Annotated in this window: 50 protein-coding genes, 1 other RNA gene and 1 riboswitch (2 of these 52 cut by a window edge); of the genes, 45 read left to right on the forward strand and 6 right to left on the reverse strand. The window is 58.0% G+C overall.

The genetic code is table 11. The features are described 5' to 3' along the window. The 21 genes from ACTQ33_RS11175 to ACTQ33_RS11275 form a co-directional block, all read left to right on the forward strand. A protein-coding gene (locus tag ACTQ33_RS11175) for an L-cysteine desulfidase family protein (RefSeq protein WP_441464673.1) crosses the window boundary here: on the forward strand, positions 1-927 show its 3' portion. The gene continues 348 nt to the left of window position 1, outside the view; 927 of the gene's 1,275 nt are visible here — the last part of the coding sequence; its start codon lies off the left edge, out of view; the stop codon is at positions 925-927. Positions 928-1,030: 103 nt separating this feature from the next. After that, complete coding sequence (locus tag ACTQ33_RS11180; RefSeq protein WP_441464674.1) at positions 1,031-1,429, forward strand: metal-dependent transcriptional regulator; 399 nt, start codon at positions 1,031-1,033, stop codon at positions 1,427-1,429. A gap of 435 nt (positions 1,430-1,864) precedes the next feature. Next, positions 1,865-2,809, forward strand: coding sequence for an L-lactate dehydrogenase (locus ACTQ33_RS11185; protein ID WP_441464675.1), 945 nt, complete (start codon positions 1,865-1,867; stop codon positions 2,807-2,809). A 46-nt stretch (positions 2,810-2,855) separates the two neighbouring features. Further along, complete coding sequence (gene fumC / locus ACTQ33_RS11190) at positions 2,856-4,232, forward strand: class II fumarate hydratase (RefSeq protein ID WP_441464676.1); 1,377 nt, start codon at positions 2,856-2,858, stop codon at positions 4,230-4,232. 19 nt (positions 4,233-4,251) lie between these two features. Then, a complete protein-coding gene (locus ACTQ33_RS11195) occupies positions 4,252-5,031 on the forward strand; it encodes a CoB--CoM heterodisulfide reductase iron-sulfur subunit B family protein (RefSeq protein ID WP_441464677.1) in 780 nt (259 codons plus the stop codon). A gap of 13 nt (positions 5,032-5,044) precedes the next feature. Continuing rightward, entirely contained in the window at positions 5,045-5,440 is a 396-nt protein-coding gene (locus ACTQ33_RS11200; protein ID WP_441464678.1) for a 4Fe-4S dicluster domain-containing protein, read from the forward strand. A gap of 15 nt (positions 5,441-5,455) precedes the next feature. Continuing rightward, positions 5,456-7,444 carry a 4Fe-4S binding protein gene (locus ACTQ33_RS11205; protein ID WP_441464679.1) on the forward strand — a complete coding sequence of 663 codons (1,989 nt, stop codon included), beginning with the start codon at positions 5,456-5,458 and terminating at the stop codon, positions 7,442-7,444. After that, the gene (locus ACTQ33_RS11210) at positions 7,435-7,872 is read left to right on the forward strand and encodes a hydrogenase iron-sulfur subunit (RefSeq protein ID WP_441464680.1); all 438 of its coding nucleotides are present in this window, start codon (positions 7,435-7,437) and stop codon (positions 7,870-7,872) included. Before ACTQ33_RS11205 ends, ACTQ33_RS11210 begins: the two co-directional genes overlap by 10 nt. Next, on the forward strand, positions 7,860-8,840 hold the full coding sequence (locus ACTQ33_RS11215; protein ID WP_441464681.1) for a 4Fe-4S dicluster domain-containing protein: 981 nt from the start codon (positions 7,860-7,862) through the stop codon (positions 8,838-8,840). The genes ACTQ33_RS11210 and ACTQ33_RS11215 overlap by 13 nt, the downstream gene beginning before the upstream one ends. Then, positions 8,837-9,856: a 4Fe-4S dicluster domain-containing protein gene (locus tag ACTQ33_RS11220; RefSeq protein WP_441464682.1), complete on the forward strand. Its 1,020-nt coding sequence runs from the start codon at positions 8,837-8,839 to the stop codon at positions 9,854-9,856. Before ACTQ33_RS11215 ends, ACTQ33_RS11220 begins: the two co-directional genes overlap by 4 nt. Positions 9,857-9,858: 2 nt before the next feature. Then, positions 9,859-10,686 (forward strand): FAD/NAD(P)-binding protein, encoded by an 828-nt coding sequence (locus tag ACTQ33_RS11225; RefSeq protein ID WP_441464737.1) that lies wholly within the window; start codon positions 9,859-9,861, stop codon positions 10,684-10,686. Between the two features lie 11 nt (positions 10,687-10,697). Further along, a complete protein-coding gene (locus ACTQ33_RS11230; protein ID WP_441464683.1) occupies positions 10,698-11,372 on the forward strand; it encodes a 4Fe-4S dicluster domain-containing protein in 675 nt (224 codons plus the stop codon). A 14-nt stretch (positions 11,373-11,386) separates the two neighbouring features. After that, positions 11,387-12,985: an FAD-dependent oxidoreductase gene (locus ACTQ33_RS11235; RefSeq protein ID WP_441464684.1), complete on the forward strand. Its 1,599-nt coding sequence runs from the start codon at positions 11,387-11,389 to the stop codon at positions 12,983-12,985. Between the two features lie 74 nt (positions 12,986-13,059). Beyond that, the gene (locus tag ACTQ33_RS11240; RefSeq protein WP_441464685.1) at positions 13,060-13,881 is read left to right on the forward strand and encodes an amidohydrolase family protein; all 822 of its coding nucleotides are present in this window, start codon (positions 13,060-13,062) and stop codon (positions 13,879-13,881) included. Positions 13,882-14,374: 493 nt separating this feature from the next. Then, positions 14,375-15,631 (forward strand): zinc-binding dehydrogenase, encoded by a 1,257-nt coding sequence (locus tag ACTQ33_RS11245; RefSeq protein WP_441464686.1) that lies wholly within the window; start codon positions 14,375-14,377, stop codon positions 15,629-15,631. Positions 15,632-15,652: 21 nt separating this feature from the next. After that, on the forward strand, positions 15,653-17,659 hold the full coding sequence (locus tag ACTQ33_RS11250; RefSeq protein WP_441464687.1) for a 2-oxo acid dehydrogenase subunit E2: 2,007 nt from the start codon (positions 15,653-15,655) through the stop codon (positions 17,657-17,659). Positions 17,660-17,677: 18 nt separating this feature from the next. Beyond that, complete coding sequence (gene lpdA / locus ACTQ33_RS11255; protein WP_441464688.1) at positions 17,678-19,048, forward strand: dihydrolipoyl dehydrogenase; 1,371 nt, start codon at positions 17,678-17,680, stop codon at positions 19,046-19,048. A 56-nt stretch (positions 19,049-19,104) separates the two neighbouring features. Beyond that, positions 19,105-21,576 carry an alpha-ketoacid dehydrogenase subunit alpha/beta gene (locus ACTQ33_RS11260; RefSeq protein ID WP_441464689.1) on the forward strand — a complete coding sequence of 824 codons (2,472 nt, stop codon included), beginning with the start codon at positions 19,105-19,107 and terminating at the stop codon, positions 21,574-21,576. Positions 21,577-21,579: 3 nt separating this feature from the next. Continuing rightward, entirely contained in the window at positions 21,580-22,242 is a 663-nt protein-coding gene (locus ACTQ33_RS11265) for an HAD family hydrolase (protein WP_441464690.1), read from the forward strand. 124 nt (positions 22,243-22,366) lie between these two features. Further along, a complete protein-coding gene (locus tag ACTQ33_RS11270; protein WP_441464691.1) occupies positions 22,367-23,149 on the forward strand; it encodes an HAD-IIA family hydrolase in 783 nt (260 codons plus the stop codon). Positions 23,150-23,260: 111 nt separating this feature from the next. Continuing rightward, complete coding sequence (locus ACTQ33_RS11275; RefSeq protein ID WP_441464692.1) at positions 23,261-25,540, forward strand: S-layer homology domain-containing protein; 2,280 nt, start codon at positions 23,261-23,263, stop codon at positions 25,538-25,540. A 47-nt stretch (positions 25,541-25,587) separates the two neighbouring features. Here the strand turns inward: ACTQ33_RS11275 and rnpB are convergent. Continuing rightward, positions 25,588-25,945, reverse strand: an RNA gene (rnpB, locus tag ACTQ33_RS11280) — RNase P RNA component class A. 144 nt (positions 25,946-26,089) lie between these two features. Here rnpB and murD point away from each other — a divergent pair. The 3 genes from murD to ispF are packed head-to-tail and all read left to right on the forward strand — an operon-like array spanning position 26,090 to position 28,672. Then, positions 26,090-27,472 (forward strand): UDP-N-acetylmuramoyl-L-alanine--D-glutamate ligase, encoded by a 1,383-nt coding sequence (murD, locus tag ACTQ33_RS11285; protein WP_441464693.1) that lies wholly within the window; start codon positions 26,090-26,092, stop codon positions 27,470-27,472. Position 27,473: 1 nt separating this feature from the next. After that, a complete protein-coding gene (ispD, locus tag ACTQ33_RS11290; protein WP_441464694.1) occupies positions 27,474-28,199 on the forward strand; it encodes a 2-C-methyl-D-erythritol 4-phosphate cytidylyltransferase in 726 nt (241 codons plus the stop codon). Beyond that, positions 28,196-28,672: a 2-C-methyl-D-erythritol 2,4-cyclodiphosphate synthase gene (gene ispF, locus ACTQ33_RS11295; RefSeq protein ID WP_441464695.1), complete on the forward strand. Its 477-nt coding sequence runs from the start codon at positions 28,196-28,198 to the stop codon at positions 28,670-28,672. Before ispD ends, ispF begins: the two co-directional genes overlap by 4 nt. A gap of 52 nt (positions 28,673-28,724) precedes the next feature. On the opposite strand, the gene ACTQ33_RS11300 is transcribed toward ispF, so the two are convergent. Next, positions 28,725-30,461 (reverse strand): Na+/H+ antiporter NhaC family protein, encoded by a 1,737-nt coding sequence (locus tag ACTQ33_RS11300; protein WP_441464696.1) that lies wholly within the window; start codon positions 30,459-30,461, stop codon positions 28,725-28,727. An 80-nt stretch (positions 30,462-30,541) separates the two neighbouring features. Beyond that, a riboswitch (Lysine riboswitch) is annotated at positions 30,542-30,713 on the reverse strand. A gap of 136 nt (positions 30,714-30,849) precedes the next feature. Between ACTQ33_RS11300 and ACTQ33_RS11305 the strand changes: the two genes are divergently transcribed. The 21 genes from ACTQ33_RS11305 to ACTQ33_RS11405 all read left to right on the forward strand — a co-directional run bounded on the left by ACTQ33_RS11305 (position 30,850) and on the right by ACTQ33_RS11405 (position 52,065). Then, on the forward strand, positions 30,850-31,101 hold the full coding sequence (locus ACTQ33_RS11305) for a DUF3343 domain-containing protein (RefSeq protein ID WP_441464697.1): 252 nt from the start codon (positions 30,850-30,852) through the stop codon (positions 31,099-31,101). Further along, the gene (locus tag ACTQ33_RS11310; RefSeq protein WP_441464698.1) at positions 31,098-32,210 is read left to right on the forward strand and encodes an aminotransferase class V-fold PLP-dependent enzyme; all 1,113 of its coding nucleotides are present in this window, start codon (positions 31,098-31,100) and stop codon (positions 32,208-32,210) included. Before ACTQ33_RS11305 ends, ACTQ33_RS11310 begins: the two co-directional genes overlap by 4 nt. Before the next feature lie 99 nt (positions 32,211-32,309). Further along, positions 32,310-33,173 carry a diadenylate cyclase CdaA gene (cdaA, locus tag ACTQ33_RS11315; RefSeq protein ID WP_441464699.1) on the forward strand — a complete coding sequence of 288 codons (864 nt, stop codon included), beginning with the start codon at positions 32,310-32,312 and terminating at the stop codon, positions 33,171-33,173. Next, positions 33,170-34,408, forward strand: coding sequence for a CdaR family protein (locus tag ACTQ33_RS11320; RefSeq protein ID WP_441464700.1), 1,239 nt, complete (start codon positions 33,170-33,172; stop codon positions 34,406-34,408). The genes cdaA and ACTQ33_RS11320 overlap by 4 nt, the downstream gene beginning before the upstream one ends. Positions 34,409-34,492: 84 nt before the next feature. Continuing rightward, positions 34,493-35,371, forward strand: coding sequence for a YicC/YloC family endoribonuclease (locus ACTQ33_RS11325; protein WP_441464701.1), 879 nt, complete (start codon positions 34,493-34,495; stop codon positions 35,369-35,371). A 12-nt stretch (positions 35,372-35,383) separates the two neighbouring features. Next, a complete protein-coding gene (remA, locus tag ACTQ33_RS11330) occupies positions 35,384-35,656 on the forward strand; it encodes an extracellular matrix/biofilm regulator RemA (RefSeq protein WP_441464702.1) in 273 nt (90 codons plus the stop codon). Continuing rightward, positions 35,653-36,252 (forward strand): guanylate kinase, encoded by a 600-nt coding sequence (gene gmk / locus ACTQ33_RS11335; RefSeq protein ID WP_441464703.1) that lies wholly within the window; start codon positions 35,653-35,655, stop codon positions 36,250-36,252. The genes remA and gmk overlap by 4 nt, the downstream gene beginning before the upstream one ends. 1 nt (position 36,253) lies before the next feature. Then, a complete protein-coding gene (gene rpoZ, locus ACTQ33_RS11340; RefSeq protein WP_441464704.1) occupies positions 36,254-36,460 on the forward strand; it encodes a DNA-directed RNA polymerase subunit omega in 207 nt (68 codons plus the stop codon). Between the two features lie 64 nt (positions 36,461-36,524). Then, positions 36,525-38,960 carry a replication restart helicase PriA gene (gene priA / locus ACTQ33_RS11345; protein WP_441464705.1) on the forward strand — a complete coding sequence of 812 codons (2,436 nt, stop codon included), beginning with the start codon at positions 36,525-36,527 and terminating at the stop codon, positions 38,958-38,960. A 35-nt stretch (positions 38,961-38,995) separates the two neighbouring features. After that, entirely contained in the window at positions 38,996-39,490 is a 495-nt protein-coding gene (def, locus tag ACTQ33_RS11350; RefSeq protein ID WP_441464706.1) for a peptide deformylase, read from the forward strand. Beyond that, on the forward strand, positions 39,487-40,404 hold the full coding sequence (gene fmt / locus ACTQ33_RS11355; RefSeq protein ID WP_441464707.1) for a methionyl-tRNA formyltransferase: 918 nt from the start codon (positions 39,487-39,489) through the stop codon (positions 40,402-40,404). The genes def and fmt overlap by 4 nt, the downstream gene beginning before the upstream one ends. A gap of 9 nt (positions 40,405-40,413) precedes the next feature. Continuing rightward, positions 40,414-41,721 carry a 16S rRNA (cytosine(967)-C(5))-methyltransferase RsmB gene (gene rsmB, locus ACTQ33_RS11360; RefSeq protein ID WP_441464708.1) on the forward strand — a complete coding sequence of 436 codons (1,308 nt, stop codon included), beginning with the start codon at positions 40,414-40,416 and terminating at the stop codon, positions 41,719-41,721. Continuing rightward, positions 41,718-42,785 (forward strand): 23S rRNA (adenine(2503)-C(2))-methyltransferase RlmN, encoded by a 1,068-nt coding sequence (gene rlmN / locus ACTQ33_RS11365; protein ID WP_441464709.1) that lies wholly within the window; start codon positions 41,718-41,720, stop codon positions 42,783-42,785. The genes rsmB and rlmN overlap by 4 nt, the downstream gene beginning before the upstream one ends. Then, on the forward strand, positions 42,767-43,498 hold the full coding sequence (locus ACTQ33_RS11370) for a Stp1/IreP family PP2C-type Ser/Thr phosphatase (protein ID WP_441464710.1): 732 nt from the start codon (positions 42,767-42,769) through the stop codon (positions 43,496-43,498). The genes rlmN and ACTQ33_RS11370 overlap by 19 nt, the downstream gene beginning before the upstream one ends. A gap of 29 nt (positions 43,499-43,527) precedes the next feature. Continuing rightward, a complete protein-coding gene (pknB, locus tag ACTQ33_RS11375; protein WP_441464711.1) occupies positions 43,528-45,618 on the forward strand; it encodes a Stk1 family PASTA domain-containing Ser/Thr kinase in 2,091 nt (696 codons plus the stop codon). 2 nt (positions 45,619-45,620) lie between these two features. Beyond that, positions 45,621-46,499, forward strand: coding sequence for a ribosome small subunit-dependent GTPase A (gene rsgA, locus ACTQ33_RS11380; RefSeq protein WP_441464712.1), 879 nt, complete (start codon positions 45,621-45,623; stop codon positions 46,497-46,499). Next, on the forward strand, positions 46,484-47,116 hold the full coding sequence (locus ACTQ33_RS11385; RefSeq protein ID WP_441464713.1) for a thiamine diphosphokinase: 633 nt from the start codon (positions 46,484-46,486) through the stop codon (positions 47,114-47,116). Before rsgA ends, ACTQ33_RS11385 begins: the two co-directional genes overlap by 16 nt. Positions 47,117-47,169: 53 nt before the next feature. Next, positions 47,170-47,313, forward strand: a complete 144-nt coding sequence (locus ACTQ33_RS11390) for a hypothetical protein (protein ID WP_441464714.1) — start codon at positions 47,170-47,172, stop codon at positions 47,311-47,313. A gap of 82 nt (positions 47,314-47,395) precedes the next feature. Beyond that, a complete protein-coding gene (locus tag ACTQ33_RS11395) occupies positions 47,396-48,904 on the forward strand; it encodes a DUF3794 domain-containing protein (protein ID WP_441464715.1) in 1,509 nt (502 codons plus the stop codon). Between the two features lie 137 nt (positions 48,905-49,041). Beyond that, positions 49,042-50,547, forward strand: coding sequence for a 4Fe-4S dicluster domain-containing protein (locus tag ACTQ33_RS11400; RefSeq protein WP_441464716.1), 1,506 nt, complete (start codon positions 49,042-49,044; stop codon positions 50,545-50,547). A 144-nt stretch (positions 50,548-50,691) separates the two neighbouring features. Continuing rightward, positions 50,692-52,065: a S1C family serine protease gene (locus ACTQ33_RS11405; RefSeq protein ID WP_441464717.1), complete on the forward strand. Its 1,374-nt coding sequence runs from the start codon at positions 50,692-50,694 to the stop codon at positions 52,063-52,065. A 63-nt stretch (positions 52,066-52,128) separates the two neighbouring features. On the opposite strand, the gene ACTQ33_RS11410 is transcribed toward ACTQ33_RS11405, so the two are convergent. The 4 genes from ACTQ33_RS11410 to recG all read right to left on the reverse strand — a co-directional run. Further along, complete coding sequence (locus ACTQ33_RS11410) at positions 52,129-53,763, reverse strand: DAK2 domain-containing protein (protein WP_441464718.1); 1,635 nt, start codon at positions 53,761-53,763, stop codon at positions 52,129-52,131. 34 nt (positions 53,764-53,797) lie between these two features. Beyond that, positions 53,798-54,151 (reverse strand): Asp23/Gls24 family envelope stress response protein, encoded by a 354-nt coding sequence (locus ACTQ33_RS11415; RefSeq protein ID WP_441464719.1) that lies wholly within the window; start codon positions 54,149-54,151, stop codon positions 53,798-53,800. Between the two features lie 135 nt (positions 54,152-54,286). Next, a complete protein-coding gene (gene gpmI, locus ACTQ33_RS11420; protein ID WP_441464720.1) occupies positions 54,287-55,849 on the reverse strand; it encodes a 2,3-bisphosphoglycerate-independent phosphoglycerate mutase in 1,563 nt (520 codons plus the stop codon). Positions 55,850-55,971: 122 nt separating this feature from the next. After that, a protein-coding gene (recG, locus tag ACTQ33_RS11425) for an ATP-dependent DNA helicase RecG (protein ID WP_441464721.1) crosses the window boundary here: on the reverse strand, positions 55,972-57,671 show its 3' portion. 343 nt of this gene lie beyond the right edge of the window; 1,700 of the gene's 2,043 nt are visible here — the last part of the coding sequence; its start codon lies beyond the right edge, outside the window; its stop codon occupies positions 55,972-55,974.

The raw sequence follows: 57,671 nt of genomic DNA on the forward strand, positions 1-57,671 counted from the left end.
TTGTCGGACAGCAGTGCCAAGCTCCATATCCTTGTGGAGATGACGGCGGGAGACGACACGGCTCTGGTGGAAATTCTCCACAGCCATACCAATATTGTTCGGATTGAGAAAAACGGCCGGACCCTGTTCCGCCAGACCGGAGAAGCCGAAGCGCCGTCGGAGAAGGACCCGGACTATGCGCTGCTGGACCTGGAGCATATTCTGGAATTTGCCGAAACAGTTCGGCTTGACGACATCCGAGAAATTCTGGACCGGCAGATTCAGTACAATTTGAAGATTGCCGAAGCCGGTCTGTCCGGTACTTATGGCGGCAATGTTGGCAAGACGCTGCGGGAAGCCTACGGCGACAGTTTCGATGTCATGGCACGGGCGCTGCCCGCCGCCGGGTCCGACGCCAGAATGAGCGGCTGTGAGCTGCCGGTAGTCATCATCTGCGGCAGCGGCAATCAGGGCATGACGGCATCGTTGCCGGTCATTGCTTGTGCAAAAGAGCTGGGCGTCAGCGAGGAAAAGCGGTACCGTGCCCTGTGCGTGTCCAACCTGACAGCGGTCTATCAGAAGCGGGATATCGGACGGCTGTCGGCCTATTGCGGCGCCGTCAGCGCTGCCGCAGGCGCCGGCGTGGGCATGATGTATCTGCGGGGCGGCAGTCTGGCGGATATGGCCAATGTGCTCACCTGCACTTTGGCCGATGTGGGCGGTATTCTCTGCGACGGCGCCAAATCCTCCTGCGCCGCAAAAATCGCGTCTTCTGTGGAGGCGGCCCTGCTGGCCATCCGCATGACGGAGAAGCAGCGGGGCTTCGGCAGCGGCGAGGGCTTTATCAAGGATACCATCGGTGAGACGGTGGCAGCCATCTCCACCATAGCCCGGGAGGGAATGCAGGTCACCGACGAGGTGATTCTCGATGTGATGATCAACCGCTGAGACGGTGCCGCGGCGGTCCTGCGCCTCCAGGTTCCCCCTTGTAAACTGTGCGGATTTATGCTATCCTAGGAAAAATGCCTGTCAAAGAGGTGCCGATACATTGATGAAAATATACGAATCTGCGGAGGATTATCTGGAGGCGATTCTGGTGCTCCGGGAGCGCATCGGTCTGGTCCGCTCTATCGACGTGGTCAATGAACTGGGGTATTCCAAGCCCAGCGTCAGTGTGGCCATGAAGAAACTCCGGGAAAACGGCTATGTGGTGGTGGACGGCGAGGGCCACATCCGACTGACTGAGGACGGCGAAGCCATCGCCAGCCGCGTCTACAGCAGACACCGTCTGTTGACCCAGTTTTTTATCCGGCTGGGTGTTTCACCGGAGGTGGCGGCGGCCGACGCCTGCAAAATTGAGCACGACCTCAGTGAGGAGACCTTTGAGAAGATCAAAGCCCATGCTCAGCAGCATGGGGGAGTGCCGGAATCGGAAAGCATGAAAAAGTGAATCAGGCAGAATGCCCGAAATGCGTGGTGGTGACACCGCGGGTTTCGGGCATTTTTGCATATGGAAATTCCAAAGGGAATTGTGCAATTTCAATAATACATATGGAGAAAAATCAAGCACAATGACAGAATTTTAAAATGTCAATGGATTACTTCGGATTTCTATCAAGAGAACTCATAAAAAAAGTTTTGGTAATCGCGATTATTTTTTAAAATTTCCTGATTTTTAACGGAGATTCGGAGACGTTGTATAGAACGACGAATATTTGAGCAAAAACGGACTGTATTTTATACAAATATAAATGTATCGATAGTTGTATACTGAAAAACGTAGTGCTATAATAAGGAAAAGAATCCGGCGAACGGAACACCGTTTCCGCCGGGTCCTTTGTTGGAACAGTGTGTATTATTTTGAATGATTGCGAGGGTACTATTTATGAGAAAAATCACTATCATCGGTGCAGGCAGCGTGGGTTCCGCCATTGCAAACGACATGATGACCATGGGTATCGCCACGGAGATTCTCATGATTGACGTCAACAAGCCCAAGGCATTTGGTGAGGCACTGGACGTGTATCAGGGCGTTACGTTCTGCGCACCGGCCATCGTCCGCAGCGGTGACTATGCCGATGCCAAGGATTCCGACATCGTGATCATCACCTCCGGCATTGCCAGAAAGCCCGGCCAGACCCGTCTGGAGCTGGCTCAGACCAACGTCAACATCCTCAAGGACATCGCTCCCCAGATCGTGGCTGCGGCTCCCAACGCCATCTATATTATTGTTTCCAACCCCGTGGACGTGCTGACCTATGTGTTCCACAAGATTTCCGGTGTGCCTGAGAGCCGCATCATCGGTTCCGGCACTGTGCTGGATACGGCCCGCCTGCAGTCCGAGCTGGCCCGCCGGTTCCACCTGAACCCCCAGAACGTCCACGCCAGTGTCTACGGTGAGCACGGCGATTCCTCGTTTGTGCCCTGGTCCCTGGCCACCATCAGTAACATTCATATCGACTCCTATAAGGCGTGCTGCCCCGAACCTGAAAACATCAAGTGGGAGCAGAACTATGAGGAAATGGAGGAGTTTGTCCGCACCTCCGGCGGCAAGGTCATCAAGTCCAAGGGCGCGACGTTCTACGCTGTGGCTATTTCTGTTTGCCACATCTGCAAATGCATTGCCAATGGTTCCGGCACGGCCCTGACCGTTTCCACCATGATGCACGGTGAGTACGGCGTGGACGATGTGTGCCTGAGCACCCTGGCTCTGGTGGACGCCAACGGTGTCCGCGGCAAGATTCTCAGCAAGCTGACCCCTGAGGAGGAGGCCAAGCTGCAGAACAGCGCCAATAAGCTGAAGGAAGTCATCCACAACATCGAGATCTGATGCGCGGCCCCGGGGCGGCGACTGATGACGAGAAAGGAGAACACAGATGGAATATCGGATTGAGCGGGACTCCATGGGAGAAATGAAGGTGCCTGCCGATAAGTATTGGGCGGCACAGACCGAGCGCAGCCATGAGAACTTTGAGATCGGTGTTGGCATTGAGACCATGCCGCGGGAGATCACCTATGCGTTCGGCATCCTCAAGAAGGCGGCGGCCATGGCGAACCATGCCCTGAAGCCGGAGAAGATGACAGCGGAAAAGCTGAACGTCATCTCCCAGGCGTGTGACGAGGTCATGAGCGGCAAGCTCAACGAGCACTTCCCTCTGGTGGTCTGGCAGACCGGTTCCGGCACCCAGTCCAACATGAATGCCAACGAGGTCATTGCCAATCGCGGCAATGAGCTGGCAGGGGAGAAGCTGCTCCATCCCAATGACGACATCAATATGTCCCAGTCCTCCAACGATACGTTCCCCACGGCCATGCACATCGCTGCCGTGACCGCCATCGAGGATAAACTGATTCCCGCGGTGGATCTGCTGATCGATACCTTCCACCGCCTGGAGGCGGAGAATGAAGACGTGGTCAAGTCCGGCCGCACCCACCTTCAGGACGCCACCCCTATTAAATTTTCCCAGGAGATCTCCGGCTGGAGAAGCAGCCTGGAGAAGGATAAGAAGATGCTCCAGCTTGCTTTGCCGGAGCTGAAGGAGCTGGCCTTGGGCGGCACCGCTGTGGGCACCGGTCTCAACGCTCCCAAGGGCTTCGATGTGGAGGTGGCCAAGGCCGTCTCCCAGATCACCGGCAAGGACTTTCAGACGGCGGAGAACAAGTTCCACGCCTTGACGTCCAAGGATGAGCTGGTCTTTGCCCACGGCGCCATCAAGGCCCTGGCCGCCGATATGATGAAGATTGCCAACGACGTCCGCTGGCTGGCCTCCGGCCCCCGCTGCGGCATCGGTGAGATCTTCATTCCGGAGAATGAGCCCGGCTCCTCCATCATGCCCGGCAAGGTCAACCCCACCCAGTGTGAGGCGGTGACCATGGTCGCCGTCCAGGTCATGGGCAACGATGTGGCCATCGGTATGGCCGCCTCGCAGGGCAATTTTGAACTGAACGTGTTCATGCCCGTGTGTATTTACAACTTCCTGCAATCGGCCCGGCTGCTGGCCGAGGCTATGGTGTCCTTCAACAACAAGTGTGCCGTGGGCATCACGGCCAACCGGGAGAAGATGGCCCATAACCTGCACAACTCCCTGATGCTGGTAACGGCTCTCAACCCCTATATCGGCTATGATAACGCCGCCAAGACGGCCAAGAAGGCCTATAAGGAGAACATTTCCCTGAAAGAGGCCTGCGTGGAGCTGGGTTTCCTGACGGCGGAGCGGTTCGACGAGGTATTCCATCCTGAGCAGATGGTATAAGAGGAAGGAAAGACAGACTATGGTTTTTAGCTATTTCCCCGGGTGTACATTGAAGACCAAGGCCAAGGACCTGGACCTCTATACGAGAAAGTCCGCCGAGGCTCTGGGCATCACCTTGGAAGAATTGCCGGATTGGCAGTGCTGCGGCGCGGTCTATCCCCAGGCAAAAGACGAGATTGCAACCAAGCTGTCGTCCATTCGGTCCCTGGCTTCGGCCAGGGACTTGGGCCACAGTCTGGTCACAGTTTGCTCCGCGTGTCATCACGTGATCAAGCGCGTGAATCATGACATGCAGACCGATGAGGACATTGTCCTCCGGGCCAATAATTATCTACAGCTGGATACCCCCTACCATGGGGAGACGAAAGTCCTGCATTATCTGGAAGTTCTGCGGGACGAATTGGGATTCGACGAACTGGCCAAACGGGTCAAGAATCCCCTGACGGGCCGGAAAATCGGCGCCTATTATGGCTGTCTGCTGCTGCGTCCCAGCGGCGAAATGCAGTTCGATAACCCCGAGAAGCCCACCATTCTGGAGGACTTTATCCGGGCCATTGGTGCAGAACCTGTCATCTACGCCAACCGTAACGAGTGTTGCGGCGGCTACATTACCTTGGAAAACAAGCCTCTGGCGGTCAAGAAGGCCAGTGCCGTGACGGCGTCGGCCAAGGCCAACGGAGCCGAATGTCTCATTACGGCTTGTCCCCTGTGTCTCTACAACCTGAAAGAGAACGCCGAGGGGGATATGCCCATCTATTACTTCACCGAGCTTCTGGCCGAAGCCCTCGGTGTGAACTAAAGGAGGTGGCGTCATGCAGAAAAATCAGGAACTGGAGTTGACCGCCACCATCAAACGCATTAGCGGCGTCAATCCAAAGCTGTGCATGAAGTGCGGTAAATGTACCGCCACTTGCCCGGCCTTTGACGAAATGGACTACCATCCCCATCAGTTTGTCGATCTGGTCGATAAGGGGCAGATTGAAAAGCTGATGAACTCCAAAGGCATCTGGAATTGTCTCTCCTGTTTTGCCTGTTTGGAGCGCTGTCCGAGAATGGTGGAGCCTGCCAAGCTCATTGAGGCCGTCCGTCTGGCGGTGATCCGTCAGCAGGGCCAGAACCATCTCAAACCCGAACAGATTCCGGAGCTGCTCGATGAGAACCTGCCCCAGCAGGCCATCACCAGTGCCTTCCGGAAATACGCGAAGTAAGGGGAGGACAACGGAATGCAAAAAATCGGCGTATTCGTCTGTTGGTGTGGTACCAACATCGCCGCCACGGTAGATGTGAAGGCCGTGGCAGAGGCTCTTGGCAAGGAGCCTGGCGTGGTATTTGCCACAGACTATCAATATATGTGCTCCCAGGCGGGCCAGGATATGATCCGCGACGCCATTCAAGAGCATAACCTGGGCGGCGTGGTCATCTGCTCCTGCTCGCCCCGCATGCACGAGACCACCTTCCGCAAGACGGCAGAAAAGGCCGGCCTCAATCCCTATATGGTGGAGATTGCAAACATCCGTGAGCAATGTTCCTGGATTCACAAGGATATGCCCACTGCCACGGAAAAAGCCATTATCCTGGGCCGGGCCGCTATTGCCAAAGTGCATTTGAATGCTCCCCTGACAGCGGGCGAAAGTCCTGTCACCAAGCGGGCTCTGGTCATTGGCGGCGGTATCGCCGGTATCCAGACGGCTCTGGATATTGCCGACGCCGGGTTCCCCGTGGATATCGTGGAGAAGAAGCCCACCATCGGCGGCAAGATGACGCAGATCGACAAGACGTTCCCGACACTGGACTGCGCCGCCTGTATTTTGACTCCCAAGATGGTGGAGGCCGCCCAGAACGAGAATATCCGCATCTTCTCCTACTCGGAGGTGGATTCCGTCAAGGGCTTTGTGGGCAACTTCCACGCCACCATCCGCCGCAAGGCCCGCTATGTCAAGGAGGACGTCTGCACCGGCTGCGGCCTGTGTACCGAAAAATGTCCCCAGAAGAAAGTTCCCAACGAGTTCAACTTGGGTCTGGACAACCGTCGGGCCATCTACATCCCCTTTGCCCAGGCGGTGCCCAAGGTGGCTACCATCGACCCCAACTACTGCACCATGCTCAAAAGCGGCAAGTGCGGCGTCTGCGCCAAGGTCTGTACGGCCGGCGCCATTGACTATAAGCAGCAGGACGAGTTCATCGAAGAGGATTACGGCGCGATTGTTGTGGCTACAGGCTTCAATCCCATCAAGCTGGACCGCTACGATGAGTATGCCTATTCCCAGAGCCCCGATGTGGTGACGTCTCTGGAGTTCGAGCGCCTCATGAATGCTGCCGGTCCTACTGCCGGTACGCTGCTGCGCCCCTCTGATGGCGAACATCCCCATACGCTGGTTTTTGTCCAGTGCGTCGGCTCCCGTGAGACGAGAGACTGCGGCAAGCCCTACTGCTCCAAAATCTGCTGCATGTATACGGCCAAGCACGCCATGTTGTGCAGAGAAAAATACCCCGATACGGAGGTCTATGTATTTTATATTGACGTCCGTACCCCCGGTAAAAACTTCGATGAATTCTATCGCAGGGCCGTGGAGGAATACGGCGTCCACTATATCAAAGGTATGGTGGGCAAGGTGGTTCCTGAAAACGGCAAGCTGAAGGTCCAGGCGTCGGATTTGCTGAGCAATGAACAAATCCATATCGATGCCGATATGGTCATCCTGGCCGCGGCGATTGAACCCGACGAGAGCGCCCGCTCCATTGCCACCATGCTGACGGCCTCCATGGACACCAACGACTTCTTCACCGAGGCCCATCCCAAGCTGCGTCCCGTGGAGAGCCCCACCGCCGGTATTTTCCTGTCCGGTGTCTGCCAGGGCCCCAAGGATATCCCCGAGACCGTGGCCCAGGCCGGTGCTGCCGCCTCCAAGGTCATCGGCCTGCTGGCAAAAGACCATCTGATGTGCAATCCCTGTGTGGCGGAGGCCAACGAGCTTATGTGCAACGGCTGCTCCAGCTGTGAAAAGGTCTGTCCCTACGGTGCCATCACCTATAGTGATAAAGAGTTCCCCGGACCCAACCGCACCCGGGTGCTGCGCCGGGTGGCGTCGGTCAATCCGGCGGTCTGCCAGGGCTGCGGCGCTTGTACGGTGGCCTGTCCCAGCGGCGCCATGGACCTGAAGGGATTCTCGACAAGCCAGATCATGGCGGAGGTGGATGCCATATGCAAGTAAACAATGAATTCAAGCCCACCATTGTGGCATTCTGCTGCAACTGGTGTTCCTATGCCGGTGCTGACCTGTCGGGCACCAACCGCCTGAACTATCCGGCCAATGTGAAAATCATCCGCGTACCCTGCTCCTGCCGTGTCAATCCTATGTTTATCCTGCGGGCGTTCCAGCGGGGAGCCGACGGCGTGATCATCTGCGGCTGTCACCCCGGCGACTGCCACTACACCACCGGTAACTACTACGCCCGCCGCCGTATGACGCTGCTGTTCTCCATGCTGGATTACCTGGGCATCGAGAAGGGCCGTACCCGTGTGGAATGGGTCTCCGCCGCCGAAGGCGCGAAGTTTGCCGCCACCATGAACGAGTTTGTGGAGACGGTGACCAAGCTGGGCGAGAACAAGAGACTGGAGGACCTGAGATGCAAGAACTGATCAAAGCAAAGGCCATCGAGCTGCTGGAAAACGGCACGGTGGATCGGGTCCTGGGCTGGAAAGCCGGTGAATTCTTCTACGATCTGACCCCGGCTGTGTTCACGAGCCGGGAAGAAATCGAAAAGGACTTCGTCTACTCTGTGTTCTCCGGCGCGAACCTCTCCAAGTATCTCATTAAAGAGAGCCGCAAGGACGGCAAGGTGGCGGCGTTTCTGAAGCCCTGCGATACCTACTCGTTCAATCAACTTTTGAAAGAGCACCGCATTTGGCGGGATCATGTGTATGTGGTGGGTATCGCCTGTGACGGTATGTGTGACATGGAGAAAATCCGTGCCGCCGGAGCGAAAGGCGTTCTAAGCGTGGAGCGGGACGGCGATACCCTGAAAATCGAGACCCTCTACGGCCCCATGACCATGACCAAGGCGGATGCCGAGGCGGAGCGCTGTGTCTGCTGCAAAAGCCGCAAGCTGGTGGCCTATGACGAGAAAATCGGCGAGGACGGCGATGTGATTGAGAACTCCGGCCGCTTCGATATGGTTGCCAAGCTGGAGGCCATGACCCCCGATGAGCGGTACGCGTTCTGGCAGGGGGAGCTGAGCAAGTGCATCCGCTGCAATGCCTGCCGCGACGTCTGCCCCGCCTGTACCTGTGAGAAGTGCGTCTTTGACAATCCCAAATCCGGCATTGCCCAAAAGGCCGCCGTCAACAGCTTTGAAGAGAGCATGTACCACATTATCCGGGCGTTTCATGTGGCATCCCGCTGTACCGACTGTGGCGAATGTTCCCGGGTCTGCCCCCAGAACATCCCCCTGCACCTGCTGAACCGGAAGTTTATCAAGGATATCAATGAGCTGTATGGTGAGTACCAGTCCGGTGCGGACCTGGAGACGCGGCCCCCGCTGATGAACTTCACCCAGGAGGACTGCGAGCCCTCCGTGGTCTATGAGAGAGGAGGGAAACAGGCATGAAGCAGCTGTCCCTGTCCAAATTGCATGAACTGTTTGCCGCCATGGCGGCCCAGCAGCAGCTGTACATTCCCGCCGACAAGGGGGGCCAGGCCCAGTTCCTGCCCTATGTGGACGGCATGGAGCTGACCCAATCCCTCAATACGGCCCGCAGCGCCAAGGACCTGTTCTTCCCTCAGACGGAAAATATCGTGGGTTTCCAGGTTAACGGTACAGAGATCACCATAGAGGATACCCGGGACCCCGGCGCGCCTTTCGTGGTCTTCGGCGTCCGGGCCTGCGACGCCAGAAGCTTTGAGATTCTCGACCGGGTGTTTCTCAGTGACCCGGTGGATACCTTCTATGAGACACGCCGCGCCAACGGCACCGTAGTGACATTGGCCTGCACCCGGCCCGAAGAGACCTGCTTCTGCGGCGTCTTCGGCATCGACCCGGCCAACCCCGGCGGCGATGTGGCTGCCTGGATGGCAGGGGAGAACCTGTATCTGTGCGCCAATACCGAAAAGGGCGAGAAGCTGCTGAGCAGTCTGCCGCTGCTGTCCGACTGCGATGGCAACACTGTGGAGACGGTCCAGGCGGAGATTCATGCCATCACGGATAAGCTGCCCCTGAACAAGCTGGATTTGACCGGCTTTGACGGCGACCATCTGATGGAGCACTTCAACAATCCGGCCTGGTCCAAGCTGTCCGAATCCTGCCTGGGCTGTGGTACCTGTACCTTTGTCTGTCCCACCTGCCAGTGCTACGACGTCCGGGACTTTGATACGGGCCACGGTGTCCGCCGGTTCCGCTGCTGGGACAGCTGTATGTACTCCGACTTTACCATGATGGCCCACGGTACCAACCGTCCGACGCAAAAGGAGCGGTTCCGCCAGCGGTTCATGCACAAGCTGGTGTACTTTCCGTCCAATAATGACGGTATTTATGGCTGCGTCGGCTGCGGCCGCTGCCTGGCCAAGTGCCCCATTTCCATGAACATCGTTAAAGTCGCTAAGACGCTGGGGGAGGGAACGAAATGACAATGAGAAAGGACCCTCTGATCCCCATGATCGGCGTGGTCACCGACATTCGTATGGACACGCCGGACGTCAAGACCTTCCGGGTGGTGGGCCTGGACGGCAAGAAGCCCTTTGAGCATATCCCCGGCCAGTGTGCCATGCTGTCCATGCCGGGCATCGGCGAGGCGCTGTTCTCCATCACCTCGTCACCCACCAATGAGGACTATCTGGAATTCTCCATCAAAAAGTGCGGCTGTGTCACCACCTGGCTCCATGAGATGGAGCCGGGCCGTCAGGTAACCCTCCGCGGCCCCTATGGCAATGGCTTCCCGGTGGATACGGAGTTAAGGGGCAAGGACCTGCTGATCATTGCCGGCGGCATCGGTCTGGCGCCGGTCCGGTCTGTTATCAACTATGTCCGGGCGAACCGGGCCAACTACGGCACATTGGATATCGTCTACGGCTCCCGCAGCAAGGACGATCTGGTGGACTACGCCGAAATCATTGACGAGTGGTGCAAGGAGGACGGTATCAATGTCCACCTGACCATCGACCGGGAGCAGGAGGGCTGGGACGGCCATGTGGGCTTCGTTCCCAATTACGTCAAGGAGCTGAACTTCGACACCTCCAAAACCGTGGTCATGTGCGGCCCTCCGATTATGATTAAATTCACCCTGGCGGGCCTGGAAGAATTGGGATTCCGGCGGGATCAGGTGTACACCACCTTTGAATTGAAAATGAAGTGTGCCCTGGGCAAGTGCGGTCGGTGCAACATCGGTGACAAGTATGTGTGCAAGGACGGTCCCGTCTTCCGCCTGGACCAGATGAGCGAACTGCCGGATGAATATTAAGGAGAATTTCGATGGAACAAATGGTTAACGTCTTCCTGTTCGGAAAGAAATATGAAGTCCCGGAAAGCCTGACCATCATGGAGGCCATGGAGTATTCCGGCTACCAGCTGGTGCGGGGCTGCGGCTGCCGCAACGGCTTCTGCGGCGCCTGCGCCACCATCTACCGCATTGCCGGCGACCGGGAGCTGAAGGCGTGTCTCGCCTGCTCCACCAAGGTGGAGAACAATATGTACGTGGCCACTTTGCCGTATTTCCCCCTGGTCAAGGAGGTCTACGACATTGAGAAGATCAAGCCCACAGAGCAGATCATGATGCAGCTGTATCCGGAGATCTACGCCTGTGTCGGCTGCAATGCCTGCACCAAGGCTTGCTCTCAGGGCCTCAACGTCATGCAGTACATCGCCTATGCGCAGCGAGGCGAATATGAGAAGTGTGCCGAGGAGTCCTTCGACTGCGTCATGTGCGGCATCTGCTCCTCCCGCTGTCCCGCCGGCATCTCCCATCCCCAGGTGGCCATGCTGGCCCGCCGCCTCAACGGTAAGTATCTGGCTCCCCACTGTGACCACTTGGATGATCGCATTCGGGAAATCGCCGAGGGCAAGTATGAGAAGCTCATTGAAGATCTCATGCAAAAGCCGCTCAGCGAGATCAAGGAGCTGTACAACAACCGTGAGATCGAGAAATAAGGAGGGAGCTTCCCATGTATCAGGATAAAATCATGCAGGAGTCCATCCGCAAGGTGGAGGCGGCCCGGGCCGAAAATGTGAAGCTGGACCCCAGAAGAATGACAGCCGAGGAGAAAGAGAAGCTGCTGGCTACTTATCATCCTGACTACCGTCAGGAGCAGTTCACTCTGCTGCAAATGGGTCCCAACAAGGGCGAAAAGGTGCCGGTGGAGCTGGCGGCATTGCTGCAAGCCCACTCCCGCATCCGCGATCTGACCATCGACCTGGAGCATCCCGACTATGATGTGGATGTGCTGGTCATCGGCGGCGGCGGCGCCGGTGCATCGGCGGCCATCGAGGCCCACAACGGCGGCGCCAACGTTATGGTGGTTACCAAGCTGCGCATGGGCGACGCCAATACTATGATGGCTGAGGGCGGCATCCAGGCTGCCGACAAGCCCAACGACAGCCCGGCCCAGCATTTCCTGGACGCCTTTGGCGGCGGCCACTTCGCGGCCCAGAAAGACCTGCTGCAAAAGCTGGTCACCGAGGCTCCCGAGGCCATCCGCTGGCTCAGTGAGTTGGGTGTGGAGTTCGATAAAGCGCCGGACGGCACCATGATTACCACCCACGGCGGCGGTACCTCCCGCAAGCGCATGCACGCCGCCAAGGACTACTCCGGCGCGGAAATTATGCGGACCCTTCGGGATGAAGTGCTGAACCGGGGTATCCCCGTGGTGGACTTCACCGCCGCCATTGAGCTCATTAAGGATGAGGACGGTAAGTGTGCCGGTGCAGTGCTCCGCAACATGGAGACCGAGGAAATTCTCGTGGCCCGGGCCAAAACGGTCATCATTGCCACCGGCGGTGCGGGACGGCTCCATTACCAGGGCTTCCCCACCTCCAACCACTACGGCGCCACCGCCGACGGTCTAATTTTGGGCTATCGGGCCGGAGCCAAGCTGTTGTACCCCGATACCCACCAATACCATCCCACGGGCGCGGCGTTCCCGGCACAGATTTTCGGTGCATTGGTGACGGAGAAGGTCCGTTCCATCGGCGCCATGCTGATTAACGTCAACGGTGAAGCCTTTATGAACCCCCTGGAGACCCGTGACGTGGCCGCTGCCTCCATCATCCGGGAGTGCTCCGACCGGGGTAACGGCGTCAAGACACCTGCCGGTTACGCCGTGTGGCTGGACACCCCCATGATCGAGATGAAGCACGGCGAGGGCACCATTGAAAAGCGGATTCCCGCCATGATGCGAATGTTCGGCAAGTTCGGCATTGATATCCGCAAGGAGCCCATTCTGGTCTATCCGACGCTGCACTATCAGAACGGTGGTCTGAAGATCACCAGCGACGGTATGACCGACGTGGAAAATCTGTTCGTGGCCGGTGAGGCTGTTGGCGGTATCCATGGCCGTAACCGCCTGATGGGCAACAGCCTGCTGGATATCATTGTCTTCGGCCGCAACGCCGGTCGCAACGCTTCGGCCAAGGCCAAGGGCGTTACCGTGGGTAAGCTGACGCTGTCCCATGTGGCGCAGTTTGAAAAAGAGCTGGCCGACGCCGGTATCGAAACCGATGCGGTGTCTCCCAAGCTGCTGCCCGACTACGCCCGCCGCGGCTAATTCTTATACAGCAAATGCGTCACTGGTAAAGTGGCGCTTTTGCTGTTTCTAAATGCAAGGAAGGTTTTACAATTATGTATCCCATCATCGACGCCCACTGTCATATCTATCCGGAGGCCATTGCCAAAAAAGCGGCCAACGCCACCGGTCGTTTTTACGACGGCCTGCCGTCCACCTGCGACGGCACCGTGGACACGCTGCTGCGGGAAGGGGAGCGGTGCGGCATTGCACATTTTCTGGTCCAATCTGTGGCCACCAAGCCGGAACAGGTCCGGTCCATCAATGAATTTATCGCCCGGGAAGTGGCGGACCACCCGGACAAGCTGACGGGCTTCGGTACATTGCACCCGGACAGCCCCGATATGGAAGGGGATGTGAACCATCTGCTGGAGCTGGGGCTGAAAGGCGTCAAGCTCCATCCCGATATCCAGCAATTTAAAATTGACGACTACCGCTGTCTGCGGATTTACGACCTGTGTGAGGGGCGGCTGCCCATCCTGATGCACACCGGTGACAGCCGCTTTGACTATTCCAATCCTAACCGGCTTTTACCCATCTTGGAAATCTATAAGAATCTGACGGTCATCGGCGCCCATTTTGGCGGGTATTCTATGTGGGATGAAGCGGAGTCCCGGCTGGTGGGTCTGCCCAACCTGTATGTCGACTGCTCCTCCACCCGGTTTGCTGTATCTGATGAAAAGGTGGTGGAACTGATCCGGGCCTATGGCAGCGACCGGGTCCTATTTGGTACCGATTACCCCATGTGGTCCCCGGTGGAGGAGACAGCATGGTTTCTGGGGCTGCCCCTGACGGAGGAAGAACGACGCCGGATTCTCTATGAAAACGTCTGCAAGCTGTTATCCATTCCCGTACCGGCCCCGGTGGAGCGGCAGTAAAAAAATCACTGTCCGTCGAGAAACGGCGGACAACAGGGGACGGGGCGTGTTGTGGTTTGCCGATGCAACACATGGGGCGGCAGAGAGGGGCTGCCCGGAAAATTGCCGAATTTCTTGGTTGTCGCGGTTAGGGGGGACGGAATAACTACTTTTTTTCAGTCAATACGCCGTTTTGGTGGTATAGATGCAGGAAAACATGAGTGGTTGTATGTGGATTTACGGAAAACAACATGAAACCACAAAAATGATTTTACCTAAAAAGGTTTTTATTTTTCGGAGTTTTGAAAAAAATCACCATGGACACTCTTATAAGTTTTTTTGAACTTTTTCGTCTCTATGAAAAAAATGTGGATTATCGAGGTTTTGGTGTTGACATTGTGTTTGGTTTGGCGTACAATACGAATGAAACAATACAATACAACATTTAGAGCCCGTTGCAACCGCCAAATACAGCTATGCTGCGCGGTATCGTCATAGAAAGGATGAAAACAACATGAAAACAAGAGCAGTTCGTCTGTACGGTAAAGAGGACCTCCGTTTGGAGGAATTCGAGCTCCCAGCCATCCAGGACAATGAGATTCTGGCCCGCGTGGTCTCCGACAGCATCTGCATGTCCTCCTTCAAGGCGGCCGAGCAGGGCGCCGACCACAAGCGCGTTCCCAACAATGTGGCGGAACATCCCGTCATCATCGGCCATGAGTTCTGCGGCGAGATCGTAGAGGTGGGCGCCAAGTGGCAGAGCCAGTTCAAGGCCGGTCAGAAGTTTGCCATCCAGCCCGCTCTGAACTATAAGGGCAGCTTGGACGCTCCCGGCTACTCCTATCAGTACATCGGCGGCGATGCCACCTACATCATCATCCCCCATGAGGTTATGGAAATGGGCTGCCTGCTGCCCTATGAGGCCAACAGCTTCTTTGGTGGTTCCCTGACCGAACCCCTGAGCTGCGTCATCGGTACCTTCCATGCCATGTACCATACGGTCCGCGGCTCCTACGAGCACGCCATGGGCATCCGTGAGGGCGGCAGCATGGCCATCCTGGCCGGTGTGGGCCCCATGGGTCTGGCCGCTATTGACTACATCATCCACTGTGACCGCCGTCCCGGCTTCTTGGTGGTCACTGACATCGACGACGCCCGTCTGGCCCGCGCGGAGAAGCTGCTGAGCCCTGAGGAGGCCAAGAAGAACGGCGTCACCCTGATTTACAAGAACACTCGCGAGGGAGACCCTGTGGCGGAGCTGAAAGAGCTCAACGGCGGCAAGGGCTATGATGACGTTCTGTGCTTCGCGCCTGTGGCCGCGGTGGTGCAGCAGGCGGACGCCCTTCTGGGCGACGATGGCTGCCTGAACTTCTTCGCCGGTCCTCAGGACCCCAAGTTCTCCGCCATGTTCAATTTCTATAATGTCCATTACGCCTCCACCCATGTGGTGGGTACCTCCGGCGGCAATACTGCCGATATGATCGAAGCTCTGGAGATGATCGGCCAGGGCAAGCTGGACCCCTCCATTCTGGTCACCCACATCGGCGGACTCAACGCGGTTATCGAGACGACTTTAAATCTGCCCAAGGTTCCCGGCGGCAAGAAGCTCATCTACACCGGTATTGCGATGCCCCTGACGGCCATTGCCGACTTTGAGGAGAAAGGCAAGACCGATCCCATGTATGCCGAACTGGCCAAGCTGGTGGCCAAGACCAACGGCCTGTGGAACGCGGAGGCGGAAGCCTACCTGCTGAAAACTTTGACGAAATAATACTTAGGAGTGAATGATAATATGGCAGAAGGAGTACTGATGCCCAAAGCCGGCATCACCGTAGAATCCTGTATCATCGGCCAGTGGAAGAAGAACGTCGGCGACCCGGTGGCCATAGGCGATGTCCTCTTCACCTATGAGACGGACAAGGCGGAGTTTGAGTGCGAGTCCACCGCCGCCGGTACCCTGCTGGAGCAGTTCTATCAGGAGGGCGACGAGGTGCCCTGCCTGGTGAATGTCTGCGCTGTGGGTAATCCCGGCGAGGATGTGTCCGCGCTCCGCGGCGCCACCGGTTCGGCTGAACCTACCGCTGCTCCCGCCGCCGCCCCTGCTGCTGCACCGGCTCCCGCAGCTGCCGCCCCGGCCGCTTCCGGCCCTGTGGCACAGCCTGTGGTTATGCCCAAGGCTGGTATCACAGTGGAATCCTGCATCATCGGCCAGTGGAAGAAGAATGTGGGCGACGCCGTGGCTGTGGGCGACATCCTCTTTACATACGAGACCGACAAGGCAGAGTTCGAGTGCGAATCCACCGCCGCCGGTACGCTGCTGGCGAAGTTCTACGAGGACGGCGACGAAGTGCCCTGCCTGGTAAATGTCTGTGCTGTGGGCAACCCCGGTGAGGATTTTGAATGCCTGCGCGGCGGTTCCGGCGCTCCCGCCGCCCCTGCTGCGGCCCCTGCCGCTGCGGCGCCTGCGGTGGCTGCTCCGGCTGCTGCCGCCCCTGCCGGCCCTGCCGCCGTGGCCGTGGTTATGCCCAAGGCTGGTATTACGGTGGAATCCTGCATCATCGGCCAGTGGAAGAAGAATGTGGGCGACGCCGTGGCGGTGGGCGACATCCTCTTTACATACGAGACCGATAAGGCGGAGTTTGAGTGCGAATCCACCGCCGCCGGTACGCTGCTGGCAAAGTTCTATGAGGACGGCGACGAGGTGCCCTGCCTGGATAATGTCTGTGCTGTGGGTAACCCCGGCGACGCGTTTGAGTTCCTGCGTCCCGGTTCCACCGAGACAGCTCCCGTGGCGGCCCCTGCGGCTGCCGCTCAGGCTCCCGTTGCTGCTGCACCGGCTGCTGCCGTACCGGCTGCCGCTGCCGGTGTACCCGCCGATCCCGCAGCCATTTCGCCCAGAGCACGGGCTTTGGCTAAGAGCGCTGGCGTGCCTGCGGGTTACGCCACCGGTACCGGCCCCAACGGCCGCGTCATCGAGCGGGATATCCGCAAGCTGATGGAGGAGGGTGTCCCGGCGCCTGCTGTGGCCGCACCGGCCCCGGCTGCCGCACCGGCTCCCGTCGCTGCTGCTCCGGCCCCTGCCGCCGTCGCTCCCGCTGCCGAGGCCGAGTACGAGGACGTGAAGTTCAACGCGGTCCGCCGCGCCACGGCCAAGGGCATGATGAAGTCCCTGAGCACGATGGCTCAGCTGTCTTTGCAGTTCAGCTTCGATGCTACCCAGGTCCAGGCTTACCGTAAGATGCTCAAGGCCATGGAAGGCCCCATGAGCAAGATTTCCCTCAACGACATGGTGCTCTTTGCCGTCTCCCGGACTATTTTGGGCCATGGCGATCTGAACGCCAACGTTATCGAGGAGAATTCTGTCCGCCGGTTCAAGCACGTCCATCTGGGCTTTGCCTGCGACACACCCCGTGGCCTGCTGGTGCCCACCATCTTTAACGCCGAGAAGAAGTCTCTGCTGGAGATTTCCATGGAGTGCAAGGCGCTGGCTGCCGAGGCCAGAGACGGCGCCATCGCTCCCGACAAGCTTCAGGGCGCGACGTTTACCGTTTCCAATCTGGGTTCCATGGGCTGCGAAGCCTTTACCCCCGTCATCAACCCGCCCCAGACCGGTATTCTGGGCGTCTGCAACATTGAGACGAAGATCAAGTCGGCCAAGGATGGCGCCATTGCAACATATCCTGCCATGGGTCTGTCCCTGACTTTCGACCACCGCGTGGTGGACGGCGCACCTGCCGCCCGCTTCATGTCGGAGCTGTGCAAGAATTTGGAGAATTTTATGACATTGTTGGCCCAATAAGACAGGAGTGAAATGCCTATGGATAAATTTGATGTAGTGGTCATTGGCGGCGGTCCCGGCGGCTATCTTTGCGCCGAACGGGCGGCCCAGGGGGGGCTCAAGGCGGCGGTCATCGAGCAGAGAAGTCTCGGCGGCGTCTGCGTCAACGAAGGCTGTATTCCCACAAAGAGTTTGCTCTACTGCGCCAAACAGTATGCGGCGGCCCGCCACGGCGCCGACTATGGCGTGCTTACCGGGGAGGTCCGGTACGATCATGCCAAGGTGGTTCAGCGGAAAAACAAGGTGATCAAAACGTTGATCTCCGGCATCGGCGTCACCATGTCGAGCCACAACATCAAGGTATATACGGCGACGGCCCGCATTCAGGGCCGCGCCGCAGACGGAACCTTTACGGTGTATGCCGGAGAGGAACTGATTGCCGCCGACCGGCTGGTGATTGCCACCGGTTCCGTAACGGCAGTCCCGCCGGTAACGGGTTTGAAAGAGGGGCTTGCCTCTGGTTTTGTATTGACGAATCGGGAGATTTTAGACTTGCAGGAACTGCCCGACAGTTTGGTTTGTATCGGCGGCGGTGTCATCGGCTTGGAAATGGCCTGCTACTTCGCCGCTGTGGGCGTCAAGGTGACAGTCATCGAAATGATGGACAAGATCGCCGGCCCCACCGACGTAGAGATCTGCAAGACGCTGATGAAGACGTATGAGAAGGAGGGCATGGAATTCAAGCTGTCGGCCAAGGTGTTGGAAATCGGCAAGGATTCCGTGACCTATGAGGACGCAACGGGGAAGCACACCCTGGCCTGCGGCAAAGTCCTCCTGTCCGCCGGACGGCGGGCCAATGTGGAGGGCGTGGGCCTGGAAGTCCTGGGAGTGGAAACCGTGCGCGGTGCGGTGGTCACCGACCGACACCTTTGCACCAACGTCCCCGGCGTCTACGCCATCGGTGATTGCAACGGCAAGCTGATGCTGGCCCATACGGCCTATCGGGAAGCCGAAGTGGCGGTCAACCATATGCTGGGCGTCAAGGATGAGATGCGCTATGAGGCCATCCCCTCCGTCATCTACACCAACCCGGAGGTGGCCAGCGTCGGCGAGACCAAGGCCAGCGCCGAGCAGAAGGGTATGCGGGTCAAAGAGGTCAAAGCCCCTATGATGTACTCCGGCCGCTATGTGGCCGAGACCATGAACGGCGACGGCTTCTGCAAGCTGGTCTATGACCTGGACCGCAATTGCCTGGTGGGCGTCCATATGATCGGTTCCTATGCGTCGGAAATGATTTACGGCGCGGCCATGATGCTGGAAACACAGCTGCCGGCGTCCCAGTTGAAAAAACTTGTCTTCCCGCACCCCACCGTCTGCGAAGTCATCCGTGAGGCATTGTTCAAGCTGTAATTTGGTCATTGAATCCATCTGATATAGAATCCATAATAGAAAGGATCGTAATTTCCATGCCCAAGTCTTTGTACGTCGATCCGGTAGCCACCAGAGCACCGGGCAAAATCCATTTTGAGGATATTCCTGTTTGCGCCTACAACAAGACCATTGCCGAGGAGCGCGCCAACTTCTCCGATGAGGACCTGGTTCGCATCTACCGCGATATCACCATCCTCCGGGAATTTGAGAATATGCTGAACCTGATCAAGACCCAGGCCAGCTATAACGGCATCGACACCACCTATCCCGGTCCTGCCCACCTGTCCCTGGGTCAGGAGGCCTCCTGCGTCGGTGAGGCGTATCTGCTGGATAAGGACGACTACATCTTCGGTTCTCACAGAAGCCACTCCGAGATTCTGGCCAAGAGCCTCAGCTGCATTGAGAAGATGAGCGATGACGAGCTTATGAAGGTCATGGAGAACTTCCTGGGCGGCAAGACCCTGCGGGCCGTGGAGAAATTCGGCAAGTGCGACAACGTCAAGGAATTGGCTATCCGCTTTGTGCTGTACGGTACTTTGGCTGAAATCTTTGCGCGGGAGCCCGGCTTCCATCATGGTATGGGCGGTTCCATGCACGCGTTCTTCCTGCCGTTCGGCGTGTATCCCAACAATGCCATTGTAGGCGGCAGCGCCACGATTTCCGCCGGTGCTGCTCTCTATAAGAAAGTCAATCAGAAGAAGGGTATCGTGGTCTGCAACATCGGCGACGCATCCCTGGGCTGCGGCCCCGTTTGGGAAGCCTTTAACTTCGCCGCCATGGACCAGCTGAAGACGCTCTGGGAGGAAGGCATGAAGGGCGGCCTGCCAGTCATCTTCAACATCTTTAATAACTCTTACGGCATGGGTGGCCAGACACGCGGCGAGACCATGGCCTATGATCTGCTGGCCCGGATCGGCGCCGGTATTACCCCCAACCAGATGCACGCCGAGCGTATCGACGGCTGGAACCCTCTGGCTGTCATCGATGCCTATAAGCGTAAGCTGGAGCTGCTGAAGAACAACGATGGCCCCGTCCTGCTGGATGTGGTGACTTACCGCCTGCTGGGCCACTCCACCTCCGACCAGAACGCCTACCGCACCAAAGAGGAGATCGAGGATTGGAGAAGCTACGATCCCATCATCAAGTACCGCCAGTCCCTGGTGGAGGCCGGTGTGGCCGAGGACTCCAAGTTTGAGGAAATCCTCAAGGAGACCTCCGAGCGGATGACCATGATCTGCAAGGCTGCTTCCGACAAGGGAATCTCCCCCTATGTGGACTTTGTCAAGGAACCCGACTATGTGGCCAACCTGATGTTCTCCAATGAGACCGTCCGTTCCATGGACCCCGAGGGCAAGGTCCGCGTGGATACGCCCAAGGAGGAGAACTCCCGCTGGAAGTCCGTCCAGAGCAAGGAGCGCAGCGCCTTCAAGAACGGCCAGCCCGTCTCCAAGATGAAGGTCTACAATATTCGTGACGCCATCTTCGAGCCCATGTTCAACAAGTACTACGAGGACCCGACCCTCATCGCCTACGGCGAGGATGTCCGCGACTGGGGCGGTGCTTACGCGGTCTACCGCGGCATGATGGAGTCCATCCCGTACTCCCGTCTATTCAATTCCCCCATCTCCGAGGCTGCCATCGTGGGCTCTGGTGTCGGTTATGCCATGTGCGGCGGCCGTGCGGTCATCGAGCTCATGTACTGCGACTTCATCGGCCGTGCCGGTGACGAGGTGTTCAACCAGATGTCCAAGTGGCAGGCCATGTCCGCCGGTATCCTGAAGATGCCGCTGGTCCTCCGCGTCTCTGTGGGCGCCAAGTACGGCGCACAGCACTCCCAGGACTGGGTGGCCATCGTCTCCCACATCCCCGGCCTGAAGGTCATGTTCCCCGCTACGCCTTACGAGGCCAAGGGCATTATGCAGGCCGCTCTGAACGGCACCGATCCCGTCATCATCTTCGAGTCCCAGCGTATCTACGATAAGGGCGAGGAGTTCCATGAGGGCGGCGTGCCTGTGGAGGAGTACGAGTGGCAGCCCGGCGCCGTCAACAAAGTGCGTGACGGCAAGGACCTGACCATCCTCACCATCGGCGCCACCCTGTACCGCGCCCTGGACGCTGCCAAGGAGCTGAGCGAGAAGTACGGCATGGAGGCCGACGTCATTAATATGCCGTCTCTGGTACCCCTGGACTACACCGATATTATTGCCTCCGTCAAGAAGACCGGCCGCGTGGTTCTGGCTTCCGACGCCTGCGCCAGAGGTTCCTTCCTCAACGATGTGGCCCAGAATATCAGCAATCTCTGCTTCGACTATCTGGATGCACCTCCCGTGGTGGTGGGCGCCAAGAACTGGATCACGCCTCCCTACGAGTTCGACGAGTTCTTCTTCCCGCAGGCTGAGTGGATCGTCGATGCGGTCAGCGCCAAGATCGTTCCCCTGGATGGCTACGTTTCCAAGATCACGCCCACCGAGGCCCAGTTCCTCAAGAACGCCAAGGCAGGTGTGTAATTCATGAGCGATACCCAGGTGAAAGCCGTTCTGTTTGATCTGGACGGCACCCTCCTGGATACGGTCAAAGACATCGGCACAGGTGCGAATCTCGCCCTGTGCCGACGCGGCTGTCCGGAATATCCGTTGGAGGACTACCGCGGCTTTGTGGGCCACGGTATCAAAAATCTGTTCCGTAAAATTGTGCCGGCTTCAGCCGGGGAGGAAGTCTATCAAAAAGCGCTGGACTTTTACCTCTCCTATTATCCGGATCATTGTATGGACCACACGGAGTTGTTTCCCGGCATTCGGGAGCTGCTGCACAAGTTACAGGCAGCAGGTTACCAGTTGGGTGTCATCACCAACAAGACCCAAGAGACGGCCCAGAAGATCATGGACCACTATTTCCCGGAGGTGGATTTTGCCTTTGTGTGGGGTCGAAGCGGAGACCGCCCGTTGAAGCCGGACCCGGCGGCGGGTACATTGGCCTGTGTGGAGCTGGGCGTCAAGCCGGAGGAGGTACTGTTCTTCGGCGATGGCGATACCGACATGGAATTTGCCGTCAACTCCGGATTTTGGCCGGTAGCCTGTAGTTGGGGCTACCGCAGCCGGGCGGAATTGACAGCAGCTGGCGCCCACCAGATTGTGGACACCACGGCAGAACTGGAGCAGATTCTGCATCTATAAAAGAAACGCTCTCTTCGGAGGGCGTTTCTTTTTTACGGAAAACACATTGCGGATTTCATAAGAATGTGATACGATACTATCGTAGAAAACAACCCATTTACGAGACGGAAACGAGGTCGGAATCATGATAAATCTCAAGGAGAAAAAAGGCTTCCTGTGCGATATGGACGGTGTCATCTATCACGGCGAGCGTCTGCTGCCCGGCGTCAAGGAGTTTGTGGAATGGATGGTCAGCAACGATAAGAAGTTTCTGTTTCTGACCAATGCCAGCAGCCGCAGTCCCAAGGAACTGCAAATGCGCTTGGCCCGCATGGGTTTGGACATTGATGAAAGCCATTTTTATACCAGCGCCATGGCTACGGCGCAGTTCCTCAATACCCAGTCGCCCGGCTGCAGCGCCTATGTGGTGGGTGATCCAGGCCTGTACAACGCTCTCTATGAAAAGGGCATCACCACCAACGACGTCAATCCTGACTATGTGGTGATTGGTGAAACCGTCAACTACAATTTCGACACCATTACCAAGGCCATGCGCCATGTGATGAACGGCGCCCGGCTCATCGGCACCAATACGGACCTGACCGGCCCCTCCGATACGGGCCTGCTGCCCGCCTGTCGTGCTTTGGTGGCGCCCATCGAAGCGACCACAGGCAAGAAAGCATATTTTGTCGGCAAGCCGAATCCTCTGATGATGCGTACGGGCCTGCATCTATTGGGTGTCCATTCCGGTGAGGCCTGCATGGTGGGTGACCGCATGGATACGGACGTCATCGCTGGTATTGAGTCTGGTATGGATTCTATTCTGGTTCTCAGCGGTGTCACCAGCCGGGAGACCATTGAGCAGTATCCCTACCGTCCCAGACTGATTCTGGACGGTGTGGGCGATATCGCACGCCTGGGCGTATAAGCACTGCAATCAAGCGGAGACGTTCTTCGGGGCGTCTCCGCTTATTTATGCTTGCATGGGAGAATTATCCTGTGATAAAATGAGAGAAACCATTAGGAGAGGGGAAACAATATGAGAAAGTACATCAGTGCCATTTTGGCACTCCTGTGCGTCCTACAGATCAGCCTGCCGGTCAGGGCGCAGGAGCCGGAAACGGCTCCGGAGACTGTCGTAGAGGATACCGCACCGGTGGAGACGGGGGAGTCTGCGGTGGAAACGGAGGAGGCTCCGGTCGCAGAGGAGACTGTACCGGCAGAAGAAGAAACCACTCCGGCTGACGACGTAGAAACCACACCGGAGGACGAGCCGCCGACGGCGGAAGAGGAGCCGGAAGAGCTTGTTCTGTCGGAAACACCGGCAGATTGGGCGGCGGAGGCAGTCAATTTCTGCGTGGAGCACGGTATCATTGATGGTCAGAACTTGCGGCTGAGCGCTCAGGCGACCCGGGCAGAATTGGCCACCATGCTGACGCGGCTGCTGGCTGTAGAGCGGCAGGCGGATTTGCGCGGATATGTGGATATTGCGCCGGGCGACTGGTATTATACCGCCGTATCTCAGGCTGTGGCCGCCGGTATTCTGACAGGCAGCGGCGACCATTTGAAGCCCGGCTATACGGTGACACGTCAGGAGGCCATGGTGATGCTGGCCCGTTGCTTTGGCACGGAGGCAGGAAACACAGCGCTGCTCAACAGCTACAGTGACTGTGCCGGTGTGGAGCCGTGGGCCGCCGGAGCCGTGGCCGGATTGATTGAACAGGGAATTGTCAGCGGATACGGTCAGGAGCTGAGCCCTAAGAAGCCTATCACGCGCCAGGAGCTGATCCGCCTGATCTACGATCTGGCCGGTCAGGTGCAGACGGAGCAGCCGGAAGCGGAAACGGTTCTGACTGGAAACGTGGTCTATCAGGGGGATTCCCTGCGGGATGTGACCATCGACGGCAACCTCTATCTGGGCGGCGCGGCAGAAGAACAGCGCCAGCTGGACAATGTTCAGGTCGACGGCGTCATTGTTTGCTATGGCGGCAGCGTTGCTTTGACGGAGAACGTTACCGCCGGCGAGATTATTTTGGCTGGTGAGGAAGCGGAACTGACCACATCTGGTGATGCCGCGGTGGTGGTCCAGGGCAGTAATGCCGTGGTGTCCGGTGGTGGAACCGTGGAGACCAACCGGAATGTAACGCTGCAAAACGGCGTGTATGACCAGGTCAGTGTGGAGCAGGGGACCGTGACGGTGGAGGCTGACGCCACGGTGCATACGGCAGAGCTGTGGAGCGCTGCCAGCACCATCACAGGTGACGGAACTGTGGAGACCGCTGTATGCTATCACAAGGATGCCGCTGTGAAAACTGCGGAGACAGAGGTCCAGAAGGTTCTGGATCATGCATTGGGCCAGACGCAGCTGCAAGTGACCCGTTGGGCCAATAACGTGCTGCCGGGCAAGCAAACCATTGAGACTACGATACAATTTACCAATGTGCCCAATGACGGGACGCCGCGGCTGTGCGATGTGGCATGGTATGTGGACGGTGTGGTGCAGAAACGCCAGTGGCAGGTGCCGGTGACGGAGGGCACGACGGTTACATATTCTCACTGGGTACCCTTTGAAGAGCTGTTCCAGCCGACGAAAACCGTCATGTTGGAGGTCACCTGTGATGGGGAGACTCGGTATCTGTCCCAGACGGTGCAGCAGCAGGGAGAGACGGTGGATACCATCAATGTGGAAGCTACGGTTCGTTATGACACCAATTTGTATCGGTATGAGTCCCTGTCCGGTTACATTAAAACCGTTCCGGCGGGAACTAAGGTGATCTATTTTGACTATGTGGGCCGTACTTCGGCGGAGATTCGGCTGCCGGACGGTACGACAGGCTGGGTCAACTGGTATTCCATTGATATTTCCACGAAGAACTATGTACAGAAAAACGATTACCAGACGGCTACCAAGGAGTATTTCGTCAATAACAAGGGCTACTCCAGCAAAACAGATTATCTGGTGTGGATCAGCCTGTTGAAAGAGCGGGTGAACGTGTTCCAGGGCAGCCAGGGCAACTGGAAGCTGGTCCAATCGTTCCCATGCAGCAGCGGCAAGAATACCACCCCTACCAACGGTGGTGTGTTTGCGTATCAATACCGCCAGAATTATTGGGATTTCGGCTATTATTATGTCAAGAAACCCATGATTTTCAATGGCGGCCATGCGTTCCACACCAGAACGTATATCAAATCCACCGGCGGTCTGCTGGATGCCACCATGCAGGGCACGGTATCGCAGGGCTGTATTCGGATGTATGACGCCGATGTAGACTGGCTGTGGGACAACCTGCCGTTCCAGTCCACGGTTGTGGTATATTAAAACAAAAACAGTGGAAATCAGATGATTTCCACTGTTTTTTACATAAAAACGCGATCGGGCCTATAAGCCGGGTTCTGTAATCGACAGCCATCTATCTAGGCGCACCGTTGCCGGTACGCTCCAGCCACCTTCTCGGGGACGGCCGGGCAAGCCTGAGTCCCCTCTGCGGTGTTGCTCCGGATAGAGTTTACAGCATCAAGCGGTTCCCCGTTGATGGGTGAGCTCTTACCTCGCCTTTCCACCCTTACCTCGTCGATACAAGTACCGGCGGGGCGGTATATCTCTGTTGCACTTTTCCTGAAGTCGCCTTCGGCGGGCGTTACCCGTTATCCTTGCCCTGTGGAGCCCGGACTTTCCTCACGGCCGACCTTTCGGTACTGGTCGCGCGGCTGTCCGGCCCGGTCGCAACAGTTATTCTAACGGATTTCGGGAGAAATGTCAAATCGGTTGCAAAAAAAAGAAAAGATAGATATAATGGTTTGGAGTGGATCTGCGGCCACAGTGCCAAAGCGGACCGCGGTTTTTTGGAACCTGGAGAGGAGAACTGCCATGAATGAGCGAATGGAACGCTATTTTGAGGCGCTGCGGGGCAAGCGGGTAGCCGTCCTGGGCCTGGGCGTCAGCAACCGGCCTCTGGTGCGGCTGCTGCTGGCCCACGGCGCAAATGTCCTGGGTTGCGATATGGCCCAGCGGGACCAGCTGGAGCCGGAGGTGTTGGAGCTGGAGCAGCAAGGCTTGCAGTTGCAGCTGGGGCAGAACTATCTGGAAAATGTCACAGCGGATGTGGTATTCCGCACACCGGGCCTGCATCCCAACCGACCGCAGCTGGTGGATATGCGGCGGCGGGGCATGGTCATGACCTCGGAGATGGAGGCGTTCTTCCAGGTGTGCCCCTGCACCATCATCGCGGTCACCGGTTCCGATGGAAAGACCACCACCACTACACTGATCGCGGAGATTCTCAAGCAGGCCGGCCGCACGGTATGGGTGGGCGGCAACATCGGTCAACCGCTGCTGCCCAAGGCGGGGGAGATGAGCCCTGCGGATGTCGCCGTGGTAGAACTCAGCTCTTTTCAGCTGATGGATATGAAGCACAGTCCCCAGGTGGCCGTTCTGACCAATCTGGCTCCTAACCATCTGGATGTACATAAGGATATGGAGGAGTATGTGGCGGCCAAGGAGAACATTTACCTCCATCAGACATCCGGAGATACAGTGGTATTGAACCGGGATAATGCCATCACCCACAGCTTTGTGCCAAAGGCAAAAGGAACGGTGCTGGAATTTTCCCGTCGGACCCGCCCCCAGCGGGGTGTATACCTGGAAAACGGCGTCATCTGGCGTTGCGGGGAACCGCCGGAGAAGATTCTGGAGCAGTCGGAGATTTTCCTGCCGGGTATTCACAACGTGGAGAACTATATGGCGGCCATCTGCGCTGTGGAGGGGCTGGCCTCCGACGAGGACATCCGCCATGTGGCCAGAAACTTCGGCGGCGTGGAGCATCGCATTGAGTTGGTGCGGGTCAAGGACGGCGTGAAGTTTTACAATGATTCCATCGCGTCCAGCCCGTCCCGGACCCGTGCGGGTCTGCGGAGCTTCGACCAGAAGATCATTCTCATTGCAGGCGGTTATGATAAACATATCCCCTATGACGATCTGGGGCCGGAGATTGTGGATCATGTGAAGACGCTGGTTCTCACCGGTGCTACTGCACCGAAAATCCGAGCCGCCGTGGAACAGGCGGCCAACTATGTTCCCGGTTCACCGGAGATTCTGGAGGAAGCGGATTTTTACGAGGCTATTCGCACAGCGGCCCGGGCGGCACAGTCCGGCGACGTGGTTATGCTGTCCCCGGCCAGCGCGTCCTTTGACCACTTCCGCAACTTTATGGTCCGGGGTAACGCGTTCAAACAGACGGTTATGGAGCTTTGATATGGAATTGGGATGGAAAAAACATCGGAAGACGAAACCAATGCCCTGTGCCGCCGTCATTGTGGCGGCGGGGTCGGCGTCCCGGATGCAGGGCATCGACAAGGCATTGGCTGACCTGAACGGAAAACCCGTATTGCTGCACACGTTGGAGGCGTTCGAGGCCTGTGAGCGGGTGGATACGGTGGTGGTGGTCACCCGGGAGGACCTGGTGGAGCCGGTGGAGCAGTTGTGCCGCGATCACCATATTACCAAGGTGCGGCAGGTGCTCAGCGGCGGCAGCGACCGGACCCAGTCGGTGCTGCGGGGCCTGGACGCCCTGGCATCACGGGAGGGGCTGGCGGCCATCCACGACGGTGCACGCCCCCTGGTCACCCAGGAAATTCTGCTGGAGACCATTGCCAAAGCGGAGCGAACCGGCGCGGCAGCCCCGGCGGTTCCGGTCAAAGACACCATTAAAGTGACCGGTGAAGGGGTCATTGCTGCCACACCGGACCGCAGTCGTCTGGTGGCGATCCAGACTCCGCAGATTTTTGATCTGGACTTTATCCGCGGCGCGCTGTATCAGGCGCTGGAAGACGGTGCGCCTTTGACCGATGACTGTTCCGCCGCTGAGCGGCTGGGAATGCAGGTCCATCTGACCAAGGGCAGCGAGGAAAATCTGAAAATTACCACCCCCATGGACTTGGTGGTGGCGCAGGCGATTTTGAAAAGGAGAGAGCAACCATGAGAATCGGACACGGTTATGACGTCCATCGGCTGGTGAAAGGAAGAAAACTGATTTTAGGCGGCGTGGAAATCCCCTATGCGATGGGATTGGACGGTCATTCCGACGCCGATGTGGTGGTTCATGCCATCATGGATGCCCTGCTGGGCGCGGCGGCGGCCGGAGACATCGGCACGCTGTTCCCCGACACGGACCCCCAGTATAAGGGAATCTCCAGTCTGCTGCTGTTGGAGTATGTGGGAAAGCATCTGTTGGGCCGGGGCTGGACCGTGGGCAATATTGATGCCACCATTGTGGCACAGCAGCCCAAACTGGCGCCGCACATTCCGCAGATGGTGCAGAATATTGCCCAGACATTGAATATCCCGGAGGACCGGGTCAACATCAAGGCTACAACGGAGGAGGGCATGGGATTTACCGGTACCGGCGACGGTATTGCTGCCCACGCCGTCTGTATGCTGGAACAGTGCAAATAAAGAAAATGGCAAAGGACCGATGCGCGGGCATCGGTCCTTTTGGCGTTGCGACTTATTTTGCGGTGACCCGCTTGATGACCAGCAACGTACCCAGCATCAGCACAATGCCGATGGGAAGAAGAATCCAGGCATTCGGAAGGAAACCGGCCAGAACATACATCACAAAGGATACAGCGGCGGCAGTGATGGCATAAGGCAGCTGGGTCGACACATGGTTCACGTGGTCACACTGGGCGCCGGCAGACGCCATGATGGTGGTGTCGGAAATGGGGGAGCAGTGGTCGCCGCAGACAGCACCGGCCATACAAGCAGACACACAGATGATACCCATGGGCGTGGTCAGGTCAAACACATCCAAAGTAATGGGAATCAGAATACCGAAAGTACCCCAACTGGTGCCGGTGGCAAAGGCCAGAAAGGCGCCGATGACAAAGACGATGGCAGGAAGCAGGGCCTGGAATCCGGCGGCGGAACTCTTGACGGCGGTAGCCACAAAGACACCGGCCCCCAGAGAATCGGTCATAGCTTTCAAGGACCAGGCAAAGGTCAGAATCAGAATGGCCGGGACCATGGCCTTGAAGCCCTCAGGGATGCAGTCCATCATGTCGCGGAAGGTCATGGCCCGGCGGCACAGATAGAAGACAAAGGTCAACACCATGGCAAAGGCGGAACCCAGCAGCAGACCCACAGAAGCGTCGGAACCGGAAAAGGCGTCCACAAAGTTTTTACCGGAGAAGAAGCCGCCGGAGTAGATCATGCCGATGACGCAGCAGACAATGAGCGAAGCAATCGGGAAAACCAGATCGATGACGCGGCCCTTGGGGTTCCCGTACAGCTCTTTCTCTGTGGCATAGGGATTGGAACCGGAGAACACGTCGCCCCGTTCGATGGCGTTGCGTTCGTGGCGGGCCATGGGACCAAAATCGGCCTTGAGAACCACCAGCCCAACCATCATGACGATGGTCAGCAGCGCATAGAAATTGTAGGGAATGGCCCGGATAAACAGGGAGAGACCGGAGCCGTCCTCCACAAAGCCGGAAACTGCGGCGGCCCAGGAGGAGATGGGGGCAATGATGCAGACGGGGGCGGCGGTAGCGTCGATCAGATAGGACAGCTTGGCACGGGACACCTGATGCTTGTCGGTGACAGGCCGCATGACGGAACCAACGGTCAGGCAGTTGAAATAATCGTCAATGAAGATCAGTACGCCGAGAATAATGGTGGCCAGCTGTGCGCCGGTGCGGCTTTTGATGCTTTTCTGCGCCCAGCGGCCGAAAGCGGCGCTGCCGCCGGCCTTGTTCATCAAGCTGACCATGGCGCCCAAGATTACCAGGAAGACAAGAATGCCCACATTATAGGAGCTGGACAGCACCGCAACAATGCCGTCTTCAAAGACATGGAGTACCGTCCCTTCAAAATCAAAGTTGGAGTACAGCAAACCACCGGCCAAAATACCAATGAACAGGGAGGAATAGACCTCCTTGGTGATCAGCGCCAAGGTGATGGCGATGATCGGGGGCAGCAGCGCCCAGATGGTATTATAATAGTTACTGGGGGCATCAATCTGACCCATGCCGCCGCAGGTGGCGCAGAGATTGGTCCCTGCGCAGTCGGCGCAGGAGGGGTCCAGACCGTAACAGGTCATGCAGGCCGTGGAGCCGCCGCAGTCGGGACACTCGATCAGATTGGTGGCCGGTTGTCCGGCGGCCATGACGGCGATGGTCAGGACGGCCAGAATCATTGCCACCATCAGAAGGGAGACCAGCGGTCTCCGGTTTCGCAAGTTCATAGGATTTCCTCCAAAAATAAAAATGCCATGGTTCGGGAGGCGGACCATGACAGACTGTTCCGGATGGGCCGGAACCCCTATGGCATGACAGCGCTCCACTTTCGTGACAGTCCGGCGGATATTCTCCGACGGCCCAGGGAACGTCCGGCAGGCAGACCGGCCCGCACCCTTCGGCGAACAGCCCTTTCCATCCCGCCGGATTTGCCTGCGGCCATGGGACGTACTTTTGCAGTTCGCACCTCTATCATTGGCTATTTGCCCTCTATTATAAGCAATTCCGAAACCTTGTCAACCGATTTTCAAAAAATTATGACCAAATTGTGAATTCATGCGGGAAATTTCGACAGGGCGCCGGACAGCTGCATAGATTGGTGGGGAGGGAAATACCATGTATGATTGTATGATTGCGTTCCGCACCATCACGCGGGCCCAGCGGGGGGCGGAACTTTTGGATTATTCGGGCATTCCGTGCCGTTTGCAGCGGCTTCCGGCCGCGCTGGCGGACCGGGGCTGCGGCTATGTGCTGGCTCTGCGGCGGGAGTCGCTGGCCAGGGCGGTAGCGGTGCTGCGGCAGAACCATGTGGACTTCGGACGGCTCTATACCATGGAAAACGGTATCCATCGGGAGGTGTTTCTGTGATCTATCTTGATAACGCAGCCACGACGCTGCAAAAACCGCCCCAAGTGCGGGAGGCGGTTGCCTATGCGTTGGAGCACTTGGCGTCGCCGGGTCGGGGCGGCCATCCGGCAGCGATGGAGGCCGCCGAGGTGCTGTACCGGGCCAGATCGGCGGCAGCGCAGCTGTTCGATGCGGAACCGGAACAGGTGGTGTTTACCATGAATGCCACGCATGGGCTGAATATCGCCATCAAAAGTTTGGTGCGCCCCGGCGACGTGGTACTATTGTCCGGCTTTGAACACAACGCCGTGCTGCGGCCCTTGTATGCCTTGGGGGCAAAACTGCGGATTTGTGGACGACGGCTGTTTGATCCGGAGGAGACTGTGGCGGCCTTTGCCGCGTCCTTGACGCCGGAGGTCAAAGCTGTGGTTTGCACCCATGTTTCCAATGTGTTCGGTTACCAGCTGCCGGTGGAGCGGATTGCCGCTCTGTGTCGGGAGCAGGGCGTACCGCTGATTGTAGACGCTTCCCAGTCGGCAGGACTGCTGCCGGTCTCCCTCAAAGAGTGGCAGGCGGCCTATGTGGCAATGCCCGGCCACAAGGGATTGTACGGACCCCAGGGCACCGGCATTCTCCTGTGCGGACAGGTGCCGCAACCGTTGATGGAGGGCGGAACCGGTGTGCTGTCCCGTCAATGGACCATGCCGGAGGAGCTGCCGGAGCGGGCCGAGGCAGGAACCCACAATATGCCGGGCATCTGCGGCCTGCTGGCAGGACTGACGTATCTGCGGCAGGAAGATGGCGTGGTGCGCCGGAGCCGGGAGGAGCAGCTGACGCGACAGCTTTGCCTTGGGCTGGAATCTTTGGACCACGTGCGGGTGTTCACCGGCAGTCCGCAGACCAATGTGGTCTCGGTCGCGCTGCAAAATCTGGACAGTGAGACAGCGGCCCAGCATCTGGCCGAGGAGGGCATTGCTGTGCGGGCAGGACTCCACTGCGCGCCTCTGGCCCATGAAAGTGCCGGAACGTTGGAGGGCGGAACGGTCCGGTTCAGCCTGTCGGCGTTTACCACAGAGACGGAGATCGTCCGGACGCTGGAAGTTGTGGAAAGGCTGAAAAGTTTTGCATAACTCCCAAAATCTTGCCGGATTCCACTTGCTATTGGCAGCGGTTTACGGTATAATTAACAAAATAATGCTTGTATTGCAATTTTGGAAGAAGGGTGTAATATGCCAAGTGCGCTGTTCAACAGCATTCTGACGTCACTCTTTACAATGAAAATAACCGATGTGCTGGATATCCTGGTGGTGGCGTTCCTGTTCTATAAGGGCATCACCATGATCCGTTCCACCCGGGCGTCCCGGATCGCCAAGAGTATCGTCCTGCTGTTGCTGGTCACTTGGCTTACCAGCCTGTTCCACATGTACGCGCTGTACTTTATTTTGAACCGTATTTTGGAACTGGGCTTTATTGCGCTGGTGATCATGTTCCAGCCGGAACTGCGTCTGTTTCTGGAAAAGGTGGGCAGCCGGTCTGTTCGGGAGCTTCTGGGCGGCAAACAGGAGGCCCGTCCGGCCAGCGCCGCCATTGCCGCGGTGGTTACAGCCTGTGAGAAGATGTCCAAGAGCCGCACCGGCGCGTTGATTGTGTTTGAACGGAACATCCTGCTGGATGAATACTTTAAAACCGGTACCGTACTGGACGCCGCTGTTTCCGACGAACTGCTGCGCAACATCTTTTTCCCCAAGGCGGCCCTCCATGACGGCGCGCTGATCATCCGGCAGTCCCGCATTGCGGCTGCCGGCTGTGTGCTGCCGCTGTCGGAGAACACCCATCTCAGCAGTGACCTGGGTACCCGCCACCGGGCGGGCATCGGCATGAGCGAAGCGTCGGACGCCGTGGTGGTCATTGTCTCGGAGGAGACCGGTACCATCTCTGTGGCCGTAGGCGGTATGCTCAAACGCCATCTGGCCGCCAAGACACTGGAACGCCTGTTGGTCAATGAGCTCGTTACCGTCAAGGAGGAGACCAAGCCCATGCGCTTCTATCAGCGCATCCTGCGTCAACTGACCCAAAAAGGTGGGAAACTATGAAGAGCAAACTGGTATCCATGGCGGTGGCCCTGCTGGCGTCCCTCTGCCTGTGGATCTATGTGGTTACGGTGGTCAACCAGGAGGTCAGCAATGAGCCCATCAATGATGTGGCCGTCACGTTTTATGGCGCAGACCAAATTCGGGCCGACTCCAATTTGGTTATCACGGAAGGCGAGGATACCACCGTTAATCTTCGGGTGACCTGCAGCCGGTCTACCCTGCAAAAACTGTCGGCTACCAATATTTCACTGACGGTGGATGTGTCCCGCATTAAGGAGCCGGGGACGTATACCATGGATTACAGCATATCCTATCCCAGCGGCGTGTCCAACAGCGACGTGAAAACCAATGGCAGCCCATCGTCCATCACCTTTACTGTGGAGCGGTTCTCCTCCAAGACCGTTTCGGTGCGGGGCATTCTGGATGGCACCGTTCAGAAGGGCTACTATGCCGCCAGTATGGAATGTACACCCAATGAGGTGCTGCTGGAGGGTCCGGAATCTCTGATCAGCCAGGTCAGCTATGCCCAGGTGATTTTGCAGCAGGATAATTTGTCGCAGACGGTGCTCCAGTCCTGCCCGGTCACATTGATTGACGACAACGGCGAGGCGGTGGACAGTACCAATATTACCATCAGCGCCAACGGCGTGCCGGTCACCGCGATTGAAGTCCGACAGCCGATCTTGCAGATGAAGGAAATTCCCATTGTGGTGGAATTCCTGGACGGCGGCGGCGTCACGAAAAGTGATATGCTCTATAGCTGCGATCCTCAGACCATCACCGTAGCTGGAGAACCGGAGATCCTGGAGAAGACCAACCAACTGACCATTACGCAGGTGGATTTGTCACAGCTGATCGATCCCATTGCCCAGGATATGCCGGTGACGCTGCCCAATGGGTTGGTCAATGTGGCGGAGCTGGAAAGCGTCTTTGTGGATATCAGCGTCAATACGTCACGGATTGCCAGTAAGACATTACGGGTAACCAATATCATCACTGCCAACGAACCGGAGGGCTATGAGGTCAATGTGATGACCATGCAGCTGACGGTGACTGTGCGCGGGCCCATCGACGAGGTCAATCAGCTGAACGAGGACGACGTCTGGGCGGTGATTGACGCAGCCAACCTGCGGGAGGGTACCCAGAGTGTACCGGTGACCATTGAAGTCAGCGGCGACGGCTCTGTGGCGGCCATTGGCCAGTACAGTGCGGCCGTCTCACTGGTAAAGGAATAAGAATCATCCGATCACCACGGCGGTCCATCCGTCGTGGTGATCGAAACCAGTGGAATTTTAACGAGGACCCAAGGAGGGATCGCGTTGATCAAAAGTATGACCGGCTATGGCCGGGCCGTGGAAACCCGGAATGGCCGGGAGATTTCCGTGGAAATCCGGTCGGTAAACAACCGGTATCTGGATTGTAATATCAAGCTGCCCCGGCTCTATTCCTTTGCTGAGGAGGCGGTAAAGCAGGCGGTCAAATCGTCTATTACTCGCGGCAAGGTGGATGTGTTTCTTTCCATCGCCAACTGTGGGACAAGCGCTGTGGAAATTTCTCTGAACCGACCGGTGCTGGAGGGATATCTGGCGGCGATGCGGACCATTGTAACAGACTACGGTGTGACCGATGACATTTCTGTATCGAGCTTGGCCAAATTACCGGATTTATTTTTGGTGGAAAAGGCGGACACCGATGAAGAACAGGTAACCGAGGACTTGATTGCTGTGGTCCGTGAAGCCCTGTCGGCCTTTGATGCCATGCGGACCCGGGAGGGCGCGGCGCTGGAGGCGGATTTGCGCAGCCGTGCTGGTACGATTCTGACCCTGACGGAACGGGTGGAAGCCCGCAGCCCCGTCACCCTGGCCGAATATCGGGCCCGGCTGACCGCCAAGATGCAGGAGGTTTTGGACAACCAGAACATCGACGAAAGCCGCATTCTGGCGGAAGCGGCCCTCTACGCCGACAAGATTGCTGTAGATGAGGAAACAGTGCGGCTGAGAAGCCACCTGTCCCAGCTGGACAACATGCTTACCGGCGGCGGGGCCATTGGCCGCAAGCTGGACTTCCTGTTGCAGGAGATGAACCGGGAAGCCAATACCATCGGCTCCAAGGGCAACGATCTGGAGCAGGCCCGTACGGTGGTGGAGATCAAGGCGGAATTGGAAAAGATACGGGAACAGACCCAGAATATCGAGTGACGGGAGGAATCCATGAAGCTTATCAACATCGGATTTGGCAATATGATCTCGTCCAGCCGGCTCATTGCCATTGTGGCGCCGGATTCCGCGCCCATCAAGCGCATGATCCAGGAGGCCCGGGACCGTGGCATGCTCATTGACGCCACCTACGGCCGCCGGACCCGTGCCGTTATCATTATGGATACGGACCATGTCATACTCTCGGCCATCCTGCCGGAGACTGTGGCGGGACGCATGAACGACAAGCATACGGAGTTGACAGCGGAGGAGATGGAAGAATCATGACAAACGGCAGATTATTTGTACTGTCCGGTCCCTCGGGAGTGGGAAAGAGTACTGTGGTGCAGGAGGTCATGCGGCGTCACCCCAACCTGCGGTTTTCCGTGTCGGTGACCACCAGGGAGAAGCGGCCCAACGAGGTGGACGGCGAGAATTACTATTTTGTTACCCGGGAACAGTTCCAGCAGATGCTGGAACGGGGCGAATTGCTGGAGCACGCAGAATACGTGGGCAATTGCTACGGTACGCCGGAGGGACCCATTCAGCAGCAGTTGGAGCAGGGCTTTGATATCCTGCTGGACGTGGAGCCCTGCGGCGCCATGCAGGTCCGCTCCAACCGGGAAGACGCGGTGCTGATCTTTATGGCGGCCCCCAGCTTTGCCGAGATTGAACGGCGACTGCGTGGACGTGGCGACACTCCGGATGATAAGATCGCAGGCCGTCTGGAGCGGGCGCGCTGGGAGTATGCCCAGGCGTCCCAATATGATTACATTGTCATCAACGACCATGTACAGCATGCGGCCAATGAGATTCAGGCCATTATGGAAGCAGAAAAGTGCAGAGCCCAGCTGCGGCTGGACTATTTGAAGGAGGACAATTAACATGCTTTACCCCCCTATGAGCGAAATGCTCAAACACATTGACAGCCGGTACCTGCTGGTCAACGTCGTGGCCCGCCGGGCGCGCCAGATTTCCATTGAGGCGGAACTGCACCAGGAAGCCCTGCCGGAAAAACCCGTCACCTTGGCTATCCGAGAGGTTGCCGACGGCAAGCTGACGGCGACGGTCAAGGAAGAGTATATGAAGTAAGATATCGTCAAGGCGCAGGCGCTGACCGCCTACGCCTTGAACGTGCTTTTAAGGGGGTTCCCGTTTGGTAGCAAAAGTGGCCGTTCAAGCGGCAGTTTACGCCATAGACCGGCTTTATTCCTACCGGATTCCCGAGGACTGTACTGTGGTCCCGGGAATGCGCGTCCAGGTGCCTTTCGGCAGCGGCAACCGCCGCAGCGAAGGTATGGTGGCAGCACTGGAGGAAGGGGACGGTGCGGAACTCAAGTGGATTGAACGGGTGCTGGATGACGGTCCGGTGCTGGATGCGGCGGGACTGCGGTTGGCAGCATTTCTTCGGGAACGGTATTTTTGTACCTTTTATGATGCCGTCAAGGCGATACTCCCGGCGGGGCTGTGGTTCCAGACCGTGGATCGGTTTGCCATCTGTCCGGGCTGTGACTGGCGAACAGCGATTCAGCGGCAGCCCCAGGCCAAGGCGATTATGGAGCAGATAGAAGCGCTGGGCGGTGAAGCCGATTACCCGTGGCTGCGGCGGCAGTTTCCGGATGAGGAAATGCTGCAAAGTGCGCTGCAATATTTGCTGAAAAAAAAGCTGCTGCGCAACGATTCGGAGATGCTGCGCCGTACCCGCGACAAGACGGAACGCATGGCGTCTCTGGCCGTTTCTGCCGAGGAGGCTATGGAATACGCCAACCGCCGGCGTAAGTCCGCGCCGGTCCAGGCGGCGCTGCTGGAACTGTTGTGTACCGTAGGCAGCGGCAGTACCAAGGACCTCTGCTATTTTACCGGCGCTACCACCGCTACATTGCGGCGCATGGAATCCATGGGCATGATCGCCCTGGAAGAGGTGCCGGTGCTGCGTCGTGTGGATATTCGCCCGGCCCATGTGGAGCCGGTGGTTCTCAACGAGGAACAGCAGCAAGCCTATGACGGCATCTGTGCCCAGTGGGACCGCCCGGACCCCGGCGTGGCGCTGCTCTACGGCGTCACCGGCAGCGGTAAGACCTCGGTCTATGTGCAGTTGATTCACCGGTGTCTGGCCCGGGGCAAGACCGCCATGCTGTTGGTGCCGGAAATCGCGCTGACACCCCAGCTGGTCAGTTTGTTTGCCGGTCACTTCGGCGATCAGGTGGCCATTCTCCACAGCGGCCTGCGGGTGGGGGAGCGGTATGACGAGTGGAAACGCATCCGGGACGGTACAGCCAGGGTGGTAGTAGGGACCCGGTCAGCGGTGTTTGCCCCCTTGCAATCACCGGGTTTGCTGATTCTCGATGAAGAGCAGGAACACACCTACAAATCGGAGAACAGCCCCCGCTATCATGCCCGGGAAGTGGCCGCTTATCGGGGCCACCATACGGGGGCCATGGTCCTGCTGGGCTCGGCTACGCCGTCCATCGAAACCATGTATCTGGCGAAAGTCGGGAAAATCGGCTTTTACCGGCTGAAAAATCGATATAACGGGAAGAATTTGCCATCGGTGGAAATCGTCGATTGTAAAGAAGAACTGCGCCGGGGCAACGGTACCTCCATCAGCTGGCCCTTGGAGGAGCGCATCCATGAGACGTTGCAGCGGGGCGAACAGACCATTTTGTTTCTCAACCGAAGGGGTACCAGCCGGTATGTGGCGTGTGTGGAGTGCGGTGAAGCGCCCCAGTGTCCCCGGTGCAGCGTCCATCTGACCTACCACGGGGCCAACGGACGGCTCATGTGTCATTACTGCGGTCATTCGGAACCCCTGATGGTCCGGTGTCCCCGGTGCGGAGGCCCCTTGAAGCAGATGGGAACCGGCACGCAGAAAGTGGAGGAAGAGCTGCGGCAGTTATTGCCGGATTCCGAGATACTCCGCATGGATGCCGATACCGTCAGCGCAGTCCACAGCCATGAGCAGCTGCTGGAACGGTTCGAGCGGGAGAAAATCCCGGTGATGGTGGGTACCCAGATGGTGGCAAAAGGGCTGAATTTTGAACATGTGACGCTGGTGGGCGTCCTGGACGCGGATATGTCCCTATATGTGGACAATTTCCGGGCCGCAGAGACCACGTTCTCTATGATTACCCAGGTGGTGGGCCGGGCAGGCCGCGGCGCATTGGCCGGTACAGCGGTGATTCAGACTATGACGCCTCAAAATGCCGTCATTACCCTGGCGGCGGCCCAGGATTATGACCGGTTTTATGAGATGGAGATTGCCATGCGGCATCTTCGCGGCTGTCCGCCCTTTCGGGATTTGCTGATTCTGACCTTTTCCGGTGTCTTTGCCGATCAGGTGGAGGAGGCGGCACGGCGGTTTCGAGCGCTGCTGGATCGGGGATTGCAGCAGATGCAGGTGCCGGCGGTGCTGCTGGGACCGGCTCCGGCGTCGGTTGCTAAGGTCAACAACCGCTATCGGTACCGGCTGACCCTGGGCGTAGAGAACAGTCGCGCCGTCCGTCGGATGGCAGCGGAGTGTATGAAAGCGTTTTCCCGTGACCGGCAGAATCGCGGAGTCACGGTCTTTGCCGACGTGAACCCCTACGGCTGACCGGAGAGACAGAAGTTTGAATGGGAGGAATTACCATGGCATTGAGAAATATTTTGACGGAAGAGGACCCGACGCTTCGCAAGGTGTCCCGCCCCGTGACCAAGTTTGACGACCGGCTCCATGAGCTGCTGGACGACATGGCTGAGACACTGGAAGACGCCCGGGGCGTTGGTCTGGCCGCGCCCCAGGTGGGGATTCTCCGCCGCGTGGTGGTAGTGGATGTGGGGGAAGAGATTCTGGAACTGATCAACCCGGAAATTATCTCCCAGAGCGGGGAACAGACGGGCCTGGAGGGCTGCCTCAGCGTCCCCGGCAAGTATGGCATTGTCACGCGTCCCAATGTGGTCAAGGTCCGCGCCCAGGACCGGTTCGGCGCGTGGTTTGAGGCCGAGGGCGAGGAACTCATTGCCCGGGCGTTTTGTCATGAGTTGGAGCATTTGGACGGCCATCTCTATGTGGATAAAGTGGAGCGGTTCCTGACCCAGGAAGAGCTGGAGGAACTGGCCAACGAAGCGGAGGATGAGACATGAGAATTGTATTTATGGGAACCCCGGCCATTTCGGCCACCTGTCTGCGCCGCATCCATGAGGACGGCTGCAATATAGTCGGCGTCTATACCAAGCCGGACACCCCCAAGAATCGGGGCATGAAGATGGCTATGAGCGAGGTCAAGGTCTACGCCCAGTCTGTGGGTCTGCCGGTGTACCAGCCCACCACTTTTAAGGATGACGCGGTGGTGGAGGAGCTGAAGGCATTGCAGCCGGATTTGATTCTGGTGGTGGCCTACGGAAAAATCCTGCCCCAACGGGTTTTGGATATCCCGCCCCAGGGCTGCATCAATATCCATGCCAGCGTCCTGCCGGCCCTGCGCGGGTCCGGTCCCATTCAGTGGGCCATCCTCAACGGCCTGGATGAGACCGGCGTCACGGCCATGTACATGGCGGCGGAAATGGATGCCGGCGATATGATCGAAGTCCGCAAGACGCCGATTGACCCCATGGAGACCACCGAAGAACTGATGGCCCGGTTGGCCGTCATCGGCGCAGGGCTGCTGTCCGACACCGTCAAGCATGTGGCCGACGGCACGGTGACCCGGACGGTCCAGGACCCCAGTCAGGTGACGTTTGCGCCCATGTTGTCCAAGGACATGGCGCCCATCGACTGGAGCCGCACGTCCCGGCAGATTGTGGACCATGTCCGCGGCCTGATTCCCTGGCCGGTAGCCACCACGGAGCTGGATGGCAAGCGGTTTAAGATCTACCGGGTGGAGTATACCGATAAAACTACCGACAAAGCCCCCGGCACCCTGCTGGAACTCCATAAAAAGGGCCTGGACGTGGCCTGCGGTGACGGTAAGGTGGTTACCATTACCCAGCTCCAGGCCGAGGGCGGCAAACGCATGGCGGCTCCCGATTACTTCCGGGGCCATCCCATTCAACTGTAAGGAGGCATTATGTCTGCACGAAACACAGCCTTGGCGGCGCTGATTGCCTGTCGGAAAAATGACGCCTGGTCCGATGGCATTTTGAAAGACTATATTCGCAGGGACCGGCTGGACAGCCGGGACGCGGCGCTGGCCACGCGGCTGTGCTACGGCGTTGTGCAGAACCGGCTGCTGCTGGACTTCTACCTGACGGAGTTCGTCAAGGGCGGAGTGCGGAAGCTCCAGCCGGTGGTGCAGGATATTCTGCGCCTGGGTGTCTATCAGATTGTTTTTATGGACCGGATTCCACCGTCCGCTGCCGTCAACGAAGCCGTGGAGCAAGGGAAGCGGTATGCCAATCCCCGTGCGGCGGGCCTCGTCAACGGTGTGCTCCGGTCAGTGCTGCGGGCAGGGGAGAACCTGCCCCAGCCAACGGACTTGGCCACCCGCTATTCCCATCCGGCGGGACTGGTGGAGCTGCTGCAGGACAATGTGGGCGAGGACCTGCTGGAACCTCTGCTGCAAAGCCATAACACGGCACCCGCCACGGTGGTCCAGGTCAATCCGCTGAAAACCACGGAAGCGGACTTGTGCCGACGTTGGGACGAGCAGGGCGTGGCCTATGTGCCCCATCCCTGGATGCCGGGCTGCTATGAACTCAGCGGCACCGGCAACCTGGAACAGATGGACACGTTCCGGGACGGTTCTCTGCTGGTCCAGGACGCGGCGGCCAAGCTGCCGGCGGTGGTGGCTGACATCGAGCCGGGCATGTCCATTCTGGATTGCTGTGCCGCGCCGGGCGGAAAGAGCTTCGCGGCGGCCATGGCACTGCAAAACCGGGGGAAAATTATATCCTGTGACATCCACCCCCATAAAATCCAGCTGATTGAGAAGGGGGCGGAGCGGCTTGGCATCGAGACGTTGACGGCCCAGGTCCAGGACGCGTCCGCGTTCAACCCCCAATGGGAAAATGCCATGGATGTGGTGCTGGCTGATGTACCCTGTTCCGGCCTGGGCACCATCCGCAAAAAGCCGGACATCCGATATAAGGCGTTGAAGCCTCTGGAAGGGTTGCCCGCGGTGCAGCGGCGCATTCTCGACAATGTCTGCCGTTACGTCCGCCCCGGCGGCGTGCTGGTCTACAGTACCTGTACCATTTTGCGCCGGGAAAATGAGGACATTGTGGATTCATTTTTGCAAGAGCACCCGGACTTTGCGGCGGAGAGAATGGCTCTGCCGGAGGGCCTGGGTGCGGGAGCGGTCAGCCGGTTGACGCTGCTGCCCTGTGTGCACCAGTGCGACGGATTTTTTGTGGCGAAGCTGAGGAAACTACCATGAAGCAAGATATCAAATCCATGACCTTGGCCGAGATGACCCAGGCGTTGAAAGCGATGGGACAGCCGGCGTTCCGGGCCAAACAAATCTATACTTGGCTCCACAAGGGCGTCACAGACTTTGAAGAGATGACCAACATTTCTAAGGAGCTGCGGGCCAAACTGGACGAGACCTACTATATTACAGCCCCCAAGGTGGCCAGAAAGCAGCAGTCTCAGAAGGATGGAACGGTCAAATACCTCTGGGAACTGGGCGATGGCAACTGTGTGGAAACGGTGCTGATGCAGTATCACCATGGCAATACCGTCTGCATTTCGTCGGAGGTGGGCTGCCCCATGGGCTGCAAGTTCTGTGCCTCCACCCTGGGCGGACTGGTCCGGCGGTTACAGCCGTCGGAAATTCTCGATCAGGTGCTGTTCACCGCCTTGGATTCGGGGTTGCCCATTTCCAATATTGTTTTGATGGGCATCGGGGAACCACTGGACAATTTCGATAACGTTATGCGGTTTCTGGAATTGGTCAATAGTCCCGAGGGCATGAACATCGGCATGCGCCACATCAGCCTGTCCACCTGTGGCCTGGTGCCGCGGATTGACGAGCTGGCGGAGAAGAAACTACAGTTGACCCTGTCGGTTTCGCTGCATTCGCCGGACGACGCATCGAGAAGCGCCATTATGCCCATCAATCGAAAGTATCCGGTGGATGTGCTGCTGGATGCCTGTCGAAGATATTTTGAGAAGACGGGCCGCCGGGTGTCCTTTGAATACACCATGATTGACGGCGTCAGCGACAGCCCGGAACAGGCGGAGCTGCTGGCATCCAAACTCCACGGTCTGGCGGCCCATGTCAATATGATTCCATTGAATCCGGTGGCCGAAAGCCCCCTGCGGCCCAGCTCCCGACAGGCGGTGGCTCGGTTCCAGAAGATTTTGGAGGGCCACGGCATTCCGGCCACGGTCCGCAGATCCCTGGGCGGCGATATTGACGCCAGTTGCGGGCAGCTGCGGAGAAAGTACGTCAAAGAGAGTGAACAAACGGAGGGAACGGCATGGACGCATGGGGATTGACAGATTTGGGCAATGTCCGCAAGCAGAATCAGGACTTCTATGATATTGTCACCCTGCACCCCAACCAGCTGCTGCTGGTGGTGTGTGACGGTATGGGTGGGGCCAAGTCCGGTAATGTGGCCAGCCGTCTGGCAACGGAGGTCTTTGTGGGCGAGGTACGCCGCACAGCCCGGGAGGATATGAACGCCGGGCAGGTTGGACAGATGCTGCGGGATGCGGTCTCTCTGGCCAATCAGGCGGTTTTTGAGCAATCCAAGGTCAGCAGCGACTTTGCCGGTATGGGAACGACGCTGGTGGCGGCAGTGCTTCTGCCGGACCGGGCGGTGATTGCCAACGTGGGCGACAGCCGGGCCTATATTTTCGATAAGGACGGCATCCGGTTTATGACCGTGGACCATTCCCTGGTGGAATTGATGGTCCGCCGTGGAGAGATCACCCGGGAGCAGGCCAAAACCCATCCCAGCAAAAATTTGATCACCCGGGCGGTGGGCACAGAAGCCAATGTAGACTGTGATTTGTATAACCAGGAGCTGCACCCGGGCGACGCGGTACTGCTCTGTTCCGACGGTCTTTCCAATGAGATGGCCGACCAGGAAATCCTATTTGAAGTGGTCCACGGCGTACAAAAGGACGGCTGCTGTCAGCGTCTGCTGGATATCGCCAAGGGACGGGGCGCGCCGGACAATGTGACGGTGGTCCTGGCCACGGTTTGACCCAATCCAACGACAGGAGGAACCATTGAATGGATAATTACATCGGCAAGATGCTGGATAACCGATATGAGATTCTGGAGAGTATCGGCATCGGCGGAATGGCGGTTGTATATAAAGCGCGCTGCCACCGGCTTAACCGTCTGGTAGCCATCAAAATCCTGAAAGACGAGTTTTCCCAGGACGCGGAGTTTCGCCGCCGGTTCCACGCCGAATCCCAGGCCGTCGCCATGCTGTCCCATCCCAACATTGTCAGTGTGTACGACGTTTCCCACTCCGGCGATACGGACTATATCGTCATGGAACTCATTGACGGCATTACCCTTAAACAGTATATGAGCCAGAAGGGGCAGCTCAATTGGCGGGAGACACTGCACTTTGCCACACAGATTGCTAAGGCGCTGGAGCACGCCCACAGCCGCGGCATCATCCACCGGGATATCAAGCCACACAACATCATGATTCTCAAGGATGGCAGCGTCAAGGTGGCCGACTTCGGCATTGCACGCATCACTTCGGCCCAGAGCACCCTGACCCGAGAGGCCCTGGGGTCTGTCCACTATATCTCCCCGGAACAGGCCCGAGGCAGCCGCGTGGATAAACGCTCCGACCTCTATTCCCTGGGCGTCGTCATGTATGAAATGCTGACCGGACGGCCGCCGTTCGACGGTGATTCTCCAGTGGCAGTAGCCATTCAGCATATCAACGGCTCCCCGGTGCTGCCTACGGAACTGGTGGACGGCATCCCCAAGGGCTTGGAACAGATTACCATGCACGCCATGACCGCTGCCGTGGAGCAGCGGTATGCCTCTGCCACGGAAATGCTGGCTGATCTGGAGGAGTTCCGGAAAAATCCCAATGTGGTCTTTGACTTCACGGCAGCGGCCCTGCAGAAGACCCAGATTCTGGACCCGGTCAGTGAGGACGTTGTGACCCTCCGTCCAGTCCAGCAGCAGCGGCCTACGGTCTACCATCGGCCGGAGCCGCCCCGCCACCAGGCGGAACGGGTGGTGGAGTGGGAGGAAGCCCCCCCCAGACGCCGCAGCGGCAACCGGGTTGCCATTGCCGCCGGTGCGGTCTGCATTATTCTGGCTGTGGTGGGAATTTCCTTCTTTTTGTACAATTCCTTCCTAAAGGATATGCTGACAGCCACCAAGGATGTGACGGTCCCGAGCTTCCTGGGTCAGATGTATAATGATGTCATCAGCAATTCCGCTTCCTATGAGGGCCTGAACATCTCCACCCCGGTTTGGATGGAGAGCGAGGCGGAATACGGCACCATCATCGCGCAGGACCCCAGTGCCGATTCTGTGGTGAAGGAGGGCGCTACAGTCACTCTGACAGTGTCCCAAGGTACCGATGATGCGGAGCAAAGTCTGCCTATGCCGGACCTCGAGGGAAAAACGCTTCAGTATGCTGAGGAGGTGCTGAATGCATTGGGTGTAACGCCGCAAGTTGCGCGGGAATATGACGATACAGTGGAGAAGGATGTAGTCATTTCCACTTCTCCGGGCAAGGATGAACCGCTGCAAAAGGGGCAGGTGGCGATTCTAACGGTCAGCGATGGTCCCAAGGAGGAACTGGTAGAAGTACCGGCACTGAAGCTGCGAACGCTGGATGACGCTTTGGCAGCCATCAAAGAAGTAGGACTGTCCAAAGGCGAGGTTCGTGCGGAACACAATGAACGGCCTGAAAATACCGTCATTGAGCAGAGCATTGAACAGGGTACAATGGTGCCAAAGGGTACGGTCATCAACCTGATCTATTCTTCCGGACCGGCAGAGGACCAAGAGCCCGAGGACGACCCTGATGAGCCCAATACGGACCCCGATCAGCCCAATGAGAACCAGAATCCCAACGAGGGGGAGAATAACGGCAACACCACAGGGCCGACAGAGCCTGTCACAGGTACGAGGATGATTACGGTAGACCTGCCGCAGGACCGTCCCACAACGGTGATGTCGGTGTATCTGGATAAGGAACCGTATGCTGAACCGGCGGTGCTGGACACGGCCCAGGGACAATTTTCGTTCCAGGTGACCGGCTCCGGTACGCAGACAGTAGAGGTGTATTTTGACGGTGTCTTGGGCAAAACCGAGACAATCACCTTTGGAGCGGGATGACGATGGATGGATTGATCGTAAAAGCCCTCAGTGGATTTTACTATGTACAGACGGAGGAAGGTACCGTTATCGAGTGCCGGGCCCGAGGAAAACTCCGAAAAACCCAGATGTCGCCCCTGGTGGGCGACCGGGTTACCATTGCCGTGGAGGGCGGAAAGGGTACGGTCCAGGAGGTGCTGCCCCGGCGCAACCACTTTGTCCGCCCGGCGGTGGCCAACCTGGACGCCCTGGTGGTCCTGGCTTCCTGCGTGATTCCGGTGACAGAGCCGTTCCTCATTGACCGGATTACGGCCATTGCGGGCCATCAGAATGTGCCGGTGATTCTCTGCGTCAACAAGTGCGACCTGGATGACGGCGACCGTCTGGTGCGGATTTATGAGCACGCCGGATACCCGGTGATCCGCACCAGCGCCGAAACCGGCGAGGGGGTAGCGGAGCTCCATCGGGCCATATCCGGCAAGATAGTGGCATTTACCGGCAATTCCGGCGTGGGTAAAAGCAGCATTCTCAACTGTCTGGATCCCAAGTTCCGTATTGAGACAGGAGCGGTATCCGATAAACTGGGCCGCGGCCGCCATACGACCCGCCATGTGGAGCTGTACCGCATGACCGACGGCACCTATGTAGCTGATACGCCGGGCTTTTCCTCCTTTGATACGGAACAGATGGAGATTATTCTCAAGGAGAATCTGCAATATGCATTCCCGGATTTTGCTCCTTACCTGGGACAGTGCCAGTTCAACGATTGTGCCCACCTATCGGAGCCGGGCTGCCGGGTGTTGGCGGCGGTGGAATCCGGAGATATCGAGCCCACTCGCCATGCCAGCTATGCGCGGCTATATGAAAAGGCAAAGGAGATCAAGCTGTGGGAACTGAAATAGCACTGATTTTCGGGTCCAGGGATTGCGCCGACTGGAGCTTTTTGGAGCCGCTCCAAAGCCGTGTCCAGGTGATCTGTGCCGACGGCGGCACCCGCTGTGCGGCGGCGGCCGGTTTCCAAGTGGATGCGTATATCGGTGACAGCGATTCCGGCGGCGTACCGCCGGAGGGGGCGGAGCGGGTGCTCCTGCCTGCGGAAAAGGACCTGACGGATTTGCAGGCGGCTTATGAGTATGCCCGGGACCGGGGCATCCGCCGTATGATCTTTACGGCCTGTACCGGTGGCCGGCAGGACCACCATATCGCCAACTTGCAGCTGTTGGAGCAGGCCTGGCGGGACGGTGTGGATGCAGCCATCTGGGACGAGGACAATGAGATTCGGTACTTACAGGACGGCACGGTGGAGATTCCCCACGGCCAGTTCCGCTACTTTTCGCTGCTGCCCCTGGACCGGACTCTGTCCGGCGTCACCATCCGGGGCGCCAAATACAACGTGGAAAATTTCTCTGTCCTGCGGGGCGACACCCGCACCGTCAGCAATGAGACCGTAGGCCAACCGGCCACGGTGACCGTGGCACAGGGCGCAGCCTGGGTTATCCGGGCGGGGCGTCTTGTGTGAAACTGGAAAGATAGTACCGCCTCCTGCGTATACTGTTGCAGGAGGCGGTTTTTATGTGCAAACGTGCTGGAACAATCGGATATTTTTTAATGGCCTTGGGGGCGGGATTGCTGCTGTCTATGCTTGTGCCTCGATGCGGTTTTACGGTGCTGGTGGCGGTACTGCTGATTCTGTTGGGCTGGCTGGTCCACCGTTGAATGGTGGCATAACCCTGTCCATGGCCGCGTATATAGTTCCATAGGTGTAAATCCCAGGAGGAAACAACAAGGAGTGACGACCATGGAACTGATATTTGAAACGAAGAACGCCGACTATCTGCGGGAGGTGTTTTCATCCGTCATCGCACAGGAGGAGAGCGGCGAGTCCATCGTACCCGACAGCCACCCCGATGTGGGCCAGATTCTGCAAACCTTTGGCACAGTGGTTCTGCGGGGTAAGGAATGCCGCAGCGGCAGTATCCACCTCAGCGGCGGTGTCCAGGCCGGTGTGGTGTACGAGCCGGAGGACCATTCCGCACCGCGCTCTCTACAGGCGTATCTGCCGTTTTCTGTGCGATTGGAGCATCCGGCCATAACGGAGAGCACAGAAGTCCACGCAGTCTGCCACATTCGCCATATTGATGCCAAGGTGATTCACAGCCGTAAGATTCTGGTACGGGTCAGCCTGTGTGGCGGTGTGACGGGCTATGAACCGGCCCAGCAAACCTTCAGCCTCAGCCCGACGGAACCGGTGGATTTGCAGCTGCGGTCGGCGGTTTATCCCATTGTCCGGCCGGTGGAGTTTGCCCAGCGGCAATTCCCCATGGCTGAGGAAATCGAACTGCCGGAGGGGCAGGCCCCCATGAAGGAGCTGTGCCGTTCCCAGGTGGACCTGGAACTGACGGAGTCCCGCTTGCTGGGCAGCAAGGCCATCTTCAAGGGCAACGCCCTGGTGCGGCTGTTGTATCTGACGGAGGACGAGGAACTGGCTACCTGGTCCTGTCAGCTGCCCTTTTCTCAGTATGTGGAGTTGCAGCGGGAGTATGAGGACCAGGAAGTTCAGGTGGATTTGGCCCTGGCGGAACTCCATATGGAGGATACCAGCGGCCAGGGGCGGCGGCTTCTGGCAGACCTGCAAATCCTGGCCCAGTGTACCGTGGTGGGACAGGAGCAGCTGGAGGTGCTGGAGGACGGCTACAGCCTGCACCATTCCTTCACCCCCAACTGGCAGCAGGTGGAGGCGGCGGGCCGTCTGGACCGGCAGACCATGCAGGAGACGGTACGAACGCCGGTGGAGGTGCCGGTGAAGTCGGTCATCGATACCCAGGTCTGCTTGGGAGACCCCACCGTGACCTGGGAGGACGGACAGATGGTAGTGACGCTGCCGGCGGTGGCAAATATCCTCTATTGCGATCCGGAAGAAGAAATCCGGGGGACCACTGCTCGAATGGAGATTCGCTGCCAAACCGCCGGGGCAGAACAGTGCCAGTGTCATCCCATGGCGCGATTGGTGGGCGAGGCCTTTGCCGTTCCGGCAGGGGAGGGCATGGAGGTCCGCTGCACAGTGGAATTCACCGTGGACACCGTAGCCCGTCAGACCTATCAAACGCTGTTGGGCGGACAGCTCAGCGATGAGCGGCTCAATACGGCGGACCGGCCTTCGGTGATTCTCCGGACCATGGGAACAGGGGAGAGCCTGTGGTCTCTGGCCAAGGCGTGCTGCTCCACGCCGGAGGCTATCCGGGAGGCCAACGGCCTGGCCGAAGGGGAGGCAGTCCAGGGCATGCTGCTGATTCCGGTCATGAAATAATGGTCTTACCGAATGGAAACGGGATATTCCCTGTTTCCATTCGGTAATTGACTTTATTTTAAGAATATCGTACAATATATAACCGATAATATTAGCAAACTTTCACAGGTTACGAAAGATACCGGAAGGAGATTGTCATGCGGGGAGTACCCTCAACTGTTACCAGCATTCGGAAAAAAGTGTTTACAGAGGTGGCGCGTCTGGCCTATGAAGGCGGCGACTATACAAGAATGGAGAAGCTGCCTTATGTCATCGCCCCCGGCGAAATCGCAGCCCACCGGGAATCCATTTTCCTGGAGCGGGCCATTGCCGGTGAGCGGGTGCGTCTGGCCATGGGTCTGCCGCTGCGCTCTGTCCAGGAGCACAGTATGTTGTCCGATGGCGTGGAGGAAAGCGCCATTGCGGAAAAGTATTATGATCCTCCGCTCATCAACATCATCAACTATGCCTGCAACGCCTGTCCTACCAAGCAGTACCGGGTTACGGAGTTCTGCCAGGGCTGTCTGGCGCAGAACTGCCATCTGGCCTGCCCCAAGGATGCCATCGACTTCCAGAAAGGCAAAGCCGTCATCAATCAGGACAAGTGCATTAAGTGCGGCCGCTGCGCCGACGCCTGCTCCTACGGTTCCATCATCAAGTTGGACCGGCCCTGCGTCCAGGCCTGCGGTATGGATGCCATCGAGTCCGACGAATTTGGTCGAGCCGTGATTAACCAGGATAAGTGTGTTTCCTGCGGTATGTGCCTCGTTAATTGCCCCTTCGGTGCCATTGTCGATAAGGGCCAGGTGTTTCAGCTGATTCAGTCCATCAAGCGGGGCGATCAGGTTATTGCCTTGGTGGCGCCGGCCTTTGTGGGTCAGTTTGGCCCCCACTCTACGCCGGAAAAGCTGACAGCGGGCATGAAAGCATTGGGCTTCCACCATGTGACGGAGGTGGCCGTGGGCGCGGACCTGTGTACCATCGAGGAAGCCAAGGATTTTCTGGATAAGGTGCCGGAGCAGCAGCCTTTTATGGCTACGTCCTGCTGTCCCGCCTGGTATGATATGGCAACCAAGCTGTATCCCGAATATGCTCATTGTATCTCCATGGCCCTGACGCCTATGGTGCTGACAGCCCGCCTGGAAAAGAAAAAGTATCCTGGCAGTAAGATCGTCTTCATTGGCCCCTGTGCCGCGAAAAAGCTGGAAGCCAGCCGCGCCAATATCCGCAGCGATGTGGATTTTGTCATCACCTTTGAAGAGCTGCAAGGCATGTTCGAGGCCAAGGATATCAAGTTTGAGGAATTGGAGGACGGTGAGCCCCTGTTGGAGGGTACCGGCGCAGGCCGTGGATTTGCCGTGGCCGGCGGCGTGGCCCAGGCGGTGGCCGACGTCATCCATCGTTGGCATCCGGAGATGGAGGTCAAGGTGGCCCACGCCGAGGGCCTACGGGAATGCCGCAAGCTGTTGACCATGGCCCGAGCCGGTAAGTACAACGGCTACCTGCTGGAGGGCATGGGCTGTCCCGGCGGCTGTGTCGGCGGCGCCGGTACCATCCGTCCCATTAACAAGTCGGCGGAGTTGGTGGCCCGCTATAAAAAGGAAGCGCCGGAGCAGAACGCCCTGGACTCCAAATATGAGTCGGTGCTCCCGACACTGGATTAACCGGCAGCAAAGCGGTATGTCGAATGGGGTCGGCATACCGCTTTGATTGTTTAAATTTGTTTCAATTCTGCTTCATATTTTTTTCATAATTGTTGCATATCATAAAGCCATAGAAGATAAGCAACACGCAAGGAGTTGAGCAATATGAATGAGAATCGAGAACCCTATTCCTACAGCTTTGAACCGGTGGACCATGACAGCCGGATGCAGATGAACGGTGGGAATTCCTTTACCCCGCCGGAGGCCCCCAAGCCTCCCAAAGGCAACCATGGAGCCAAAATTGTAGCGGTGGCCGTGGCCTGTGCCCTGGTGGGCGGCGCCGGCGGCAGCGCCATGACGGCGTACCTGCTGGACCAGCACACGACAAACACTCAGGCCCAGGCAACCGCGGAGACGCCGACTGAAGATGAAAATGTGGTGGTCAACCGCGTAGTCCATACCAATACCGGCGACAAGAATCTGACGCCGAAAGAAGTCTATGACATGTATGTGGATTCCACTGTGGGCATTACGACCACCGGTACCACCTCCAATGGTTACTGGACCAGCGAGTTTACGGCCAGCGGTTCCGGCTTCATCATCTCGGAGGACGGCTACATCGTGACCAACCACCATGTCATTGAGGGCGCCAACACCGTCCAGGTGGCGCTGTACGACGGCACGCTCCACGACGCAACCATCATCGGCAGCGATGCCAGCAACGATGTGGCTGTGCTGAAAATCGAGGCCACAGGCCTTCATCCTGTTTCCATCGGCAATTCCGATGAGGTCGCTGTAGGCGATCAGGCAGTGGCCATCGGCAACCCCCTGGGTACCCTGAATTTCAGCATGACTGCCGGTTATGTCAGCGCTCTGAACCGTGACGTCGGCACCGGCGATGTGCCCATTACCATGCTTCAGACGGATGTGGCCATCAACTCCGGCAACTCCGGCGGCCCCCTGTTCGACATGAACGGCAATGTCATTGGCATCACCACTGCCAAGTACAGCGGCAATACCTCCTCCGGCACAACCATTGAGGGCCTGGGCTTTGCCATCCCCATCAATGACGCCATGAGCATTGTCAACGATCTGATCGACTATGGTTATGTGACCGGTCAGGCCTATCTGGGCGTGGGTGTCATCAATATGGACGCCACCACTGCCAAGTATTACAGCCTTCCCGCCGGTGTCTATGTGGACAGCGTTACTGAGGGCAGCTGCGCCGAGAAGGCTGGTGTCCAGGAGGCGGATATCATCACGGCCCTGGGTGATCAGACTGTGGAGAGCTACTCCGATTTGGCGGCAGCGCTGAAAGATTATAGAGCCGGCGATACCGTGACCATGACCGTCTACCGCGGCGGCCAGACTGTGGAACTGTCTGTGACCCTGGATGAGAAGCAGCCGGAGCCCACGGAAGAGACGGAACAGACCGACAGTGCCACTACGAGTCCCAATACCCAAGTGGTTCCTCCCGAGGAGGATGAACCAACCTATGGTGAGCTGAACCCGTTTGACTACTTCTTCGGTAGAAACTAAAGAATCAACACAATCATAGAAATCCCAGGACAGCAACCGCTGTCCTGGGATTTTTTTCATCCGTTATTCAGCTGAAATCAAATAGTAGTAAACGGGCTGTCCGCCGTTGAGGAGATTGATCTCCGCACCTGGGCAGCGCTTCTCAAAAATAGCGGCGGCCTTTTGGGCCTTTTTCTCGTCGATGTCCTCGCCGTAGAAAATGGTGATAAACTCCTTATCCTCCTGAGCAACGCGCAGAGCCAGCTCATTGAGGAGTTTTTCAATGTTCCGGTCGGTCCCGAAGAGGGAACCGCCGTACAGTGCCAGATAGTCGCCCTCATGGATGTCGTAGCCGTCAAAATCGGAGTTTCGGGCGGCATAGGTGATCTGCATGGTGGTTACAGTCTCCATGGCGGCAGTCATGGTCTCCACATTGTCCGAAACCTCGCCCTCCGGGTCGAAGGACAGCAGGGCCGTAATGCCCTGGGGAATGGTTTTGGAGGGCAGAACAATGACCTGCTTTTCCTCACACAGGTCCACGGTCTGCTCAGCGGCCATGATGATATTTTTATTGTTGGGGAAGACAAAGACGATTTCCGACGGCGTCCGCTGAATCTCCCGCAGAATATCCTCGGTGGAGGGATTCATGGTCTGACCGCCCTGAATGATGCCATCCACGCCCAGGTCCCGGAAGGCCGAAGCGATGCCGTCACCGGCACAGACAGCCACAATGCCGTATTTTTTTTCCGGTGGGGCAATCTTAGGCTCCAAATCCCGCTCATTCATGACCTTTTCTGTGTGCTGAAGCCGCATGTTTTCAATTTTTACCGTCACCAGACTGCCGTAGGTCAGAGCCTCTTCAATGGCGGTGCCGGGGTTGTTGGTATGCACATGGACCTTGATAATCTCATCATCGTCCACCAGCACCAGACTGTCACCCATCTGAGACAGGAATTCCCGCAATGCTGCCGGGTCCTTGTCATTCTCCCGGGAAATGATAAATTCGGTGCAGTAGCCGAAGGTGATATCCTCGGTGGAGAAATCAGAAAAATTGGCCTGCTCCTGCCCCATATCGGGAGTGCTCTCCGTGGGGGCCACCACGTCCACGCCCTGAAGACTGGACAGCATACCCTCCAGAATTACCACAAAGCCCATGCCGCCGGCATCGACCACACCGGCCTTTTCCAGCACGGGGTTTTGGTGCAGTGTTTCTGCCAGCGCGTCCTTGGCCGCAGCGATGGTGCAGGTGAGCACATGCTCCATATTGCGGTTGGACTGGGCCTCCAGAGCCGCTACCGTACCAGCTACCCGGGAAACGGTGAGAATGGTACCCTCGGCAGGCTTCATGACGGCCTTGTAGGCAGCCTCCACACCAGCGTTGAGGGCGGCGGCGAAATCGGTGCCGTCGCCTTCCTCCTTGCCCTTGAGGGCCTTGGCAAAGCCCCGGAACAGCAGGGAAAGGATGACGCCGGAGTTGCCACGGGCGCCACGCAGCAGCGCCGAAGCTGTGGCGTCGGCGGCCTTGGTCAGGGTGGGGTCCTCCAGCTTGCGCAGATCGCCGCAGGCCGTATTGATGGTCAGGCTCATATTAGTGCCTGTGTCGCCGTCAGGAACCGGGAATACGTTCAGTTCGTTGATTTGTTGTTTGTGAATTTCAATCGAGGCGGCGGCGCTGATCATCATTCGACGAAATGCCGCTCCGTCCATGGTCTGCCTCAATGTGGTACACCTCCGTATGCGGATGGTCCGCGTATTAGTCGACAGTCATGGAGTCTACAAAGACGTTGACTGCTTTCACTTCCGCACCGGTCGATTTCGTAACGACATAGCGGACTTCGTCAATGATGGCGTTGCCGACGGCGCAAATATTTACGCCGTTGTCGATGACGATGTGCAGATCAATGGAAATGGACTTGTCATCGTGAAAGGTGACGCGCACGCCCTTGCGCATGGCCTCCCGGCGAAGCAGATGGACCAGGCCATCGGTCATGGAGCGAACGGCCATGCCTTTGACACCGAAGCAGTTGGATGCGGCCACGCCGGCGATATTGGTATAAACGCTGCTGTCCACAGCGATTGCGCCCTTATCCGTGCTGAGACGAATCATAAAGCAACCTCCTTTAGAAATGAAGATACCTCAAACGTATTGTACCGCATTTCCAACAAAAGCACAAGAAAAATATTATTCACCAGAAAAAACCGGCTCCGCTGTCATCGGAGCGGAGCCGGAAGAGCGCGAAAATCAGATCATGCTGGCTTCCCAGCAGTCGGGAGCGAGGATATCCATCATTTTCACCAGCGTGGGGGCCACGTTGGCCAGACCGTAGCTGCCGTCCTTGATGGTGTAGGAGGTGTCGGGGTCATAGATGATGAAGGGAACGGGATTCAGGGAGTGGGCGGTGCGGACGGAAGTCTTACCCTTCTTGGTCTCCGTCATCTGGTCGGCGTTGCCGTGGTCAGCGGTGACGCAGACGGCATAGCCGTACTTGTCGGCAGCTTCCAGAATGCGGGCCAGTCCCTTGTCAACATACTCCATGGCGGTGATAGCGGCCTCCAGAGAGCCGGTGTGGCCCACCATATCGCCATTGGGGAAGTTGCAGCGCAGGAAATCGTACTTGCCGGAAGCCATGGCCTCCACCATATGGTCAGTGATCTCCACAGACTTCATGGCCGGCGCCTGATCGAAGGGAATCACGTCGGAGGGGATCTCCTCATAAGTCTCCAGTTCCTCGCAGACCTTGCCGGAACGGTTGCCGTTCCAGAAATAGGTCACATGGCCGAACTTCTGGGTCTCAGACAGAGCATACTCCCGGACCTTGTGGGCGCAGAGTACCTCGGTGAGGGTGTTCTGGATGACGGGGGGCTCCACCAGGTAGTTGGTGGGGATGTGCAGGTCGCCGTCGTATTCCAGCATACCGGCAAACTCCACACCGGTGTAGTCGCCGCGATCAAACTTGTCAAAATCCTTGCGGTCAAAGGCCAGGGAAATCTCCTGGGCGCGGTCACCGCGGAAGTTGAAGAGGATGACGCTGTCGCCGTTGGCGATGGTGCCCACAGGCTTGCCATCCTTGGCAATGACGAAGGGGGGCAGGTCCTGGTCAATGCAGCCGGTCTCGGTGCGGTATGTCTCAATCGCGGTCTTGGCATCGGCAAACTGACGGCCCTCGCCGCGGACGTGGGTCTTCCAGCCCAGTTCCACCATGGGCCAGTTGGCCTCGTAGCGGTCCATGGTGATGGTCATGCGGCCGCCGCCGGAGGCGATACGGTAGTCATAGCCGTCACCGGAAAGGGAGGCAAGGACGTCTTCCAGCTGCTGGACATATTCCAGGGCGGAGGTGGCGGGCACGTCGCGGCCATCCAACAGGATGTGGCAGCACACGCTGTGAATACCCTCGGCCTTGGCCTGACGCAGCAGCGCAAACAGGTGAGAGATGTTGGAGTGGACGTTGCCGTCGGACAGCAGACCCAGGAAGTGCATGGTCTTACCGTTCTTGGCATTGTCGGCCAGCTTCTTCCAGGTCTTGGACTGGAACAGAGCGCCGGACTCAATGCTCTCAGAAACCAGCTTAGCGCCCTGGGCGTAGACCTGACCGCAGCCGAGGGCGTTGTGGCCCACTTCGGAGTTGCCCATGTCGTCGTCGCTGGGCAGACCGACGGCGGTGCCGTGGGCCTTGAGCCAGGTATAGGGGCAGGTTGCAAAGAGCTTATCCAGGGTGGGGGTGTTGGCCTGCTTGACCGCATCGCCGGGGCCGCCGTCGCCACGGCCCACACCGTCCATGATCACAAGTACAACGGGTTTTTTCATGTTCAAACATCCTCCAAAAACAGTGGATTCAACTGTGATTCACACACTGGATTCATTTTACTACAAATTGTCGAAAGATACAATTCCTACTTTACAATTTTGTCAGATTATGCTGGGTCGTCTCAGTTGAACACCGTCGCATGATTGGAGAACAGCGCCCGAATCCGGGCCATGAGCGGGCTGTCCGGTTCCGGTACCTGGTCTGCGAGATAGTTCGCGGCGGCCTCCTGTGCCAGCTTCAGCGTGTCCAGGTCACAGGTGAGACTGGCTACCTTGAAAGTGGGCAGTCCGTGCTGCCGCTGACCGAAAAAGTCGCCGGGACCGCGTAAATCCAGGTCTTGCTGAGCGATCTGGAATCCGTCGTTGGTCTGGCAGAGGGCCTTGAGACGCTGCCGGGTTTCGGTGCTGCGGGTATCGGAGATCAAGACGCAGAAGGATTTTTCTTTGCCGCGGCCTACCCGGCCCCGCAGCTGATGCAGCTGGCTCAGACCGAACCGCTCGGCGTTCTCCACCAGCATCAGCGTGGCGTTGGGGACGTCCACACCCACCTCGATGACGGTGGTAGACACCAGAATGTGAATTTCCCCCCGGGAGAACCGGCCCATCACGGCCTCCTTTTCCGCGCCTTTCATGCGGCCATGGAGCAGTCCCACCGTCAGATCGGGAAACACGGTCCGCTGGAGGGTATCGGCCCAGGCTTCGGCGGATTTGAGGGCTGTCTCCTCGTTTTCCTCCACGGCGGGACAGACGATATAGACCTGATTGCCGTGGTCCACCTGCTTGCGGATAAAGGCGTTGAGACGGGGGCGCATGGCCTCTCCCACCAGAAAGGTGTCGATGGTCTGCCGGCCCGGCGGCAGTTCGTCGATGATGGACAGGTCCAAATCACCGTAGAGAATCAACGACAGCGTCCGGGGGATGGGTGTTGCCGACATGACCAGCAGATGGGGGCTGCCGGCCTTGGCCGACAGGGCGGCCCGCTGGCCCACGCCGAAGCGGTGCTGCTCGTCGGCAATGACCAAATCCAGACTGTGAAAGGATACGTCGCCGGTGAGGAGGGCGTGGGTACCGATGATGACCTGAGCAGTGCCGTCGGCAATGGCGGCTTTGGCGGCCCGCTTGGCAGCGGCGCCCAGGGAACCGGTCAACAGTACAGTGGAAATGCCAAGGGGTTCAAACAGCGCCTGCAAATGGTGGTGGTGCTGCTCGGCCAGAATTTCAGTCGGGGCCATCAGCGCGGTCTGCTTTCCGTTGACGGCAGCCAGATAGGCGGCCGCGGCGGCCACCATGGTTTTACCGCTGCCCACGTCGCCCTGGACCAGCCGGTTCATGGGCTTGGGCTTCTGCAAATCTGCGGCAATCTCATCAATGGACCGCTGTTGGGCGCCGGTCAACGGGAAAGGCAGCTGGGCCAGAAAAGGGGAGATGTCACATACGGCATAGGGGATGTGGGGGATCTCTGTACGACGGGCCCGCATCATGGCCAGACCCACGGAGAAAATGAAGAATTCCTCAAAAATCAGCCGCTTCTGTGCCACGGCCAGGGCGTCGAAGTCGGCAGGGTGATGGATGGTTTCATAGGCATAGGCGGCGTCGCACAGGCGGAATTGTTGCCGCACCTGAGGCGGCAGCACCTCCGGCAAACTGTTACGGCAGGCATGGAGGGCTGCTCCGATGGCTTTGACAAGAATTTTATTGGTAATCCCGGCGGTGAGACCATAGAGGGGAAGAATGCGCCGGGTCAGGATGCCGGGCGATTCCAGGGGCTCGAAAACTGGGTTGATCATCTGTACTCCACGGGCGTCTCCCTCCAGCTTGCCGT

It is taken from the genome of Candidatus Avoscillospira sp. LCP25S3_F1 (assembly GCF_052117125.1).
Classification (GTDB): domain Bacteria; phylum Bacillota; class Clostridia; order Oscillospirales; family Oscillospiraceae; genus Avoscillospira_A.

Excerpts from the sequence above, each read along its gene's own strand:
- ACTQ33_RS11180 (WP_441464674.1), top strand. The coding sequence starts at position 1,031 with ATGAAAATATACGAATCTGCGGAGGATTATCTGGAGGCGATTCTGGTG.
- ACTQ33_RS11185 (WP_441464675.1), top strand. The coding sequence starts at position 1,865 with ATGAGAAAAATCACTATCATCGGTGCAGGCAGCGTGGGTTCCGCCATT.
- fumC (WP_441464676.1), top strand. The coding sequence starts at position 2,856 with ATGGAATATCGGATTGAGCGGGACTCCATGGGAGAAATGAAGGTGCCT.
- ACTQ33_RS11195 (WP_441464677.1), top strand. The coding sequence starts at position 4,252 with ATGGTTTTTAGCTATTTCCCCGGGTGTACATTGAAGACCAAGGCCAAG.
- ACTQ33_RS11200 (WP_441464678.1), top strand. The coding sequence starts at position 5,045 with ATGCAGAAAAATCAGGAACTGGAGTTGACCGCCACCATCAAACGCATT.
- ACTQ33_RS11205 (WP_441464679.1), top strand. The coding sequence starts at position 5,456 with ATGCAAAAAATCGGCGTATTCGTCTGTTGGTGTGGTACCAACATCGCC.
- ACTQ33_RS11210 (WP_441464680.1), top strand. The coding sequence starts at position 7,435 with ATGCAAGTAAACAATGAATTCAAGCCCACCATTGTGGCATTCTGCTGC.
- ACTQ33_RS11215 (WP_441464681.1), top strand. The coding sequence starts at position 7,860 with ATGCAAGAACTGATCAAAGCAAAGGCCATCGAGCTGCTGGAAAACGGC.
- ACTQ33_RS11220 (WP_441464682.1), top strand. The coding sequence starts at position 8,837 with ATGAAGCAGCTGTCCCTGTCCAAATTGCATGAACTGTTTGCCGCCATG.
- ACTQ33_RS11225 (WP_441464737.1), top strand. The coding sequence starts at position 9,859 with ATGAGAAAGGACCCTCTGATCCCCATGATCGGCGTGGTCACCGACATT.
- ACTQ33_RS11230 (WP_441464683.1), top strand. The coding sequence starts at position 10,698 with ATGGAACAAATGGTTAACGTCTTCCTGTTCGGAAAGAAATATGAAGTC.
- ACTQ33_RS11235 (WP_441464684.1), top strand. The coding sequence starts at position 11,387 with ATGTATCAGGATAAAATCATGCAGGAGTCCATCCGCAAGGTGGAGGCG.
- ACTQ33_RS11240 (WP_441464685.1), top strand. The coding sequence starts at position 13,060 with ATGTATCCCATCATCGACGCCCACTGTCATATCTATCCGGAGGCCATT.
- ACTQ33_RS11245 (WP_441464686.1), top strand. The coding sequence starts at position 14,375 with ATGAAAACAAGAGCAGTTCGTCTGTACGGTAAAGAGGACCTCCGTTTG.
- ACTQ33_RS11250 (WP_441464687.1), top strand. The coding sequence starts at position 15,653 with ATGGCAGAAGGAGTACTGATGCCCAAAGCCGGCATCACCGTAGAATCC.
- lpdA (WP_441464688.1), top strand. The coding sequence starts at position 17,678 with ATGGATAAATTTGATGTAGTGGTCATTGGCGGCGGTCCCGGCGGCTAT.
- ACTQ33_RS11260 (WP_441464689.1), top strand. The coding sequence starts at position 19,105 with ATGCCCAAGTCTTTGTACGTCGATCCGGTAGCCACCAGAGCACCGGGC.
- ACTQ33_RS11265 (WP_441464690.1), top strand. The coding sequence starts at position 21,580 with ATGAGCGATACCCAGGTGAAAGCCGTTCTGTTTGATCTGGACGGCACC.
- ACTQ33_RS11270 (WP_441464691.1), top strand. The coding sequence starts at position 22,367 with ATGATAAATCTCAAGGAGAAAAAAGGCTTCCTGTGCGATATGGACGGT.
- ACTQ33_RS11275 (WP_441464692.1), top strand. The coding sequence starts at position 23,261 with ATGAGAAAGTACATCAGTGCCATTTTGGCACTCCTGTGCGTCCTACAG.
- murD (WP_441464693.1), top strand. The coding sequence starts at position 26,090 with ATGAATGAGCGAATGGAACGCTATTTTGAGGCGCTGCGGGGCAAGCGG.
- ispD (WP_441464694.1), top strand. The coding sequence starts at position 27,474 with ATGGAATTGGGATGGAAAAAACATCGGAAGACGAAACCAATGCCCTGT.
- ispF (WP_441464695.1), top strand. The coding sequence starts at position 28,196 with ATGAGAATCGGACACGGTTATGACGTCCATCGGCTGGTGAAAGGAAGA.
- ACTQ33_RS11300 (WP_441464696.1), bottom strand. The coding sequence starts at position 30,461 with ATGAACTTGCGAAACCGGAGACCGCTGGTCTCCCTTCTGATGGTGGCA.
- ACTQ33_RS11305 (WP_441464697.1), top strand. The coding sequence starts at position 30,850 with ATGTATGATTGTATGATTGCGTTCCGCACCATCACGCGGGCCCAGCGG.
- cdaA (WP_441464699.1), top strand. The coding sequence starts at position 32,310 with ATGCCAAGTGCGCTGTTCAACAGCATTCTGACGTCACTCTTTACAATG.
- ACTQ33_RS11320 (WP_441464700.1), top strand. The coding sequence starts at position 33,170 with ATGAAGAGCAAACTGGTATCCATGGCGGTGGCCCTGCTGGCGTCCCTC.
- remA (WP_441464702.1), top strand. The coding sequence starts at position 35,384 with ATGAAGCTTATCAACATCGGATTTGGCAATATGATCTCGTCCAGCCGG.
- gmk (WP_441464703.1), top strand. The coding sequence starts at position 35,653 with ATGACAAACGGCAGATTATTTGTACTGTCCGGTCCCTCGGGAGTGGGA.
- rpoZ (WP_441464704.1), top strand. The coding sequence starts at position 36,254 with ATGCTTTACCCCCCTATGAGCGAAATGCTCAAACACATTGACAGCCGG.
- def (WP_441464706.1), top strand. The coding sequence starts at position 38,996 with ATGGCATTGAGAAATATTTTGACGGAAGAGGACCCGACGCTTCGCAAG.
- fmt (WP_441464707.1), top strand. The coding sequence starts at position 39,487 with ATGAGAATTGTATTTATGGGAACCCCGGCCATTTCGGCCACCTGTCTG.
- rsmB (WP_441464708.1), top strand. The coding sequence starts at position 40,414 with ATGTCTGCACGAAACACAGCCTTGGCGGCGCTGATTGCCTGTCGGAAA.
- rlmN (WP_441464709.1), top strand. The coding sequence starts at position 41,718 with ATGAAGCAAGATATCAAATCCATGACCTTGGCCGAGATGACCCAGGCG.
- ACTQ33_RS11370 (WP_441464710.1), top strand. The coding sequence starts at position 42,767 with ATGGACGCATGGGGATTGACAGATTTGGGCAATGTCCGCAAGCAGAAT.
- pknB (WP_441464711.1), top strand. The coding sequence starts at position 43,528 with ATGGATAATTACATCGGCAAGATGCTGGATAACCGATATGAGATTCTG.
- rsgA (WP_441464712.1), top strand. The coding sequence starts at position 45,621 with ATGGATGGATTGATCGTAAAAGCCCTCAGTGGATTTTACTATGTACAG.
- ACTQ33_RS11390 (WP_441464714.1), top strand. The coding sequence starts at position 47,170 with ATGTGCAAACGTGCTGGAACAATCGGATATTTTTTAATGGCCTTGGGG.
- ACTQ33_RS11395 (WP_441464715.1), top strand. The coding sequence starts at position 47,396 with ATGGAACTGATATTTGAAACGAAGAACGCCGACTATCTGCGGGAGGTG.
- ACTQ33_RS11400 (WP_441464716.1), top strand. The coding sequence starts at position 49,042 with ATGCGGGGAGTACCCTCAACTGTTACCAGCATTCGGAAAAAAGTGTTT.
- ACTQ33_RS11405 (WP_441464717.1), top strand. The coding sequence starts at position 50,692 with ATGAATGAGAATCGAGAACCCTATTCCTACAGCTTTGAACCGGTGGAC.
- ACTQ33_RS11415 (WP_441464719.1), bottom strand. The coding sequence starts at position 54,151 with ATGATTCGTCTCAGCACGGATAAGGGCGCAATCGCTGTGGACAGCAGC.
- gpmI (WP_441464720.1), bottom strand. The coding sequence starts at position 55,849 with ATGAAAAAACCCGTTGTACTTGTGATCATGGACGGTGTGGGCCGTGGC.